51 protein-coding genes (1 of these 51 cut by a window edge) are annotated in these 56,881 nt (G+C 62.5%); 27 read left to right on the top strand and 24 right to left on the bottom strand.

The genetic code is table 11. The features are described 5' to 3' along the window. Positions 1-390, top strand: the 3' portion of a protein-coding gene (locus ACO1XS_RS07705) for a helix-turn-helix transcriptional regulator (protein ID WP_331567183.1). 522 nt of this gene lie to the left of the window's left edge; only the last 390 of its 912 coding nucleotides appear in the window; its start codon lies off the left edge, out of view; the stop codon is at positions 388-390. A 91-nt stretch (positions 391-481) separates the two neighbouring features. Here the strand turns inward: ACO1XS_RS07705 and ACO1XS_RS07700 are convergent, their stop codons facing one another. The 3 genes from ACO1XS_RS07700 to ACO1XS_RS07690 all read right to left on the bottom strand — a co-directional run bounded on the left by ACO1XS_RS07700 (position 482) and on the right by ACO1XS_RS07690 (position 5,843). After that, positions 482-1,519 (bottom strand): hypothetical protein, encoded by a 1,038-nt coding sequence (locus ACO1XS_RS07700; protein WP_486390367.1) that lies wholly within the window; start codon positions 1,517-1,519, stop codon positions 482-484. 126 nt (positions 1,520-1,645) lie between these two features. Continuing rightward, positions 1,646-4,624 carry an autotransporter gene (locus tag ACO1XS_RS07695; RefSeq protein ID WP_486390366.1) on the bottom strand — a complete coding sequence of 993 codons (2,979 nt, stop codon included), beginning with the start codon at positions 4,622-4,624 and terminating at the stop codon, positions 1,646-1,648. A gap of 607 nt (positions 4,625-5,231) precedes the next feature. Then, on the bottom strand, positions 5,232-5,843 hold the full coding sequence (locus ACO1XS_RS07690; RefSeq protein ID WP_486390365.1) for a GNAT family N-acetyltransferase: 612 nt from the start codon (positions 5,841-5,843) through the stop codon (positions 5,232-5,234). Between the two features lie 237 nt (positions 5,844-6,080). On the opposite strand from ACO1XS_RS07690, the gene ACO1XS_RS07685 reads away from it, so the two are divergent. After that, positions 6,081-6,674, top strand: coding sequence for a hypothetical protein (locus ACO1XS_RS07685; RefSeq protein WP_440559906.1), 594 nt, complete (start codon positions 6,081-6,083; stop codon positions 6,672-6,674). Positions 6,675-6,773: 99 nt separating this feature from the next. Here the strand turns inward: ACO1XS_RS07685 and ACO1XS_RS07680 are convergent, their stop codons facing one another. The 11 genes from ACO1XS_RS07680 to sctU all read right to left on the bottom strand — a co-directional run bounded on the left by ACO1XS_RS07680 (position 6,774) and on the right by sctU (position 16,642). Next, entirely contained in the window at positions 6,774-7,232 is a 459-nt protein-coding gene (locus tag ACO1XS_RS07680) for a CesT family type III secretion system chaperone (RefSeq protein ID WP_331567173.1), read from the bottom strand. A gap of 139 nt (positions 7,233-7,371) precedes the next feature. Next, complete coding sequence (locus tag ACO1XS_RS07675; protein WP_331567171.1) at positions 7,372-7,542, bottom strand: hypothetical protein; 171 nt, start codon at positions 7,540-7,542, stop codon at positions 7,372-7,374. A gap of 147 nt (positions 7,543-7,689) precedes the next feature. Continuing rightward, the gene (locus ACO1XS_RS07670; protein ID WP_331567169.1) at positions 7,690-7,938 is read right to left on the bottom strand and encodes a type III secretion protein; all 249 of its coding nucleotides are present in this window, start codon (positions 7,936-7,938) and stop codon (positions 7,690-7,692) included. A 20-nt stretch (positions 7,939-7,958) separates the two neighbouring features. Beyond that, positions 7,959-9,365: a secretion protein gene (locus tag ACO1XS_RS07665; RefSeq protein ID WP_486390364.1), complete on the bottom strand. Its 1,407-nt coding sequence runs from the start codon at positions 9,363-9,365 to the stop codon at positions 7,959-7,961. A gap of 147 nt (positions 9,366-9,512) precedes the next feature. Continuing rightward, positions 9,513-10,463: a hypothetical protein gene (locus tag ACO1XS_RS07660; RefSeq protein ID WP_486390363.1), complete on the bottom strand. Its 951-nt coding sequence runs from the start codon at positions 10,461-10,463 to the stop codon at positions 9,513-9,515. Beyond that, complete coding sequence (sctS, locus tag ACO1XS_RS07655; protein WP_331567163.1) at positions 10,460-10,723, bottom strand: type III secretion system export apparatus subunit SctS; 264 nt, start codon at positions 10,721-10,723, stop codon at positions 10,460-10,462. Before sctS ends, ACO1XS_RS07660 begins: the two co-directional genes overlap by 4 nt. Before the next feature lie 33 nt (positions 10,724-10,756). Continuing rightward, on the bottom strand, positions 10,757-11,407 hold the full coding sequence (gene sctR, locus ACO1XS_RS07650; RefSeq protein ID WP_331567161.1) for a type III secretion system export apparatus subunit SctR: 651 nt from the start codon (positions 11,405-11,407) through the stop codon (positions 10,757-10,759). Then, positions 11,391-12,662, bottom strand: coding sequence for a type III secretion system cytoplasmic ring protein SctQ (gene sctQ / locus ACO1XS_RS07645; RefSeq protein WP_486390362.1), 1,272 nt, complete (start codon positions 12,660-12,662; stop codon positions 11,391-11,393). The genes sctR and sctQ overlap by 17 nt, the downstream gene beginning before the upstream one ends. A gap of 48 nt (positions 12,663-12,710) precedes the next feature. Further along, the gene (sctP, locus tag ACO1XS_RS07640) at positions 12,711-13,364 is read right to left on the bottom strand and encodes a type III secretion system protein SctP (RefSeq protein WP_440559902.1); all 654 of its coding nucleotides are present in this window, start codon (positions 13,362-13,364) and stop codon (positions 12,711-12,713) included. 20 nt (positions 13,365-13,384) lie between these two features. Then, positions 13,385-15,469 carry a type III secretion system export apparatus subunit SctV gene (gene sctV / locus ACO1XS_RS07635; protein WP_331567155.1) on the bottom strand — a complete coding sequence of 695 codons (2,085 nt, stop codon included), beginning with the start codon at positions 15,467-15,469 and terminating at the stop codon, positions 13,385-13,387. An 84-nt stretch (positions 15,470-15,553) separates the two neighbouring features. After that, on the bottom strand, positions 15,554-16,642 hold the full coding sequence (gene sctU, locus ACO1XS_RS07630) for a type III secretion system export apparatus subunit SctU (RefSeq protein WP_331567153.1): 1,089 nt from the start codon (positions 16,640-16,642) through the stop codon (positions 15,554-15,556). Between the two features lie 320 nt (positions 16,643-16,962). Between sctU and ACO1XS_RS07625 the strand changes: the two genes are divergently transcribed. From ACO1XS_RS07625 to sctC, 9 genes are all read left to right on the top strand, one after another. Next, positions 16,963-17,568, top strand: coding sequence for an HrpB1 family type III secretion system apparatus protein (locus tag ACO1XS_RS07625; RefSeq protein WP_331567151.1), 606 nt, complete (start codon positions 16,963-16,965; stop codon positions 17,566-17,568). A gap of 26 nt (positions 17,569-17,594) precedes the next feature. Continuing rightward, a complete protein-coding gene (locus tag ACO1XS_RS07620) occupies positions 17,595-17,984 on the top strand; it encodes a type III secretion protein HrpB2 (RefSeq protein ID WP_331567149.1) in 390 nt (129 codons plus the stop codon). 15 nt (positions 17,985-17,999) lie between these two features. Beyond that, complete coding sequence (gene sctJ / locus ACO1XS_RS07615; protein WP_486390361.1) at positions 18,000-18,815, top strand: type III secretion system inner membrane ring lipoprotein SctJ; 816 nt, start codon at positions 18,000-18,002, stop codon at positions 18,813-18,815. Then, positions 18,815-19,531, top strand: coding sequence for a type III secretion protein HrpB4 (locus tag ACO1XS_RS07610; protein ID WP_486390360.1), 717 nt, complete (start codon positions 18,815-18,817; stop codon positions 19,529-19,531). The genes sctJ and ACO1XS_RS07610 overlap by 1 nt, the downstream gene beginning before the upstream one ends. Further along, entirely contained in the window at positions 19,516-20,403 is an 888-nt protein-coding gene (gene sctL, locus ACO1XS_RS07605; RefSeq protein ID WP_331567145.1) for a type III secretion system stator protein SctL, read from the top strand. Before ACO1XS_RS07610 ends, sctL begins: the two co-directional genes overlap by 16 nt. 4 nt (positions 20,404-20,407) lie before the next feature. Then, complete coding sequence (sctN, locus tag ACO1XS_RS07600; protein ID WP_486390371.1) at positions 20,408-21,748, top strand: type III secretion system ATPase SctN; 1,341 nt, start codon at positions 20,408-20,410, stop codon at positions 21,746-21,748. Between the two features lie 4 nt (positions 21,749-21,752). Beyond that, the gene (locus tag ACO1XS_RS07595; protein WP_440559896.1) at positions 21,753-22,268 is read left to right on the top strand and encodes a type III secretion protein; all 516 of its coding nucleotides are present in this window, start codon (positions 21,753-21,755) and stop codon (positions 22,266-22,268) included. A 74-nt stretch (positions 22,269-22,342) separates the two neighbouring features. Beyond that, positions 22,343-23,164, top strand: a complete 822-nt coding sequence (sctT, locus tag ACO1XS_RS07590) for a type III secretion system export apparatus subunit SctT (protein ID WP_331567141.1) — start codon at positions 22,343-22,345, stop codon at positions 23,162-23,164. A gap of 218 nt (positions 23,165-23,382) precedes the next feature. Next, complete coding sequence (gene sctC, locus ACO1XS_RS07585) at positions 23,383-25,221, top strand: type III secretion system outer membrane ring subunit SctC (protein WP_331567139.1); 1,839 nt, start codon at positions 23,383-23,385, stop codon at positions 25,219-25,221. 73 nt (positions 25,222-25,294) lie between these two features. Here sctC and ACO1XS_RS07580 read toward each other — a convergent pair whose 3' ends face one another. Next, a complete protein-coding gene (locus ACO1XS_RS07580) occupies positions 25,295-26,284 on the bottom strand; it encodes a response regulator transcription factor (RefSeq protein WP_331567137.1) in 990 nt (329 codons plus the stop codon). A 581-nt stretch (positions 26,285-26,865) separates the two neighbouring features. Here ACO1XS_RS07580 and ACO1XS_RS07575 point away from each other — a divergent pair. Next, positions 26,866-27,978, top strand: coding sequence for an aromatic ring-hydroxylating dioxygenase subunit alpha (locus tag ACO1XS_RS07575; RefSeq protein WP_331567135.1), 1,113 nt, complete (start codon positions 26,866-26,868; stop codon positions 27,976-27,978). Positions 27,979-28,017: 39 nt separating this feature from the next. On the opposite strand, the gene ACO1XS_RS07570 is transcribed toward ACO1XS_RS07575, so the two are convergent. Next, positions 28,018-28,872: a DUF3455 domain-containing protein gene (locus ACO1XS_RS07570; protein WP_331567133.1), complete on the bottom strand. Its 855-nt coding sequence runs from the start codon at positions 28,870-28,872 to the stop codon at positions 28,018-28,020. Positions 28,873-28,888: 16 nt separating this feature from the next. Between ACO1XS_RS07570 and ACO1XS_RS07565 the strand changes: the two genes are divergently transcribed. Further along, positions 28,889-29,020 (top strand): hypothetical protein, encoded by a 132-nt coding sequence (locus ACO1XS_RS07565; RefSeq protein ID WP_331567131.1) that lies wholly within the window; start codon positions 28,889-28,891, stop codon positions 29,018-29,020. Between the two features lie 207 nt (positions 29,021-29,227). Next, positions 29,228-30,043 (top strand): CHAP domain-containing protein, encoded by an 816-nt coding sequence (locus tag ACO1XS_RS07560; protein WP_486390359.1) that lies wholly within the window; start codon positions 29,228-29,230, stop codon positions 30,041-30,043. 315 nt (positions 30,044-30,358) lie between these two features. Here ACO1XS_RS07560 and ACO1XS_RS07555 read toward each other — a convergent pair whose 3' ends face one another. Next, the gene (locus ACO1XS_RS07555; protein ID WP_486390358.1) at positions 30,359-31,564 is read right to left on the bottom strand and encodes a hypothetical protein; all 1,206 of its coding nucleotides are present in this window, start codon (positions 31,562-31,564) and stop codon (positions 30,359-30,361) included. Positions 31,565-31,936: 372 nt separating this feature from the next. Between ACO1XS_RS07555 and ACO1XS_RS07550 the strand changes: the two genes are divergently transcribed. From ACO1XS_RS07550 to ACO1XS_RS07540, 3 genes are all read left to right on the top strand, one after another. Beyond that, on the top strand, positions 31,937-32,359 hold the full coding sequence (locus tag ACO1XS_RS07550) for an HrpB1 family type III secretion system apparatus protein (RefSeq protein ID WP_331567125.1): 423 nt from the start codon (positions 31,937-31,939) through the stop codon (positions 32,357-32,359). A 181-nt stretch (positions 32,360-32,540) separates the two neighbouring features. Next, positions 32,541-32,765, top strand: a complete 225-nt coding sequence (locus tag ACO1XS_RS07545; RefSeq protein ID WP_486390357.1) for a hypothetical protein — start codon at positions 32,541-32,543, stop codon at positions 32,763-32,765. Positions 32,766-32,824: 59 nt separating this feature from the next. Beyond that, positions 32,825-33,166 (top strand): HrpB1 family type III secretion system apparatus protein, encoded by a 342-nt coding sequence (locus ACO1XS_RS07540; protein WP_486390356.1) that lies wholly within the window; start codon positions 32,825-32,827, stop codon positions 33,164-33,166. A gap of 38 nt (positions 33,167-33,204) precedes the next feature. Here ACO1XS_RS07540 and ACO1XS_RS07535 read toward each other — a convergent pair whose 3' ends face one another. After that, a complete protein-coding gene (locus tag ACO1XS_RS07535; protein WP_486390355.1) occupies positions 33,205-34,080 on the bottom strand; it encodes a helix-turn-helix transcriptional regulator in 876 nt (291 codons plus the stop codon). Next, the gene (locus ACO1XS_RS07530) at positions 34,080-35,123 is read right to left on the bottom strand and encodes a helix-turn-helix transcriptional regulator (RefSeq protein WP_486390354.1); all 1,044 of its coding nucleotides are present in this window, start codon (positions 35,121-35,123) and stop codon (positions 34,080-34,082) included. Before ACO1XS_RS07530 ends, ACO1XS_RS07535 begins: the two co-directional genes overlap by 1 nt. Before the next feature lie 286 nt (positions 35,124-35,409). Between ACO1XS_RS07530 and ACO1XS_RS07525 the strand changes: the two genes are divergently transcribed. The 10 genes from ACO1XS_RS07525 (at position 35,410) to ACO1XS_RS07480 (ending at position 47,717) form a co-directional block, all read left to right on the top strand. Beyond that, on the top strand, positions 35,410-35,835 hold the full coding sequence (locus ACO1XS_RS07525) for a hypothetical protein (protein WP_486390353.1): 426 nt from the start codon (positions 35,410-35,412) through the stop codon (positions 35,833-35,835). 957 nt (positions 35,836-36,792) lie between these two features. Then, the gene (locus ACO1XS_RS07520) at positions 36,793-38,709 is read left to right on the top strand and encodes a flavin monoamine oxidase family protein (protein ID WP_486390352.1); all 1,917 of its coding nucleotides are present in this window, start codon (positions 36,793-36,795) and stop codon (positions 38,707-38,709) included. Positions 38,710-38,979: 270 nt separating this feature from the next. After that, the gene (locus ACO1XS_RS07515) at positions 38,980-39,870 is read left to right on the top strand and encodes a nitrilase family protein (RefSeq protein WP_486390351.1); all 891 of its coding nucleotides are present in this window, start codon (positions 38,980-38,982) and stop codon (positions 39,868-39,870) included. A 58-nt stretch (positions 39,871-39,928) separates the two neighbouring features. Beyond that, positions 39,929-41,104 carry a substrate-binding protein gene (locus ACO1XS_RS07510; protein WP_414720336.1) on the top strand — a complete coding sequence of 392 codons (1,176 nt, stop codon included), beginning with the start codon at positions 39,929-39,931 and terminating at the stop codon, positions 41,102-41,104. 85 nt (positions 41,105-41,189) lie between these two features. After that, complete coding sequence (locus ACO1XS_RS07505) at positions 41,190-42,023, top strand: branched-chain amino acid ABC transporter permease (protein WP_331573836.1); 834 nt, start codon at positions 41,190-41,192, stop codon at positions 42,021-42,023. After that, positions 42,016-43,854, top strand: a complete 1,839-nt coding sequence (locus ACO1XS_RS07500) for an ABC transporter permease subunit (protein WP_486390350.1) — start codon at positions 42,016-42,018, stop codon at positions 43,852-43,854. The genes ACO1XS_RS07505 and ACO1XS_RS07500 overlap by 8 nt, the downstream gene beginning before the upstream one ends. After that, the gene (locus ACO1XS_RS07495; RefSeq protein WP_331573840.1) at positions 43,851-44,564 is read left to right on the top strand and encodes a branched-chain amino acid ABC transporter ATP-binding protein; all 714 of its coding nucleotides are present in this window, start codon (positions 43,851-43,853) and stop codon (positions 44,562-44,564) included. Before ACO1XS_RS07500 ends, ACO1XS_RS07495 begins: the two co-directional genes overlap by 4 nt. 19 nt (positions 44,565-44,583) lie before the next feature. Then, on the top strand, positions 44,584-45,897 hold the full coding sequence (locus ACO1XS_RS07490; protein WP_486390349.1) for an amidase: 1,314 nt from the start codon (positions 44,584-44,586) through the stop codon (positions 45,895-45,897). A gap of 21 nt (positions 45,898-45,918) precedes the next feature. Beyond that, the gene (locus ACO1XS_RS07485; protein ID WP_486390370.1) at positions 45,919-47,094 is read left to right on the top strand and encodes a transporter substrate-binding domain-containing protein; all 1,176 of its coding nucleotides are present in this window, start codon (positions 45,919-45,921) and stop codon (positions 47,092-47,094) included. Further along, positions 47,091-47,717 (top strand): ANTAR domain-containing response regulator, encoded by a 627-nt coding sequence (locus tag ACO1XS_RS07480; RefSeq protein ID WP_486390348.1) that lies wholly within the window; start codon positions 47,091-47,093, stop codon positions 47,715-47,717. Before ACO1XS_RS07485 ends, ACO1XS_RS07480 begins: the two co-directional genes overlap by 4 nt. A 154-nt stretch (positions 47,718-47,871) precedes the next feature. On the opposite strand, the gene ACO1XS_RS07475 is transcribed toward ACO1XS_RS07480, so the two are convergent. The 5 genes from ACO1XS_RS07475 to ACO1XS_RS07455 form a co-directional block, all read right to left on the bottom strand. After that, complete coding sequence (locus tag ACO1XS_RS07475; protein ID WP_486390347.1) at positions 47,872-51,129, bottom strand: hypothetical protein; 3,258 nt, start codon at positions 51,127-51,129, stop codon at positions 47,872-47,874. Between the two features lie 176 nt (positions 51,130-51,305). Further along, positions 51,306-52,226, bottom strand: coding sequence for a helix-turn-helix transcriptional regulator (locus ACO1XS_RS07470; RefSeq protein WP_331568669.1), 921 nt, complete (start codon positions 52,224-52,226; stop codon positions 51,306-51,308). Between the two features lie 454 nt (positions 52,227-52,680). Then, complete coding sequence (locus ACO1XS_RS07465; protein ID WP_486390346.1) at positions 52,681-54,090, bottom strand: hypothetical protein; 1,410 nt, start codon at positions 54,088-54,090, stop codon at positions 52,681-52,683. 36 nt (positions 54,091-54,126) lie between these two features. Beyond that, positions 54,127-54,558, bottom strand: coding sequence for a GNAT family N-acetyltransferase (locus tag ACO1XS_RS07460; protein ID WP_486390345.1), 432 nt, complete (start codon positions 54,556-54,558; stop codon positions 54,127-54,129). Between the two features lie 340 nt (positions 54,559-54,898). Beyond that, positions 54,899-56,545, bottom strand: coding sequence for a DMT family protein (locus tag ACO1XS_RS07455; protein ID WP_486390344.1), 1,647 nt, complete (start codon positions 56,543-56,545; stop codon positions 54,899-54,901). Positions 56,546-56,881 lie beyond the last annotated feature (336 nt).

The raw sequence follows: 56,881 nt of genomic DNA, 5'->3' as shown, positions 1-56,881 counted from the left end.
AAGGGCGTTTGCAGCGGACTGACTTTCGGCGTGTCGATTTCCAACACGACGATCCGCTCGATCATCAGCTTCGCGTCGCCGCGCCACAACATGGCATGGATGACGGACAACGTGCTCGCGCAGTCGCTCGCACTCGGCTTGTCAGTGCATCAGCGTTGCTCCGCGTACATCAAAGCGATGGGAAGACGGGAAGCGGCAGGTCTATTGTCGCAGCTTCAGCAACGGATTCTGAGCCTGCTCGTGCTGGGCCTCTCCGATAAGGAGATCGCCAGTCGTCTCGATACGACGGCACATAACGTCGACTACCATTTGCGCCAGCTGCGCGATAAATACAAAGCACTCAATCGCAGCCATCTTGCGTTCGTGGCGGCACAGACCCAAGGAGCGTGACGAAAATGATGCGTAAGCGGTCCGCGCTTCGATGGAGCGGCCGCTTTGCGCATTCACGCGGCCGCCGCTGTTGCCGACAACGCACTGCGCGCTATACCCGCAATGAGTTGTGATCGGTGTGCGCCGCGTTGGGGCGGTCGAGATGCTGCAGTGCTTGCTGGTAGAACGTGTCCAACTGCCGGAGGTCCTCGGCAACCGACCTCGGGTCAGCGCCAGGCGACTGGCGGATCTTCCCTTGCAAGATGAAGTATTGAAAATCGACACCCACCTTGGACGACCTATTGGGGAACACCTTATCCCAGGAATCGCCCACATCGCGCAGCCGCACGCGTTCTTTGCCTTGGCTGTCGGTAGCCCTGCCATCGGGGGAGACAGCGAACCGTGCGTTGCCGAATTGCGAGTTGGAGGGCTGCCTTGCGGTGCTCGGGCCCGACGGGACAGGATAGGGATAGGGATACGGCATGGGATAGGGAAAGCCCATACCCGCCATGCCGTATCCGTACGGCCCCCCCATCCCCGAGCACCACGGGTCCATGCTCGACGCCATCGCGGCGGGACCCCAGATGCCCGGCATGTTCATCATGGGGTAGGGCATATACGGCATATAGGGAAGCGCCGCGCTGCCGTGCGGCGAACCGCTTGACGCCCGCTTGGTTTCGTTCCCGAGCGTCGACAGGTAGTCCATCGATTTGCGAAGATCGCGGCGCATACCGAAGTACGTAAAGATCCCGGCAAGCGGGCCGAAAGAGCCAACTGCCAACGCAGCGGGAATAGCGAATGCCCTTTCCAGCGTTTTGTATTGTTGTGCCGTGAGCGTATCGCCTTGATATGGGCCGGTCCAAACCGCGCGGCCTCCGCCTGCGTACTGCCAGCCTCCGCGAGCGTTTGTGCCGCCGTCGGCCATATGCGTCGCGTTCGCGAAGGGATCGTGCGCGTGTGAGCGTCCTGGCGGATGCAGCAAATCACGCAAGCCGCCGAGTAACGAACCGGATACAGGTTGGGCGCTGGGCTGCGGGCCGAAACGCTGGCCGGCGCCCGGCCCGGGAGCATGAGGCGAACCCCATCCCGGCTGTTGTGAGCCGACGCCGCCTGGCCATCCGTTGCCACCCTGAAAGTTGCCGGTGCGCATGAGGAACCTCCCGTCTATCGCCTGACATTTCACGTAGGCGATTGTCGGGCTCGATGGGGGTGCGGGGTGCACCTCAGGCGAACCTCACGTCGATCAAACGAACCTTCGACGATTGCGGCCGCCGGATCAGGCCGGATCGAGGGCTTCCAGCACCTGGAACGGCACATTCTCGACGATGATTTCGCGGTCGCCGGTCGCGCTGGTGCGCGTATTCAACCGCGCAATCGCGTTCGGGCCGATACTGCGGGAACGCGTGGTGCGCTCTCTGACCTTCAGCTCCACGAGCATCCACGAGCTGCGATCGCTCAGAATGCGTTCGTTGTCTGCCTCGATCCGCTTCCTGAGCGCAAGGTCCTCGCCCGCTTGAGAGAGCCGTGCGTCGTTCGCGTCCAGCGCCTCGGCGGCGTGCTTGCGTAGCCGGTGCCGCAGCACATAGGTCAGGTGCGGGCTGCGATTGACGAGGACATCGGCAAGATGGGCGTTGATCCGCTGATTGGCGCGAGCGATTGCCTGCGCGGGCGGTTCGGTGGAATTTGCGCCGCCTACCCGGACATTCATGTTTTCGGAGGCGAGCAAGAGTTGCAGTAATTCCTTGCGCGAGTCCTGAAGCGCGCCGACATACGCCTGGACGTTCGAGTACTCGATGTCGACAAGGCATGCGCGGTGAACGAGTCGTTCTTCTTCGCGAACGAGTTGCAGCTTCGCCGACGTATTGCGCTGGTCGAGCTTCCTTGTCCTCACCAGCGTATCGATCGAGAAAAGGCCGATGCTTTCGTGCCCCGTTGCCGACAACGGATGGGCGAAGCCGGGCGCGACGCCCTGGCGTTCCTGCCAGAACGAGCCGGTGCCGACACGATGGTGCTCGACTCGCAGCGAGCCGCTTCGCTCTACCGAATCGCTCGTTTGCCGCGAGGTTTGCCGGCCGATACCGGCCGACGGCCCACCTCGCAGCGTGAGGTCGCCGGGGTCGTTCGGGCCGTCGACGCCCAATTCGTAGAACTCGACGGTCGCTGTGACGTCGACGGTCACGCCGCGCCGTTTCGTGTCGCTCACGCCATCGGTCCAACTGATCGATATATCGGGATCGTTCCAATAGCGTTCGGCGAGACGGTTCCAGAGACCGTTCGGCCCGCCGCCAGGCGCAGCTCCGGCCTCGCTGAAAAGAAAGTCGTTGATCTCGGCGAGCTTGGCGCGCATGGCTTGGTCGTCGTAGCCCGAGCCGTCCGGCTTGATTCGTCTCGCAACGCGGATCGACACGCCGCGTGGCCGGCTGATTTCATGGGCATGCAGCGTCGCGTTCGTCACGAGCCCGGCGCGCAGGGATGTCAGGCCGACGTCGATGTCGTATCCGACCAGCAGACCCGCGCCGACATGACGGTCGGTGCCGTCGGCCCTGCCGATGAACAACTCGACGCCGTGCGTCGAGCGGCTCACCTCGACGATCGCTTCACGCGTGCGCGACGCCCGCAGGTCGAGGCGTGGCGACACGGGTATCCCGACTCCGCCGAAAAACAACTTCGTGGTCCCGTTCAGGCCGCGCGTACTGACACCCTGATGGCCGCCATCACTCAGACGCAACCGCTGTCCGGACTGCAAACCCATGATGACCTCGGTCAACGTCGAGCGGACGGAGGCGATATCGCGTGCTCCGGCGGCCGGAGATGGATTCTCGAGCGCGAGCAGATCCTGCACTTCGAGCCAGAACGGGTCGTCGTCGGGCACGTGCGCTACCTTTCCCCACGCCGCGAGCCGTATGACGTCGAAAGGCGGTTTCGCCAGGCGGCTGAACGGTTTCGTTTTTGCCAACTGATCGCCGGACATTTTTTGCCACGATGCCGTCGCTTCGAAAAGGCGTTCGAGCTTGCGATGCGCGGTTCCTTCTTTGGTGAGCATGCCGCGTGAGGTAGCGAGGGATTGGCCAATATCGTGCGCGCGCTTCGCGATGTCGACCAGCGCGGCCGGATCGGGGTGTCCGCCCGGAAACCCACCGCGATCGAGCCATACCTGCAGCGCGGCGAGCTCGACCACCGAGCTTCGAGTGCGGGCGTGCGCGAGCACGCTGCTCGGCGATGGTTGAATCCTCGTGATCAACCGCGAGAGTGCCGCACGCGTTTTCTCCCGGATCGACGCGTCGCGGTGTTCGACATAGAGTTGCCGCGCAGCCCGCGCGCCGGCGTTGCGCGGCGCGCGTGAATGCGTCAGGACCGCGGAGGGTTCGACGGCCGCGCTATCCTTCATCTGTGCGAGCGTTTCGCTCGTTTTCCGCTTGAGCGCTGCCTGTTCGCGTTCGATCGTCTGGCGCGGCACGCCCCGCGTGCCGAATTCGAGTGCCGACAGCGGTGAGGTATGCGTGCCGAACAGCATGCGCGGAAGCAGTGTCTTCCAGCGGTTTTCTTCCACGCGCGGAATCGTCTTGGTCACGAACTTGTGCAGTCGCTCGCGCGCTTGCGAAAACTCGCTGTGCCGTCCGTCTTCGCAAAAACCTTGCCGCCAGGCCAGCAACGCGCCACATTGTTCCGGGGTAAGGGAATCGGGGCCGTGCTCGAGCACCGCGCGCGCGGCATCGAAGGCTCGCTTGGCGAGCGCGGTGGGGCCCGGTTCTTCGGTGTCGAGCGGCGCCGCCGTATTGCGGGCGCTGACCGCGCCCGGGGAGTAGTCCCGCCACGATACGCCGCGTATATCGCCAGGGGCATAGTCGAGGGCCTGCGCGCTTTCGAGGAGGGTTCTGACCGCGAAGCGATGCGTTCGATCTCTGAATGGCGTGCCGGCGGCCGTGCGAATGTGCTCGATCATCGAGAATCCGAGGCTCGAGCGTGAGAGCTGTCGCACGACATGCCACGCGCGACGCTCTTCGTCATTAGCGGCTGTGCGCCGATGCGGGGCATCGAAATCGAGCGCGGCTATGTGCTGCAGCATCCGTTCGGCAAACCATACGTCCCGCGCGCCGGCCGCTCGTACGGCGCAGGCAAACAGGTGCGTCCGAGCCTGCGCGACCGGCGAAGCGCCATCGAGCGATGCGATGCCGGAGAGCCGCGCGGCAAAGCGATCAAGCTCGTCCTCATGCGAGGGCGAAACCGTGAGTTCGGCGGCGAGGGAGTCGCGCACACCGCGGGCAAAGCGGAGCGCATCGGATCGTTCCGGTGTTTGCGCCTCCGGTGGGGTCGCGACGCCGACGCTGTCAGAAGACTCGGCCGAGATAGTTCGGGCGATCGCGGATTTCGCAAGCGTCTTCGCCCCGTCCGGCTCTTTTCTATGCGAACGCGAGGGCAGCGGCGGCAGGCGATCCGCATGATCCTGCTCCCGGTCGTGGCGGGTAAAGTGCCACGGGCTCCACGTGCGGCCGGAGCGGCTGCGATGAAAGAGCGCGCTGCTCACATCGGTTGTGCGCGCGCGCTCGACCTGTCGGAAGCTGTCGAACGCGTGCTTCAGTCGCGCGAGCGGCCCGTTCGGTTGCGCAGCGGCGGACGGCGACGCGCTGCCGGCAACCCCGCGCGGTTCCGTTTGTTCATTCGCATTCGATTGGGACGGCGAGAAGCAGTGAACTCGGCGGTGATTCGCCATGGCAATGCGCGAGAGTTGATCCGCATTGCACTATGTCGTTCCGATGTGACAGCACCTGTCATGCGGATGCGCGCCACGCGAAGTATTGCGCTGGAACACGAAGCGCGCATAACGCGGGGTGGTCGAGCGTGCCGTTGCGCAACACCCCGCGTTATGCCGTAGTTTCCTCTTCGGAGGCGAGCCACCGGGTGGCTGGCGTCGCAGGCGGTACAGCGGCGGAGCGCGTCATCACGTACAGATAGCTGTCGCCCACGACCACACCCATGTTCGGCCGGGATTCATAGTTCGTGAGCTTGGCCTCCAGCACGAAACCCAGGCGTTCCATGGCGCTTTGCGCGGGACCGTCTGTCGCGCAGCATGCGTAGAGTCGATAGATCGCGGGCTGGGCAAGCAGCCACTTGATCAATTTGCGCAGAACCTGGAGGCCGGCGCGGCGCTTTCGGCTGCCGCCCTGGCGGCTGATGATGACACCGATTTCGGCGCGCGGCGGGCGCGGTTCGAGTTGAATCAGTGCGGTTAGATTGCCGGTGGCCTTGTCGACGAGCAACCAGCGGAGCAATGAGCCGCTTTCCCAGCCACGGCGCGATTCTTCGAGGTACGCGAGCGTATCGTCGAGCGTCGTATGCCGGGGAAACGGGAGATAGCGCATCGTTTCCGCGTCGCTGAGCATTTCATCGAACAACGCCTGGGCGTCCTCGGGAGCAGGCGGCCGCAACAAAATTTCATCCGATTCGATCAACTGTGGGGGGCGGAACGGCATCATATGGCGACTCCTACGGCATTCCGGTCAATTCTGCGGTGTCGAGCCTTCTCGGACGGGGCGCGTGCGAAGCAAAGCGCGGTGGGGCGAAACGAATGCGCGCGTCCGTCAATCGGGCCGTACGCGTCGAGAGTTCGGGTCGCGGGTCAATGCTTCGCGGTGGGCCTTCTGCCGGCCGGCTCGCGGTTATAAAGTGCATCACTAAGCGGTGGCGCGTGGCCACGCCTCACTTCATGGGAGATGCAGATCATGGCAAACCAGAGCACATTCAGCGTCACCAGTGGCGGGCAGGTATCGCACGTCACCCCTGATTCCGGAGCGAGCCGTAGTTCCGACGCAAATCAGTCGACCAACCCGGCGCCGTCCCGGATGAGCGGTGGCGGGGCGCTCGAGCTGCTTCCCGCACGAAGGACGGGCAAGCTTGGCAGCGAGGCCACGCATACCGTGTTGACAGGCGAAGTCGTACCGCCCGCCCGTTTCAGCGCATCGCGCACTGCTTTCGCCGAGCCGCCCATGCTTCCGGTTCTCCGGATTCCCACTCACACGCTCGGGCTGGACAGGCTGGATCGCGCGGTTGAGCCAAGGGTGCTTGCGCCCTATCGGATCATCGAAGGTAGCGGCGGCGATTACGAGCATCACGCAGATCGCCCTTCGACCGAGCGGCCGCGCCCAGACCTCGCCAAGGACATGGACGAATTCGTCCGAGCGGGCGAGCAAAACATGGACGACCAATTGAAAGTAGCCGGCATGCGGCGTGACATGGAACTCACTGGCGCGAAAGCCGCCTTCATCACCCGGATGGGTGAAATGATCCGGGAAGCGGCGAAGGGCTAACCTTCGACAAGCAGGGTGCGGCCTGGAAGGCGGCGAAATCGCCTTCCAGGCCGATCTGCCGGGCCGACGAATTGCATGAGCAACGGCCCATGGAAAACACTAAGCCCGCAACCAGACGTACTCCCCCGCCACGATTCCTTCGAACATCTCATCCGTCGATTCGATGATGTTCTGCCGCCAATAGCGGCCGTGCTCCGCATAGTGCGCGAGCAGGTCGGCCAACACACCGCCGTTTACATCGGGTGTCATCGGCAGCCGCAAAATCAGCACGATGCCCCCCGTGTCCGTATCGAGCCCCAGCTGTGCCTGATCCTGCGCGTAAATGAGCAGATTGGCCTCGAGCATCAGCCGGAACACGACGAGCGTCCGGCCGGCCGTCACCGTGCCGTAATGGAAATTCGCGTAGATCGCCTCCAGATCGTTCTCGAAATATTCGAGCCGTACATCGAAACCTTCGACTTCGATCGAGCGCGTGCGAAGCACATGCTCCGCGTCGGGCAAGCCGACGGTGTAGCAAAGGTCTCGAACCAGTTGCGCGTATCGTTCGGAGCTGGACATAGAGTGCGTTGAGCGCGTCCGCAGCGCGCCGGCGGGCGCTCGCGACTGGAAGGGACGGCGGCGAGAAGGAACGGCAAGACAGAAACCCGGTACGCGGACAAGCCGCGCACCGGTGAATTACATGCCCTGAGCAAAGCGATCAGGTAGGGCGGGCGGCGTCCTTCACGTTGCTGCCCATACCCTTGGCCATGCTCGCCACCGCAGACGTCAGCGACTGGCTCAGGTTCATGAGCGCCGTGGCCTTGGTGGCCATGTTCGACGCCGCGGTGATGCCTGCCATCGACGCAACGGCGTCGGCAGACTGACCCATAGCTGCTCCGGCTACCATAGTCTTACCTCCTTTAACAAGTGATATGAATTGCCGCCCCGGCTGCGCGCGATCGGGATCGCCGCCACCGCGAGCAAGCCTCTATCCGTATGCGCTGGCAAGGCGCACCCGGGAGTGGCCGCGACAGCCTCAAGCCGCGCCACGTTTTTCCTGCAAGTGCGCCACGATCCTGCTCGCCGCCAGCATGCCGCGATACAACTGCGCCAGTTGGTTGCGCTCCATTTCGTTCGCTCCCGTCGCCTTGCCGATATTCGCAGCGGTCGCTTCCAGCGCGACACGGAAGCCTTCGATGCGCGCCGAGCTTTCCGGCGACGGATCCGCGAGGATTCGCTGAAATTCGTTGAAGTCGGTCGCACAGGCTTCGATTGGCTCGTACATTTCGTCACTCCCCAAAAAAGTCATCTCGGCAACGGCAGATAGGTGGGCTTCGGTGCGGGCATCTGCGCGGGCCGTCCTGCGGGCATGCCGCCGCCCGGCGGATGCAGCGCCGCGGTGTTCGCAGCCGGCGCGGCAGGCGGCACCGATGTGCCGACGCCCGAAGCGCCTGGCCTGGCCGCGGCAACGGAACCGGATGCTGCCGCCGGCGGCGCTGCTACGGCACTCGGCGCACTGCTGGCACTCGATGCCGCAACCGTTGCACCGGACGCGCCGCCCGCGGCCGCAACCGGTGCGGATGCCCCTGTCGCATCCGATGCGCCGGCTATCGCCGCCGAGGCGCCCTCGGCGCCTTCGGCCTGGACGGCCGATGCATCGTCTTCGCCCGGCACGACGAATATATGTTTCACGCCGTCGGGCGTTTGCGCGTAACGCACGCTGTCCGAGTTCATGAGCTCCGAAAAAACTTCGGGCGCCGGCATGTTGTCTTCGGACTGCGTGACCTGCACGCGCAATTGCTTGATGTTCGGACTCAAGTCATGACGCATCCTCGTGAGGCGCGCATCGACATCGCGTGGATTGGGCACCGCGCCTTCGATATCGAAAACACCGTGTCCCGAGTACTTCACTTGCAAGCCCGGCGTATTGAGCGACTCCTCGAGATTGCGCACATCGATCTGCGCCACGTCGTACTGCCGCACGATGGCATTGGGCGACAGGCGCGCGAGCAGGTTGCGTGTAGCAATGTCGTCATCGGACGTCGGCACGATGCCGGTCACGATGACGCGTGAACCTTGTACACGCGCATGCAGCTCTCGCATATGCGCCGCCACCAGCTCTTCATTCACTCGCTGCGCGAGGTCGGCCGGATCGTGCGAAGCCGCGCGGCTGACGGCCATCGTAATCAGCACGGACCCGATTACGATGATCGCGCCGAGCATGGAGCAGCCGAGCACGATACCCACCAGCTTGCGCCGCCCCGACGACTCGCCGGTGCGGCGCGCGTCTTCTTCGGGCTTGCTCAACAGTGTCGACAGAAGCTCGAGATCGCTTGGCCAAACGACATCGTCCGGACCGATGCAAAGTACCGTATCGTCGAACTGCATCGGAACGAACTCGACGAGCAAAACCGTCCCCGGGTCGATTGGCGGATCGCCCGCGTGCACGGCCTCGCCAACAGGTGCTGCCGCCTGGCCGTCCATGGACGATTCGACGTCGTCCGTCGCGCCTTCGTGCAGCACCGGCTCCAAAACCATGCGCCGCGCGGTGACCAGACCCGTGCTGTCGATCGTGAGCTGCACATCCATGCCGCGCCAATCCGAAATTCGGATATCGGCATCGTCGTCCGCTCCCACGCGGTACGAGCCCTCGCTCAGGCGCAGTTCGGCGCCCGCGTGCATGCCAGTCAGAATACGCAGCAGTTTCGTCATTTGGCGGACCGTGATGTCGCTGGTCGACGCGCACCAATGTTGCGCAGACCGTCTGCCGTACTCTATCCGGATTGGGTGGGTACGCGAGGGGGCATGCGAAGCGGACTGCGACTATGCGAATTTGTGCGCATGCGGATCCGACGCTTCTCAGCGCTTCGATTGCCGAGCGAGCGCTGCGTTACGCAGCGTCGTGACCCTATTCTTCGATTGACTCCTTCTCGAGGGAATGTCTACGACATCGTGCTGCATCGCAATGAGCGGCAGCAGCGCATGAAAGTTTTCGAGCTTGGTCAACTCGCGGCGGCTGGCCGGCACGGTGGCCGCATCCGAAGCAGCGCGTGTGGAATCAGCGGGGGCGCGTTTTGCCGCAAGTTCGCCAACCAGGGCCTTCAGCTTTTCGCGCCAGGTCGACATGCCCTGCGGTTGGAGCGGGCCGATTTGCTCCTTCGTATAAAGGAGGTCGAGCAACATGTCGAAATATTCGACGTCGAACCGGTAGCTGGGATCGGCGGCCAGCTTGTCGCGCTGCGAGAGGAGAGCGGCGATCCACGCGTCGGGGACCTGCTCCGGTTTGACGTTGCCGAGGCCCGATTGCGCCGTGAGACGGGCCATCAATGCGCCGGGTGTCGGATCGCGCACGGGCCGGATGTTCTGCGGCTTGATCTCGACCTTCGGTGTCGGATCGCCCGAGCGCGAGCTACCGCCATGCTCTTCGTGATGCGATTGTCCGCCCGAGCCGCCGCCGCCTTCGCCGGCACCGCCGCCGGCCTCCGCGCGTCGGTGCTCGCCGTGCCCGCCGTCGAGGAATTCGCCGTCGAAGTCGTCGTCGCCGCCGCCCGGCATGCCGCGGCGTTGACGGCGTGCCGCGATACGCCGCTTGAGCGCCGCGAGCCTCGCCGCGATCTTCGCGAGCTGGCGGGCCATGAGCGAGCCGCGATCGGTCTGGAGCGGAGTCGGGTGGCCGTAATAAAAGCGGGTGCCGTGATACTCCACGACGCTGCCCAAGCCGCCCGGCGAATGGCCGGTGGGCGTACTGTCTTCGGCCGCGGTGGGTCTGAACGATGTCGAATCGACAGGAGAACCGGGGACACGCGTCATTGCGGGACAGCCGTTCGCATCACTTCATTGGCGAAATGCAGCAGCGCCGCGGAGGAAAAAGGCGCCATGATGACGAGCGCGATCGTCACGGCGATCAGTTTGACCGCGTGCGAAAGCGTCTGGTCCTGCATCGACGTGATGGCCTGGATGAAGGACACGCCGAGGCCGACGACCGCGGCGACGATCACGATCGGCAACGAGACGTAGAGGCATAACAGCATGCCCTGCGTTGTCATTCGAACCAGCGTATCGATTTCCATACTTGGGATTCCGGAGGAATGGCCGAGCGCAAGCTATCGGTAGGTCATCACGAGGCCGTGCACGAGCGTGGACCATCCGTCCATGACGACAAAAAGCAGCAGCTTGAACGGAATGGCGATATTGGTCGGCGTCACTTGATTGAGCCCCATCGCAAGCAACACGTTCGCGATGATGAGATCGATGACGATAAATGCAATATAGAGCAGGAAACCGATCTTGAAAGCATCCGTGAGTTCGGTCAGCGTGAAAGCCGGCGCGAGCACGATGAGGTCCGTTTCCTTCAGCTCGCTTGCCATTTGCTTCGGCCATACCACGCTCGCGGAGCGCATGAAAAAGCGCTTTTCGCGCTCGTTCGCGTGCTTGTTGAGAAAGGTCCGAAACGGCTCGCGCGCGGCGCCGAACAGCTGGATGACCGCTTGCGTCGGTTGCGGCGAAATCGACTGGCTTTGCAGCGTCTGCAGCGCGTTCATTCCCACCGGAGCCATGACGTAGAGCGACACCAGGATCGCTATGCCGTTCAGCACCATGTTCGGCGGCACCTGCTGCACGCCGAATGCATTGCGCAACAAGCCGAAGACGACAACGATCTTGGCATAGGAAGTCACGACCATCGCAACGAACGGCACCAGGCTGATCGCGACGATGACGAGCAGCAGCCCCGTCAGGTCACTGAATTGAACCATCGCCGTGTGCCATTCTCAGAATCCGTACGCCAAGATGATCGCCGACCGTGACGAGCTCGCCGAAGCCGATTGTCTGACCGTGCGCGACGAGTTTGAGCTGCGCGTCCGCCACCGGCGTTTGCAACTCGAGCACGTAGCCTGGACGAAGTGCGCATAGCTGCGAGAGCGGCAGCGCAATCGTATCGACTTCGAATTGCACTGGCAGATCCAGGTCGCCGATGTCGATCGGATCGTCCGGTGGATCGCTCGAGAGCGTCTCGCCCAAACGGGTCGGATCCAGCTCATCGGTCATGGTCGGCTCCTTCATGACGAAAAGTTTTAGCCCGTCGATCATCACCGGGACGTGCAGCCGGACAAGTCCGGGCGTGCCCCAGGCGGCAATGGCCGTTGCCTTGGCCTCGTGAGCCGCACCGCTGACGAGCGAAGAAAGGGAACTGGCCAGCGAGCGCAACAACACGTCGCCGGGCGCAAGAGCATGCAGTGTTTGAACGGGCAGGCGCCGGGCACCCAGTACGAGCCGTCCGGGTACGCGATGGTCCGCGTACGGCGCGGGCCTGTCGCTCGGTGAGCCGGCCGGTGAAATGCCGGGCCACGTCGATGCCATTCGCTGCGCCGAACGCAGCGTTTCCAGCACGTCGAGCAGCGGCGTATCGACGCATATTTCAGCGGTATGCGTTCGCCCCTCGATCGTGAACGACAGAACGACCGGCGCGGCATCGTTCGGGCGGGTGGGGGTGGACGCGGCATGCAGCACGCGAACGACGCGTACTTCACCGAGCCCGACCGCCGCCAGGCGCTTGAGCAACGGCTCGAGCAGCACGCCAGCGACGGCGACACGCAACGCGCGCTCGGCGTCGAGCGGCGATGCCGCATCGTCTCGCGACCAGGCGGCGATCTGAAGGGACGGGTAGGCGGCGAGATCGACCGTGACACGCGCGGTACCGCGCGAATGAGCGAGCTCGATCACCCCCGGGTCCTCGAATGTAGGGCGCCCGGCTCCCATGTCGTCGGCGAGCGCCGCTTCCCATGCTTCGACTTCCGGAAGGCGTCGCAGGACAGACATGGTGCGCAAATCGCAAACGACCCTGGCGGTACGGGCCACGAGCGGCGCGACGGCGGGCAATGCGAGCGCCCCAACCGGTACGTCCGATACAACGTCGACCGGCGAACGAGCACGCTCATCGTCGGCGGGGGCGTCGATCCCACGGCTTTGCGCAGGACCGACGCCCGGCATTTCAGCGATCGGAAAGCCCATACGTTGGTTTCACCGGTCGGATGGATGTTCGGTTGTGCAACACGCGGCCTACCAGACCGTCAACTCAATGTCGCGCGCGGCGCCCCATGCCCGCAGCAGTGCGTCCAGCTCACGCTGGAGGAGCGAACTGTGGTCCAAGAGTAACTGCCGGGATCGTGCACTTTGGGTATCGAAACGAAGCGAAAGATGGAAAGGCGAAAGTGAGAGGTACAAAACCGTATCCGGAACGATTTTTGAATCGAGCGGCAACTGTACGTTCCAATTCCCGTTCGAGGTGATCGAAGGATCCGCACAAAATGCGGCGACCTCGTTAGCCAATGTCGCCGCCAACTGAATAAACTGGCCCTGTGTCCGATACATCGCATCGACGACGGGTAGCGTGGTCCGCGCAATCCGTTCGGACAGATCCGGTGTGCTGCCTGACCTGCTTTGGCCGGACACGGGCGCATGTGTCTCGGACTCGTTCGCGTCGTCCCCCGAAGCCTCGCGAAATCCCGACAGACGATCCTCGGCCGCGGCGTCCGAGTGCGAGCCGGACGCATCTTCGTCGGCGCGCGCCTCGACGTGGTCCGGTTTCGCGCGCACGCGGCGTGCGAGCGCCGCGTAATCGAAGCGATGCGAGCCGCCGCTGCGCGCCGTACGCTCGCGTGCGTCGAGTTCGGCAGCGATGATGCGCAGGGGGCGGGGTTCGATGATAGGCATCGCGCAGGACATGCTCGGGTTCAGACGGTCACGCGGCCAAGCGGTTTCAACTCCACGTGATCGCCCAGTTCCTGAAACGAATAAACCGCAAGCCAGCCGAGCCGCGCCTCGATCATCCTGCGCACGTAACGGCGAATATCCATCGAAGTGACGAGGGCAACGCCTTCGCGCGGTATTTCGCCGACGAACGACTGGATCTTGTCGATCAGATAGTTGACCTCGTCCGGGGGCAGCGCAAGGAAGTTACCGGTCGGCGTTTGCTTGATGGCTTGGCGGATATGCTGCTCGACTGGCAAATCGAGCAACACGGCAGGAAGCTGCTTGCCGCCCCCCGCGGCGCGATGCGCGAGCATGCGGGCCAGGTCGCCGCGCACGTATTCGGTGAGCATCAACATATCCTTTTCCTTGGCGCCCCATACGATGAGGCTTTCCAGAATGCTTCGCATGCTCCGAATCGAAATCTGCTCTTCAAGCAGACGCCGCAACACGTCGGCGATACGCTGCGGGGGCAGGACCTTCTGAACTTCGGCAACGAGCCCCGGATATTCGGCGTTTTGCTGCTCGAGAATCCATTGCACTTCCTGAATGCCGAGAAAGAGCGAGGCGTGCCGGCGCAGCATGATGATCGACGCATGCGCAATGACATGCTCCGCGCGCCATGACGCGATTTTTTGCGGCACCGATTTCTCGTCGGCCCAGTAGCTGGGACCGGGGCCGCCGTCCAGTCCGCCGCGTTTTTCGCAGCGATCGAGCAACTGAGCGATATCCGGTGTGGCAAGAAGCGCCGCGTCACGCGTGACCGATTCGGCGATCATGACTTTGCCGGCCGGCAGTTCGATCTTGCAGTAGGGCACGTCATGCATCAGCAGCTCGCAGGTCGAGCCTGGTAGCGCACTGCTCGTCCACATCGTGATACCGGGAAACGGCAAGCCGAGAAACTCCTGTAGCTCCTCCCGTTCCGTGTCGAACGACTTTTCGAGCGCTGAAGTCGAGAGTCTCGGCACGAGATCGGGTGAAATTCTGACGCCGAGCGGGCAGGCGAACTGCGGCGGACGCGTCAGAATCGCCGGCACGTCGACTTTTGCGCCGGCACGCTGCATCGCGGTGACCGGTTCGCTGCTGTGCGATGCCGCCGACGGCTCATTCTTGCTGAGGCGATAGCCGCAAAAGGCGAGCGTTGCGGAAAGCAAGAGAAAAAGCGCGGTCGGAAAGCCCGGAACGGCGGCGAAACCGACGAGAAGAAGCGCCGCGAAGTAAAGCGCACGCGAGCTTGCCGACAATTGTTTGCCGATTTCGTTGCCGAGCGACTGCGGTTTGGCATCGCGGTCGTCGGACACGCGCGTGATCATGACGCCCGCGGCGACGGAGAGCAGCAGCGACGGAATCTGCGAAACCATCGCATCGCCAATGGACAGAATCGAGAAGCGGTTAGCGGCTTCTCCGGCCGTCATGCCGTGATAGGCGACGCCGATCGCAATGCCAGCCACGATATTGACCATCGTGATGATGAGGCCGGCGATCGCGTCGCCCTTCACGAATTTCATGGCGCCGTCCATGCCGCCATGCAACTGACTTTCCACGGCGAGCGTCGCGCGTTTGCGGCGCGCTTCCTCAGGCGTGAGCAGATTGGCGCGCAGGTCGGCATCGATACTCATCTGCTTGCCGGGCAGTGCATCGAGCGTGAACCGGGCACCCACTTCCGCGACACGTTCGGAGCCTTTCGCAATCACGATGAACTGCACGGTCGTGATGATCAGAAAGACGACGAGCCCAACCACGAGATTGCCGCCGACGACGAGCTCCCCGAAACTATCGATGATGTGGCCGGCGTTGGCATGCAGCAGGATCGACTTCGTCGACGCGATATTGAGCGACAGCCGGTAAAGCGTGGTGAAAAGCAGCAGGGAAGGGAAAACCGACAGCGACACGACGTTCGGCACGTACATCGTGACCATCAGTAGCGTAACGCTGATGGTGATGTTGAGCGCGAGCAGGACGTCGATCACCGCCGGAGGCAGCGGCAAGATCATCAGCGAGATGATCGCGACCACCAACAGCGCGATGCCGATTTCGCCGCTCGCCGGAGTCTTGAACGCTTTCAGCATTTCGACCATCCCCTGGTAACGCGAATCAGTGACATGAAGCGTTGAATTCCGTTGCGATGCTCGTCGAGCCCGGCGCCATGCCGGTCAATGAAGAGCCGATGCGGGATTGGCGCCGGAAGGCCGGCCGCCCTTCGCGCCGATCGAATCGACCCAACGCAGGATGGTGGCGACGGTCTCGAAGAGTTCTTCGGGAATCGGCTCGTCGAGCCCGACTTTATAGAGGGCTCGCGCAACCGGCGGGTTGCCGATGATCGGCACATTTGCTTCCTGGGCAAAAAGGCGCAGTTGTGCCGCGGATTCGTCCATGCCCTTGGCGGTCACCAGCGGCAGCGGGTGTTCGTCGGGCGCGTAACGGATAGCGACGGCGTAATGGGTCGGATTGACGATCAACGCATTGGCGAGGCCGACGCGCTGTTGCGGGGCGGCATTCATGACGAGCTCGCGCGCGAGCCGCTTTCGCTCGCTCTTTATCCGCGGATCGCCCTCCTGGTCCTTGTGCTCGCGTTTGACCTCGTCCTTCGACATGCGCATCTTGCGCATGAACATGATGTTTTGCAGCTTGACGTCGGCGGCGCCGATGATGATGAACACCAGTGCGGCGACGCCGAAAAGCTTGACCAGCAGGCCCCAGAACATGACCGAGAGCTGCGGCAGCGGCTGATAGAGCGATCCTACGATAAGCGGTAGCATCCGCGTGATCGTGAACCACATCACGCATCCGATCACGACTGCCTTGAGAATCATCTTGGCGAGCTCGATCAGCGAGCGCCAGGTGAAGATGCGCTTGAGCCCCTCGACCACATTGAGGCGGTTCGGGTCCGGCACGACCGGCTTCGTCGCAATCTCGAAGCCGACTTGCGGCGCGAGTCCTGCGACGGCCCCGATACCGGCAAAGACGACGCATGGACCGACGATCGTCACGAACCGTGTTCCGATCGACAGGAGGCTGGCATACAGCTCGGTCAGCGCGCGATCGCCTCGCATGAAGTTCAGGGCCGCATCGACGATGGCACGACAGGCGCCCGCGAACGCGCCCGCGCCGAACACCAGTACGCCGAGCACGGCGACCATCGTGACGGCCTCGACCAGATCGGTACTCTTCGACGTGTCGCCGTCCTTTCGGGCGTCGCGCAGCTTTTTGTCAGTTGGCTGCTCGGTTTTTTCTTCGCTCATCGCTGCAATCCGGCAAGAGGCCTCGTCCCGCCCATTCCGGCGGGAGCGCCGGAATCCGGGAATCCCTGAACTTCCGACGATATCGGAGCGCCCGCCAGACCGTACGCGCGATGCGAAGCAAGCGACGCACGCGCGAAGCGACCCGCTCATTTCCTACGAAAGTCTGAGAGACTTCGCGCACGATGTTCTTGCTTCGTGTCGGGCATGCAACCCGCTGTCGCGCTTGGATATCTTTCTCGGAGCGAACGTGCCTGAGCGACGCAATGATGGCGGCCGGGCGTCGTTTCTCTGTCGAATTCACATTGCAGGAGTTTCGCGCCATGAGCACTCCCTTGCCGACGTATCTGAACTGCAGTCAGGAAGTAGTCGGCGGTTTGATAGAAACCGTGACGGCGGCCCTGCTGAACAGCTTTCCGGTGATCGACGCGGATCCGGAAGATATCGAAATGACGCTGGACGCGCTCAAGGTGCTGCGGCCGAAGGTGGTCGAGCTGGAGACGTTTGCCGCGTTGTTGCAGATGCAGCGAGGCCACTGGGACGAGGCGATCCACATTTTCTCGCGCCTGGTGGCGAACGTACCGCAATTCGCTTACGCCAAGGCGCTGCTGGCATTTTGCCTGTCGTTCAAGGGCGACCCGAACTGGCGTCAGAGCGCGGCCGAAGCGATACGGGAGAACCCGGATCGCGAAACGCGCCAGCTCGTTCGCGCGTTGGCGGCACGCGACGACCTGCAGGATGCATTGCGTGCCCACAAGAACGGTGCGCCCTTCGAGGTGCCCCCATCGATCGCAACGCTGGCCGACGACATCGATGCCGATTCGACTCTGAGCGCGCCCGCTTCGCGGGAGGCGGCGGACCCGGCGCCCGTACCGGCCGGACACGCACAGGAGGAGGCTGTGCCTCAGCCAGGCTACCTGCGGATCTGAAAGCCTATTGGCGAAGGAGACATGTCATGAGCGTACCTGTTACCGCGAAGCAGATCCAAGAGGCGCTGCAAGCAGCCGTGCAGCCCGGTGCGTCCGATGCCGCGACGCAACAGCTCGGCGATAAATTCAAGTCGATGATGGATAAGCCGCACATGGCGCCGCCATCGGACGGGAATAACGGTGGCACGAGCATGATTGCGGCCATGGCCGCGCAGCAGGATGCGCAGCTGCAGCAGTCGGTCAACGACACAGTGACGATGATGAATCAGGCACCGAATATGTCGATGCAGGAAATGACCGCCGCGACGATGCGTGTGACGATGGAAATCGCGAGCACGCAGCTCGACATGGAGGCAAAGATGGGGATCGTGAATTCGTCCAAGTCGGCTGTCGAAACGCTGATGAAGAATCAATGAGCCATGCATGAGGCAATGATGGGCGCTCTCGTGTCACGGTCGCGCGCGTTCGCGGTGTTCGCCGTCCTCGTGGCGTGCCTTGCGCTCGCAGGTTGCAAGAAGGAGCTCTATGGCAATCTGAGCGAGCAAGACGTCAACGAAATGGTGGAGGCGTTGCTCGAGCAGAACGTCGACGCGGCGAAGACGACTGCCGACGATGGCAAGACCTGGGCGCTCGACGTGGACGAAGATCAGATCGTGCGTGCCATGCAGGTGTTGCGGGCCCGAGGCCTGCCGCACGCGAAGTACGACGATCTCGGTGCGTTGTTCAAGAAGGATGGTCTGGTATCCACGCCGACCGAAGAGCGGGTGCGCTTCATTTACGGGCTGTCGCAGGAATTGTCGTCGACGCTGACGAAGATCGACGGGGTGATCGTCGCTCGCGTGCAGATTGTGCTGCCGAACAACGATCCGCTCGCGCAGCAGATGAAGCCGTCCTCCGCCGCGGTGTTCATCAAGTACCGCCCCGATTCCGACGTGAGCTCCCTCGTGCCGCAGATCAAGACGCTCGTGATGCACAGCGTGGAAGGCTTGACGTACGACGCCGTCAGCGTGACGGCCGTGGCGGCCGACCCCGTCGAGCTGGCGAAGCGCCCGAAGACGGGTAGCGCGCCGACGGTGGTCCTGACCGCCGCGATCGTTTTCCTGGTTTGCGCGGCCGGACTTTACGTCTGGCTCAAGCGCGGCATGCCGGCGTCGTTCGACGTGCAAGCGTTTGCGGCGCGCATGCAGGCGAAGACCAAAGCGCTGATGGCGCGCTTGCGCCGGTCCAAACCGTCTTCGGCAGCTTGATGGAAACCGCAACGGCGTTCCCCTTCGCTCGCGCTGCGGCGGCGCTTGCCGCATACGAGCGCAATGCGCGGGACGCCGCGCGCTGGGCCCACGCGAGCTGGTTCGGCTCGGCGCTGCGCATCGAGGCGCGTGCGCTCGATCTGCTGCGCCAGGCGATCGAATCCGCGGGGCGTAAAGAGGTCGACTTGTGCTCGCGGGCGCTGTTGCGCGCCGCGGGCGTGACGCAACCGGGATTCGGGGTCTTGCGCGCAAGCGGACCGGCGTTGCTCGACTGCTTGCCGGCACGGCTGGGTCTGCAAGTGCTTCGTATGCGTGCGGTACGGCTGCGACGTGCGGAGGCTCGGCGGCTCATCGAGAAGCGCAGCCGGATGCAATTGTCCGAGTGGCTGGGAATACCGCTCGACCAGGTCATGAATCAAGGGGGCTCGACGAGCGGCAATGCGCCCGACATCGCCCGGCTCATCGAGCGCGGCCAGATGCCGGCGCTCGACAGGCTCGATGCGCAAGCGTTGACTTTCGAGGGCTACGCGCTCGTGATTCGCGACTTGCGCAGCGTTGCGCCGCCATTTCCGCTGCTGCGACTCGCGTTACCCAAGACCCTGCCAGATACGGGCTGGATGCGAGAGGGGGCGGCGCAGGTCGATCCGAACGGTACTGCCGAGCTCTTCGCGATGCTTCCCAAATTGCTTCCGGAGTGGGCATGGTTATTTGGCTGAGATCGGATCGGAGGGGGTTGGAGCCGGACGCTTCGCGCGTGGGGGTGCACGGCGACGTCGTCCCGCGCGATGCGTTCGGCGCCCTCATGCAAATCGACGAGGCATACGCGCAGCTTGCCGCGGATCGCGAGGCAATACTGGCCGAAGCGGGGCTCGAAGCCGAGGGTATTCTTGCGGCGGCCCGCGAGGAAGCGCAGGCGCTCGTGGCTGAAGCGCGGCGCGAATTCGAAACTGCCGCCGAACATGGTTATCGCGACGGCGAACGGCGCGCCGTCAGCGAGTGGATGGAGCGGCTCGCGCTATCGCATGCGGATGAGCGCCGCCTGCAGGCCAAGATGCGCGAGCGCCTCGCGCAGATCGTGACTGTTGCCGTCGAGCAGATCGTCAGCGTTCAGGAATCCCGCAGCCTTTTCGAAAAGGCGTTGAGCGCCGTCGATCGTATCGTCGAAGGGGCCACGTATTTGCGCGTCAGCGTGAGCCCGACGGATTACGAGGTTGCCAATAGCGCATTCGAGCGCCTGGCTGCGCGCTGGCGCGAGCTGGGGCGACCCTTTCCGTTGTCTGTCGTTGCCGACAAGCGGTTGCCGCCCGGCTCCTGTCTGTGCGAGTCCGATTTCGGCGCCGTCGATGCGAGTCTCGCGACCCAGCTCCGTGCGATGCGCTCGGCGGTCTCGCGTGCGCTGAAGCAATCGGTCAACGAGATGCAACGCGAGGGTTCATGGAGCGCGCCCGGTGCCCCGCGCGAGCGCGAAGAGGCGCTCGACGAATTGGGCGAGTTCGAGCGATGCGAAACCGGCGATGAACTCGATGACGACGACGAAACAGTGGCGAGACACGATGCAGGCCATGCCGACCACGAGCGCGGCCGCTGAGCGTATGAGCCCGGACGTCTCAGGCCTCGACGTCGAGCGGCTGACCGAGGCGATCGAGCACGAGATCCTTTCGAGTTCGCCGGTCGAACGCACCGGCAAAGTACTCGAGGTGATCGGCACGCTCGTGAAAGTGGCCGGGCTCGATGTGACGCTAGGCGAGCTTTGCGAGCTGCGCGCAGCCAACGGAACGTTGCTCCAGCATGCCGAGGTCATCGGCTTCACGCGCGACGTTGCGTTGCTTTCGCCGTTCTCCCGCCTGGCGAACGTGTCCCGTTCGACGCGGGTCGTCGGCCTGGGGCGACCGCTCTCGGTCAAGGTGGGAGACGCGCTGCTGGGCCGAGTCATCGACAGTCTCGGGGAGCCCATCGATGGGCTCGGCGCCATCGAGGTCGACGACGAGCGGCCGATTTTCGGCGATCCCCCCCAGCCGATGAGCCGCCAGTTGATCGAGGCGCCGCTTGCCACGGGAGTACGCGTGGTCGACGCGATGATGACGATAGCGGAAGGGCAGCGCATGGGTATCTTCGCTCCTGCCGGTGTCGGCAAGAGCACGCTGCTCGGCATGTTCGCGCGCGGCGCGCAATGCGACGTGACCGTGATCGCACTGATCGGCGAGCGCGGCCGTGAAGTGCGTGAGTTCGTGGAGCAGATCCTCGGGCCCGAGGGCATGGCGCGTTCGATCGTGGTGTGTGCGACCTCCGATCGTTCGTCGATCGAGCGCGCGAAGGCGGCCTATGTTGCGACCGCGATTGCGGAGTATTTTCGCGATCAGGGACGGCGCGTGCTGTTGATGATGGATTCGTTGACGCGCTTTGCGCGCGCCCAGCGCGAGATCGGACTCGCAGCCGGCGAGCCGCCTGCTCGCCGCGGTTTTCCGCCGTCGATCTTCGCGGAACTGCCGCGCTTGCTCGAGCGCGCGGGGATGGGTGCCACGGGCTCGATCACGGGGCTTTATACGGTGCTCGCCGAAGACGAATCGGGCAACGACCCGATCGCCGAAGAAGTACGCGGCATATTGGACGGGCACATGATCCTGTCGCGCGATATTGCGGCGAAGAACCAGTATCCCGCCATCGACGTTCTGGCAAGTCTGTCGCGCGTGATGCCTCAAGTCGTGTCCAGTGAACACGTGCGCGCCGCGGCGCGCGTGCGCGAGATGCTCGCGAAATTCCGCGAGGTCGAAATGCTGCTTCAGATCGGCGAATATCAACCCGGCGGCAATCCGCTGGCGGACGAGGCGATCGAAAAGAACGACGCCATTCGTGCGTTCTTCGCTCAATCGACCCAGGAGTATGCGTCGCCGGACGATACCGAGGCGCACCTGTTCATGCTGGCCGATCGCTGACGCAATGGAGCTGGCCGCCATCGCCCGGCGTATTGCGGCGCTCGAACGAACGGTATCGCGCCGGCGCCGGCTCGACGAGACTCTGACGGCCGAACTGTCGGCTCGCCGTGCCGAGCAAAGCCAGGCACAGCAGGCGCGCGACGAGAAGGCGTCCGAGGTCAGCGAGAAAGCCGGGCAGTTGCAGCAATACTACGACCGGATCGCCCGGATGATGAGCGGCGGCTCGGTTGTTTCGGTGACCGAAATGACGTCGACGATGCGCTACGCGGATGTAGTCGCGGAGGGGCTGCGCGCGCTCGAAGGCGAGCTGCAGCAATACGAGGCGGATCTCGCCGACAAGGTGCAGCAAGTCGCGCATGCCGTACGTGCCGTAGCCAATAACCGAGGACGGATCGATTTGTGCAACGACAGGATCGACGAATTGCGACGCGGCGAAACCATGCAGACCACCGACGCCGCCGACGAGGAAGCGGAAGAGGCTGCGCTCGCCAGGGCACGCCTTGCCGCGCAGTCACGATGATGCGGCACGGCAAGTCGAACAACGGATAACGAACACATGAACGAGGCGATTGCCGCAAACGCGCGCCCCACGAGATGAACGATCTACTTTATCTACTCTCGTCGCCCGAGACGAACCCGGTTCGCATCCTGACCTTGCTGGGCTTGTCGTCGGTGCGGCTCTATGTGGTGTTCTCCATCTTTCCGCCGACCGCGGACGGCGTCCTTCAGGGCGTGGTGCGCAACGGTATCGTGCTTCTCTTCAGTTCGTTCGTTGCCTATGGGCAGCCCGTCATGGTCATGGAGTCCCTGAGCAGCACGTTCATGATCGTGATGGCACTGAAAGAGGCCATTATCGGCCTCGTGCTCGGCTTCGCCGCTTCGACGGTGTTCTGGGTAGCCGAATCGGCCGGAACGTATATCGACGATCTCACGGGCTACAACAACGCACAGATGACGAACCCGTTGAGAGAGGAGTCGGCCACGCCGACTTCGATTCTTCTTTCGCAAGTGGCCGGCGTCGCGTTCTGGGTGCTCGGCGGCATGACGTTCCTGCTTGCGGTCGTCTACGAGTCGTTCAACTGGTGGCCGATCATCTCCCGAGCGCCGGTGGCGACGAACGTCATCGAAAGCTTCGTGCTGCACCAGACCGATACGCTGATGCAGACCGTCGCAAAGCTCGCCACGCCGATCATGTTCGTACTCGTGCTCATCGACGTCGCGATCGGCTTTGCCGCCAAAAGTGCGCAAAAGCTCGACCTCGCCAATTTGAGTCAGCCAGTCAAGGGAGCGGTGACGGTCTTCATCCTCGCGCTTTTCGTCGGCATTTTCGTGAACGAAGTGAAGGATCAACTCGTTCTCAAAGGGCTGGCGGAACAGTTGCGCGCTATCGCTACGTCAATGGCCGCGGGCAAATGATGCCGTGCGCTGCCGCACTTGAACGCATGAATCTCAATCCTTCTCAAATCGGGGCGCGAACTCAGATTTGTTGAAGATGTGCGCAGTTCACCTCCGCTACATTGATCTCACGCGAGCAGCGGCCATCCTCTCATGAGGGGGGGGCGCCCGTCTTTCACGAGACGGTCATCTGCCCGCGCGCACGGTACGGGGATGTCAACCTTCGATGATCGGATGCCATGAAAATAAAACGGCTCGTTCGCGCTGCCTGCGTGGCGGCATATCTCTCATGTTCTCTCGCTGCTTCGCATGCGTACGCGGCGCCCATCCGCTGGCACGGCTCGATGGTGCATTTATCTGTCGAAGGCAAGGAACTGAAGGACGTATTGCGCGACTTCACCGCCGGACAAGGTGTGCCCGCAACGATTTCGAACGATGTGCACGGCACGGTGACGGGTCGCTTCGATATGTCGCCGCAGCGGTTTCTCGACACACTCGCCTCGACGTTTGGTTTCGTCTGGTTCTACGACGGCAACGTACTGTCGATCAGCGACGCGAACAGTGTTACCCGGCAGGTCGTCAAACTCGACCATGCGAGTACCGAAGACTTGAAAGGTGCGCTGGAGCAGTTGCGGATCAGCAATCCGCGCTTTCCGATCACCTATGACGCGACCCAGGGCACCGCGCTCGTAAGCGGTCCCCAGCCGTATGTTCAGCTCGTTGCCGAAATTGCACACCGCCTCGACGATCGCGCGGGCGAACGTCTCGGTTCCTCGGTTCGCGTTTATTCGCTTCATCACGCATGGGCCGACGATCACCAGGTGCAGATCGACGGCAAGGCCATCACGGTGCCCGGTGTGGCAACCGTGCTTTCGCGCATGTATCACCCACAAGGCAGCAGCGACACGCTCAACGGCTCGACCGGTCTCGACGGCGGCCGTCCGGCAAAAGCCCCGACGATGCAACGCATGCAACCGATGCAGGACGTGACGGGTTCAACCACGGGCGGTGGATTCGAAGGCGGCATCAATCCGCCTCTGCCGCAGTCGATGAACGGTGTGAATGCACCGCAGCCAGGCTTGGCCGGCCTGCTCAACGGTATGGCGGCGGGCGGCGCGCCATCGACGATGCCTTCGCTGCAGAACTACACGCTCGCGTCGAATAACGGACCGATGGGCGATGCCGATAGTTCGAACGGGATCGTCGGCAGCAAGTCGCTTCCCGTCATCGAACCCGATCCGCGCACGAACTCGGTGCTGATTCGCGATGTCCCGCAGCGGCTTTCACAATATCAGGATCTCATCGATCGGCTCGACGTCAAGCCGAAGCTCATCGAAATCGAAGCGCACATCATCGAGATCGACGATACGGCGCTCAAGCAGATCGGAGTCGACTGGCGTGCCCATAACAGCCACATCGATTTTCAGACCGGCAATGGCACGACGCAGCAAAACGGATACAACGGCAACATCAATCCAGTCTTCGGCACGCAGACACTGCAAGACGGCACTACAGTCATCAACACGTCGCCGGTCGGCGCATCGCTCACAGCGGTGCTGGGTAACGCGGGTCGCTATCTGCTCGCACGCGTCAACGCATTGCAGGAAAGCAACCTCGCGAAGATCGATGCGAGTCCGAAGGTCGCGACGCTCGATAACGTCGAGGCTGTCATGGATCACAAGACGCGCTTTTTCGTGCGCGTGTCGGGCTACACGGCAGCGGATCTCTATAGCATTTCGACCGGGGTGTCGTTGCGGGTTCTGCCGATGGTTGTCGAGGAAAACGGCCAGCAGCAAATCAAGCTCAAGGTCAACATTGAAGATGGGACGGTTACCTCACAGCAGGTCGACAACATCCCGATCATCACCACGAGCACGATCAACACCGAATCGTTCGTCAACCAGGGCGAGAGCCTGTTGATCGCCGGATATCGCGTCGACAGCTCGACCAACGGCGAGACGGGCATTCCATTGCTGTCGAAGATTCCGTTCCTGGGGGCCTTGTTCCGGTATCGTTCGCATGAAAATAGCCATATGGAGCGGCTCTTCCTGCTCTCGCCTCGCATCCTGGATTTCTGACGCGAGACACGCCGATGCGGCGCGCACCGAAGCGCGCCGTCTCGTTGGCGGCGCGCGGAAGAAGGGTCTGCCGTCAGTGGCCGTCGCGGCCACGCACCGGTTCACTCGTGCCGAAGGTAATGGCGCGCGACGGGTTACTCGAGGCGCATGCACTCAGCACATCGCTGCAGTCTTCTGCGGACCACGCGCGGGCGCTGCGTGCCATTTCGCTGTCGGCCGGATGCAACTCGGCGCGGGACGAGCCGAGCAAGGCAAAGCTGTCCGCCGGAGTCGGGGCCAGCGCCTCGACCTGCAGCATCGATGCAATTGCCGAGAGAACGTCGGGCGTTTGAGCGATCCCCGGTGCCGATTCCTCCGAGGCAACGCGCGTATCGCCCACTTCCTTGGGAAGCTCGATCTCGACGCGGTAGCCGTGTGCGTACATCGTGCGCAGGCGCACGCCGTGCGACCCGTTCAAGCTGAGCTTCTTGCGCAGCTTGTAGATATGCTGTTCCAGCGTGCGTCCGACGATATCCTCGGAGCTGCTCCATACCGCGCCGGCGATCTGGCGGCGGCTCACGTATTCGCCGGGACACGCGAATACGAGCCATGCGATGGCGAACTCGCGGGACGTCAGCCGGACCGGCTCGTCGTCGACCCAGACCGTACAGGTGCGGCGGTCCAGCAGATAGGAGCCGCATTCCAGGCGATCGGCCGTTTCGGCCGTTTGAAGCGGTTGAAAACGGCGTACCGCGAGATGCACGCGCAATACGAGCTCGGCCGAGTTGATCGGGCACAGCACGATATCGTCGGCGCCGGCGTCGAACAGCTCGACGATGTTCTCGCGATTTTGATGGGCGCCCACGACGATGAGCGGCGCGCGCCGATCCGCGTAACACGAGCGTCTCGCCAGCACCGGGCGCATAGGATTCATGCCGGTCTCGGCGTCGATCAGGATGGCAGTGTAGTCATCGCGGTAGATGGCGCGCGCGAACACCACCTCGTCCGAGAACCGGGTGCATTGCGCGCCGTCCGGCTCGAAGCACTGACAGATCAACTGGAAGAGCGCTGTGCTTCTGGTCATGACTGCAAGTTTCATCTTCCCTCCAGTGGTTCCGGTCGCACGATGTGCTCGCACGAAGGGAAACTGCATTCCGGCTAGAAAAGACTCCGAATAGCCGGACAGTAAACGTTTAGACGTCCTTAGGATGTAACGTTTTGTTTCATTCGAATTGACGCATAAGCTGGCTCAATGATAATTCACGAACCTTGAAAGAAATGAGTTCGAAAATCCGTAGATTCGGTGCGTACCCGGTCGCCAGACTCCGAGATCGCATGTGCCATGGGAGATGAACTGAAAAGCATGCGCGGGGAAGCGACCCGAGCGGCCGAGCCCCTGTTCTTCAAGGGCAAGTCTTTCAAGGTCGAAAGGAAGGCAAGGGGGGGAGGAGGCGGCGATAAAAGGGAAGGAGCCGAGGAAGTCAATCCGCGAGTTCGTAGTATTGAGCTAATTGCCGATTTGTCGCTTACGGGTCCGTAAAAAGCGTTTGCCTGTTTTTCGCGTACCGTTAATGCGTGGAATAAGGGGGGCATGTCGATGAAACCGGTTGTCCGCCGCATTTTCACAAAAAGGGATGTCGTCGGGAGGCGAGTGTGGCTTTTTTGATGAACGCATGGTACGTCGCGGCGTTCAGCGATGAAATCAAGGTCGGCAAGGTGCTTGCGCGTACGCTCGTCGGCTTGCCCGTTGTGTTGTACCGCGATGACGCCCGCAAGATCGTTGCGTTGGACGATCGGTGCCCTCATCGGTTCGCTCCGTTATCGCGCGGACGGGTTGTCGACGGCGCGATCGAGTGCCCCTACCACGGCTTGCGCTTCGGCTCCTCGGGTGCTTGCGTCATGAATCCGCACGGGAATGGCCGACTGCCGGAAGGTGCGACCGTGCGTTGCTATCCCACGCGGGAGCGATATGGCGCGATCTGGTTCTGGCCGGGTGAAGCATCACGGGCCGAAAGCACCCCGTTGCCCGATTTCGAGTTCGTCGATCCCCGCCGGAATTTCACGAGCACCGGTTATCTGCTCACGCGCGCGAACTATCAATTGAGTTCCGACAATGTGCTCGATCTCAGTCATCTTCAATTTCTGCATCCGAATACGCTCGGCAGCGAGCACATCGCCGCGGCGCAAGTCGAGTGTCTCGTCGATGGGGACTCCGTCTCGGTGACGCGCAGGATTGCTGAAGAGGCGCTCGCGCCTTTCGTCGCACGAGCGTTTAAAGTGGCCGATGGGGCCCTGGTCAATCGGCAGCTCGACGTTCGGTGGCAGCCGCCCGCGTTGCACACGGTCAGCATGCGTATTTGCGAAACGACGCTTTCCGACGAGTTCGCACGTGTGAGCCATTCGGCGCACTGGCTGTCACCCGAGACGGAGCGGAGCACACATTACTTCTATGTTTTCGGGGTGCCTCATCAGGCCGGCCTGGAGGGCGCGGCGGAGCTGCGCGATGGCGTCGAGGCATTGATGACGCCGTTTCGCGACGAAGATCTGCCGATGCTTGAAGCGCAACAGCAAGTGATCGGCGATCGAGATTTCTGGTCGCTGCGGCCCGTTATGCTGCCCATCGACGCCGGCGCGGTCCGCGCGCGGCGCATCCTCGAAAGGCTGATCGCCGCTGAAGCGCAAACGCAAATCGCCGATGCGGCGCGCATCGAGCCGGCCAGTCGTAAAGAGCGCGTTGCCGGCGCGCTCGGCGAGGACGCCGGCAGGCTCGTGACTTGACGAAGCATCGCGTTCGGGACGCACACGGCGTCCTATCGGTTACGGCCTGATGTAGAGGGAGTCGAAGAACGTTGGCATGCCGGCTACCGATGGTTCCGACACTGAAGCAATGGTCAAAATCGGGGCGGGCGAAGATGCCGAAACGGCTGCGGGCGCTGCTATCGGCGCTGCGGCGATGGGGCTGGAAGCGGCCGCGTTGGGAGACGATGCCGCAGGCGCCGAAGGCGTCGACGCAGGTGCTGCCGTTCGTGCGCCGGCGGCCGACGAAAGTGGCGTTGCCACCGGTGTCGTTGTCGGCACCGGCGCCGTCGCGCTCTCGGGAGCCGGCGTCGTAGGAGGTTGACCCGTGGCGGGCCGATAGACCAGATACGTTGCGGAGAATGGCACCAGAAGGGAGATGCCTTGCTGGGTGCAATGCGTCTGCGGCGGCAGTCCGCCGCGGGTGCGCACCTGCTGAAGCGATGTGACTTTGGCGAAGCGGCCGGTGTCTTTCTCGGTGCCGCTCGTGCGCCGTGCAACGATCAGTTCCCACGGAAGCGCGTCGGTCGCGACGATTTCCTGCGCCGCGACGCGACCGGACACATAACTGCCGTCATAAGCAAGGAACCGCGGGCCGGGGACGATGGTGCCGACGTTGCGCCGCGCCTGGTCGACCAGCGTAGCCTCGGAGCCCTTGCGAACCCACGACAGCTGAGCGCCGTCACGGCGGCAGTTATAGAACGTCTCGCCGACGGCCGTTAGGACATCCTCGAGCACTTCCTGTGGCGGGGTGCGTAGCGATTCGGGGAGTGCGGTGTTCGCAGGTGGGATGTCGCGCGTGGCGCATCCGGCGAGCGCGCCGGCCAGCATGGCTGCCAACGCGGCCAGCCGCAACGGCGGCGTCATGTGGCTCATGCGCGTCGAGCGGTCAATGAACAAGGCGCCATTGCTACGGGGTTTGCGAATCATCGACGAACCGTATGCGGAAGGTATGGCCGAGCATACCTGCAACAACCTCGGCACGGTGTACCTCCGACGCGAAAACATGTACGGCAACGCGTAGCGATATCGATGCGAAACATGAGCGAAGCGCGCACGGTGCGTAAATTCGTACCCGCTTGCGTGCCGCTTCGTTTTGCCGCACATCGCTGCGCGTAGCGATGTGCGGCTGCTTCCGCCTTCCGTAGAGTCATGTGAGGAGACGCCGCGCGCGGATGGCGCATCGGTGTGCATTTTTTGGATGTAATGGCTTCACGGACGGAGTATCCGTATGAGCGCAGCTACGTTGACGAGCCCCGTGCCCGCTGTATGGCCGACCTACCACCCGGTTGTACCTCGCCCCAGAAATGCGAACGCCAATTCGCCGGCTGCCTATGGCAACCCTCAATTGAGTGGCGGCGATGCCGGTGCGGCTACCGAGCCCAACTCGGAGCTCGCGATGTTCATTGCTTTGATGATGGACATGATCATGGAACCGGCGATGTCGAAGCTTACCTCGGTCGGTGGCGACGATGACGAGGGTGGCGACGATGTACCTGTGCCGATGAGCGCAACCGGCATATTGATGCCGCTTTTCATCCAGGCGGCGCTGGCTAACGCTCAAGCCGGAGGCACGGGTGGGACCGGCGATGCCAATGTGGGTCCTATCAGCGGGAGCAATCCCGCGGGCATCGCGGAAAGCGTGAGGGGGCAATCCGCGGCCCAACTGATGTCGAGCCAGCGCTTGCCGATGCATCAAGGCGTCCCGACAGACGTATGCTGCGCGAATTTCGTTTCGGCATGCCTTCAAAAGGCTGGACTCCTTTCGTCGTCGGAGCACACCGACAGCGCGCCGCGCTTGAAGAGTACGCTCCAGGGCAAGGGCTGGCACACCGTCAGTCGCTCACAGGCCAAGCCGGGCGATGTATGTTTCGTTCTCGATAGCAGCGGTACGCCTGAGCACGTCGAACTCGTCGCGAAGAACAACAACGGCTCCATTACGCTGATTGGCTCGAACAACACGCAAGGCGGTAGCGGACCGCAGGTGGTTTCCAACGACACCTATACCGGTAACAGGGGCAATGTCGTGTTCCTGAGTCCGCCTTGAGCACTTATTAAGACCGTGCCGCCGCAGGTCTGCGACGAAGGCCTGGACTTCGCTGAGGTCCGGGCCTTTGCTCGTCTTTTCGGGCGCGCTCGGGAATAGATACGAGAGAGAGTAACAGCCGCTGAAACTGAAATAGACTCGGCTTGACCTAAGGACGGGCAACGCACGCGGACACGTAGGGCGTCCCTTGGCGCGAACGAGCCAATTCAGCCGGGCGAGGGAGTAGGGGAAGGGGAAGCAGAACCGACGATCGCTCGACGGAATGGCCCGGCTGCAGCCGGAATCATCCCGTCGTAGCTATTACTGGTCAGGTAGTCAGGCGGACTCGACGTCCGACTGTGAGGCGTCGGCCAGCGGAATCGGCTGGATGTTCGGCTGCATCTGCAGTGGGAAGAAGCTCGGGCTACGGGGTGCAGGGATAGCGCTGGCGGATTGCTCGTAGGCTTGCTGGGCCGGCGTGAGATCGCCTGCGTTGACGGTAACCTCGGAACCGAACGTGACATTGCCATTGCCGTCGGGCAGATGGTGCATATAGTCCAACAATCCGTGGCTGGTGCCCGCTATCAAGACACCGGCGTCCTTTCGCCCTTGCTGCGACGAATTCATCGTGATCTTGCCGCTTTGCTGATCGAGCGTGCCGACCTCTGTGCCGTGATCGTAGAGGTTGCCTTGGCCGTCCTCCTGCAAATCCAGCTCCTTACCGTTTGCCGTCGTGAGCTTTACGTTGCGCAAGCCCAAGGCATCGGGCTGGCCGACTTGAGGAACGGGATATCCAGCCGGTGTGCCCCCCGGCAACGGTTGGCCGGCATTCGATGCGTTCTCGTAGGCTTGCTGGGCCGGCGTGAGATCGCCCGCGTTGACGGTGACCTCGGAACCGAACGTGGTGTTGCCATTGCTGTCGGGCAGATGGTGGAAAAAATCCAAAAATCCGTGGCTGGTGCCCTTTCTCAACAAGTCGGCGTCCTTTCGCCCCTGCTCCGACGAATTCATCGTGATCTTGCCGCTTTGCTGATCGAGTGTGCCGACTTCTTTGCCATGATCGTAGAGGTTGCCTTGGCCGTCCTCCTGTAAATTCAGTTCCTTGCCCTTTGCGGTCGTGAGCTTCACGTTGCGCAAGCCCGCGGCGTCGGGCTGGCCGGCCTGAGGCACACCCGACTGGCCGCCCTCCAGCGAGGCAAGATAGCGTTCGGCTCCGTCGGCAACGCTCGGATAGCCTCCTGACTGGCCGCCCTCCAACGAGGCAAGGTAGCGTTCGGCTCCGTCGGCAACGCTCGGATAGCCCCCTGACTGGCCGCCCTCCAACGAGGCAAGATAGCGTTCGGCTCCATCGGAAACGCTCGGATAACCTCCTTGTGGCATACCTCCGCCAAACACATCGAGCGAAGCAAGATAGCTTTCGATGTCGCCACCGTTGGTCGCCCCGGTATCCATCCTGGCGCTCGTACCATAAGGGCTCGTGTTGTTCAGGAAGTGGGCCGTTGTGGAGTTCGGGGCCGTAATGGATGGGGCTGAAGTTGTCATGGCTGTCTCACAATTGATCGAATTGATCCATCTGTTCGAGGAACGTCCAGAACCGCAAATTGGATGACTTCAGGCGATAGGGTAGGGGAGACGGGTTCGCGTACGCGAACCGATGCGAAGCGAAGTGCCGGCATCCGAAGTTTTTCGCATCGTGCATGAGTGAACCGATACGAGTTGGGGCAGTGAGTTCGTCCTATCTACTCGAACAGGTAGGCTTGCAAAGCCTTCGAACTTCGCGTGGGCGGCGACGGCTTCGCGTCACCCAACGGCGCGCGTTGATGTCAGCGAGAGAATGCAGCGCAACAGGGGCCGGATAGGAGAGGCCGCTGCCGGCTGTGAACCTGTCGGCCGGGTACCCATCGGGGCTGAGCCATGTCGAACACTCAATGCACTCCTGCGGTGTTGAATTTCCTGCTGACGATTTTCGCAGGCGCGTTGCGCACGCAGGCTCATGCGGAGGCGGAGGAACTGCTGCTCGCGTTGCGCGTCGTCCATCCGAAGCAGCTCGTTGTCGACCTGTGCGAGGTCCGGCTGCTCGTCAATGCGCAACGCTGGGTCGATGCCTTGCGCCTGCTGAGGCAGATCGAAGCGCAGGGGCACGGCTCGCCCGTGGTTTCGGCACTGGAAGGATGGTGTTTGCACGTGCTGGGCGACGAGGCTTGGCGCCGCTGCGTGGCGGATGTCGTGAAGAGCAGCGATATCACCGGTCTCACGATCGCGAGCAAGTTTCTTGAAGTTACCGAGGAGCCGCTCGCGGAGCATATCGCTCGGAAAGTCGGGGCAGAGTACCTCTAGAAGTAGATGTTGTGTTGCATCGCTGGGCAGGGCGCGATTCGCATCTTCGTACATGGCTTCGCACTCGGCGGCGTGAGTACCGATCCGCGAATTACATTGGGCGGTACGCGTGCCGAAGGCTATAGAACCTGCCGGCTTTTTGAATCGAGCGCCTTCTTTCATTTCGCAAGAGGAGAGTCACATGGGCTTACTAGACGGTTTGGGGAACATCGTGGGCGGTGTTTTGACACTGAACCCAGGCAAGGTGGGAGAGGGTGTTGCGGACGTCGTCAAGACCCCTTTCGATATGGCGCAGTCGGCGCTGGTGAGCCGTGATTCCAATTCGCTCACTGGTGGTGGCGGCATGGGGCTGAACCCGAGCTCCCTGAACGCACTGTCCGGCTCCGATTCCAGCGGGCAATTCTGACGGACGCGACCGGTCCCATGTCGACGGATACGACCCGCCAGTCCGAAACCGCACCACTCGTGAAGGCGCTCGTCGAAGCGATTGAGTCCAATCGTCTCGACGATGCCGATGCGCTGCTGACGCAGTTGTACGACGTCAATCCGGATGCCCGCGAGGCGTTGGCTTTTCCAACGGTGATTGCGATCCGGCGCGGGCGCGCGCTGGAAGCGCTGCAACACATCAATAGTCTGCCCGACGGGCGCTGCGATGAACTCAAGGCGCTTTGCCTTTACGCACTCGGCGATCCAATGTGGCATCGCTATGCCGAGGAAAGGGTGGATGATCCGGATCCCTTCGTGCGCGAGGCAATGCGGCAGTTGCTAGGCCGCGTCGACGCTCAGCCTTCCCTCACATCCCAGTGAATATTAGCGGTGCAGCGCAGTCGTAACTGCTGCACCGCTTATTCCATACCCGCGAGCTCGCTGACCGTTCCGGCGATATACGCGAGCTGTACGCGGTTGTGCGCTCGGAAAAACGTCAGCAGTTGACGCACATGCTGCGCGACGCGATGGGGCTGCAGCCCGATGCTCGCAGCGATCTCGCGATCGCTCATTCCTTCGGTCACGCATTGCAAAATCGAGCGCTGAACTGCGCTCAGGCCATCCGCGCTGATGCGCGAGAGCAGCCTGCTCGCGTAGGGCGAAACCCATGTATGCAGGCCGATCGCAATGGCGTAGGCCGTGCCGGCCGTCGTATCGGCGATCCACGATCTCCCTGCCTGGGAACTCGATAGGACTGCGAAGCATCGCTCGAGCGGATTGGCGGTGCCGATACCAAGGCACACGCCGCTGCGCATACCGGCGGCATTGGCCGCATCGGCGAGATGCTGGATGCGCGAACCGCGTAGCGGCGCCGGCGCCATCGCCGCCAGGCTGTCGACATCCCAGAGAAACGGCCATTCGATGCGGCACGCGATGTCCAGACGCGGATCGACCGCGAAAAAACTCTCGTTGCAATAACGCGCGGCCCATCCGGGCGGCGAATAGCTGTCGAACCATGCGAGTTCGACGACGCGTTGCCCGATGCGCAGCATCCGGCAATAGCAGAGCCAATCGAAGCCGGCGCGCCGCAAGACATTGCGTACGAGATTGCGCCGCTCGCCGCTATCGGCGGTCTCCGTGAGCTGCTGCGAGATCTGGCCGAGCGATGCATTTCGAGGGACGAAAAGCGGCGACGGACGTGCGGCCGCGTCGGCGGCGACATCCTCGTCATCAAAAAACACGACATTCGCCGAGGCAGCTTGTGCGGTCTTCTGGCGGCTCGTTATGGTGTTCATCACATCACTCCCAGGCGACCCGCCATATAGGCGAGCCGCGCTCGATTGGTGACGCCGAAAATTTCGCGCAGGCGACGCAATTGATAATCGACGTTATAGAGCGTCATGTCCAGCCGCCCGGCGATTTCCTTGTCGGACAGGCCATCGGCGACGAGCGCGAGGACGCGTCGCTGCAGCTCGGACAGCGCGCCGCCCGAGACATCCTGGTCGATCGCCCGAACGTAGGCCGAGCAGCGCTGCTGCACCGAAAGCCCAAGTGTGATCGCTTGCACGAGTACGCTGTCGCTGATCCAGCTCGCATCGGCGTTATAGGCCGAAAGACTCACGACCGCGCACAGCGAGCTGCCTGGCACGCGCATCGACAACGCCATCCCGCTGATCTTGCCGTCGGTATGCAGCAACGTGAGCCAGTCGCGATACGAACTCGGTCCCGGTCCGGAGCGCCAGAGCCTGACCAGTTGCTGAATGTCCCATACGCAAGGCAGGGGACTCGCCATCAGCGCCTTGAAGCGTTCGTCGTTGAGGTAGTGCCCATCGTCGAAAAACAGCGAATGCGGCGGCGAAAGGTAGCTCTCCATCAGATAGATGCGCTCGGCCTCGCCGGAGGGCGAGAGCCGCACCGCGAAGTAGCGCATCGAATCGAACCCGATCGCACGGATCATGCTGCGTAACAGGCGCGACTTTTCGTCGGCCGTGACCGCGGCGCCCAATTCGGACGCGATATGCGTGTCCGCCCCGAGTTCCTCTTTCGAAACGTATCGCTGCATGTCCGCTTCGCGAAAGCGGACGATCTGGGCGCCATGTGCGACGGAGTGACTTGACCTGCTGACTGACTCCACACGGAATCCTTTGGTATCGAGTGTTTCTCGAGGGCGCGCTTCGCCCTTCGTCGTCATGACTTTTTGGCCGCTCGTCTCCGGCGGTTCGAACGGACTCGCGGACAAGCCGGTGCGAGTTGTGCCGGTTACGCGGTCCTTGGAGAGAACATCGGCATGAATCGGCAAACATTGCTGAACCGAAGGCTGAACATGTTGAGATGCCATGCAAATAGTTCCTTCAATTGCACCATTCCCGTCGTTCCGGTGGATCGAATGCGATGAGCCGCGCTCCCGCGCCTGCGAGCGAGCTTGCCAGTGGAAGTTGTTCGGCCATGTTGCAGCGAGTGCCGACGGGATTGCCGTACCGGAATGGGTGCCGGAACGGCAGGAAGTCTAACAAATTCCATTCACCACGCATACGATAGACGAGGACAAGCATAGACAAAACGGGCCGTCCAGAGCGAATGCTCTAAAGACCCAACGGGATGACACTGGGCATTGACCGCCTCGCATGCAGGCGATCGAGATCAGACCGACCGCGCGCCGCTTGGGCGTATGCGCCGAAACGCGGCGCGGGCGGGATGGGCACCGCACCGGTTCAGTTGATCGTTCGGGGAAATGCAACGGACCTGAAGTCGCTCCGCACGTCGAGCGCTTGCTAGGGATGCTGCAGCTACGTGCAACTTTACTGCCGCTTGCCCCCACGCGAGGCCCGCATGCGAACTCGTGCTCATTGCAGCGCAAAAATGAAATGCCAATTGGCTGGGAATGTGCTTGGAATCGATTCCGCATCGCCGGTAAGCGATCGGCTCGTGCCTTCAACGCGCATTTCGTATTTCAGATGATTTCTTCGCATCTGAAATTAAGCTGGATTGCGCCTATTTCGCATTTTTATACGTTGGTTCGTGTTCAATGTCTTCCGGGTGATCGCGAGTAAGTGCTGTCAATGTAAATAAGAAAAAGACGAATGACAAAGCGAGGTATGCATGCGAAGACATAATGCTTGAAACGAAGAAGGTGTTACGGAAAAACCTCTAGACCCTTTGCGGACGGGTCTTAGCCGGCCGTGTCCACATCGATGGCCGGCCCCCGTCACGTTCGAAGCGCCGTTTCGGCTGATAATTCATAATCAGCCGAGCGTGACAAAAGTTGGTGGATGTATAAAGACGCGCGGAAACACTTCGTGTTTCTGGTTGAATATTCGGACTGTAATCGATTGTAGGCTACCGCTTCTGGTTTGATATGCGTACCGCATAAAGATTCGTTGTCGATGTCCGCGAGATTGCGGCGTCATGGCGCGCCAATTAACCCAAACCAGGAGTAGACCAAAATGAGCACTTTCCGTCCGACGTCAGGTATCAATTCAACGACCCCTGCGGCGGTGCCGCAGGCCGATGCTCCGTCCGGTGAGAGGATTACGCCGACCGCAACTTCGCGCGCGTCGGGCGGTCCACAGGCGCGCCGCACGGCCGTTAGCCCGGCCGCGCCCGGCGCCACCTCACGCTTGCATCAAACGCTTCCGAGCCAGACGCTCAGCGCGGCTGCGAAAGCAAAGGAAGCGGCGTCCGCCTGGCCGTCGGCCAGAATCGATACGAAATCATTTCTCCGGGGGATCGAGCGCACGGACCGCGCTGCGGCGAAGCAGGCTTCGGCGGGCTCGGCACCGCCGCCGTGGAATGGGTACGAGGCACTGCCGGCCGAGGGCGGCCGCCCGCTCCCGCCGCTCAATCCGCAAACCGTTGGCTGCTATTTTCGTACTCCGGCGGGCAAATGGCCGCGCGAGCGCGCGGAACTCGCACCCGCGGTCATACAGAATCTGCGCAAGCTGGACGACACGGAACCGGGCAAGAAAGTACAACAATTGCATCGTGAGATTACGCTTCACTGGCATTGCTTGTCGGAGGCCGAGCAGGGCTACGTGCTGGAGTCGGTTGGAACGCGACAAGCTCATTTGCTCGGTGACACGACCCAGCCCGCTACGTCCGAGGAGGCTCGCACGCCGGTTCGCGACTGGCTCGAGCACACGGTCGTCAACATGGATCAGCAAAGCGCCGGGCGTCTTTTCAACGTGTGTAGCGAGGCGGCGCAGCGCAAGCTCATGATGCCGTTCAAGGCGGCGGGGGACGACAATGCGCTCAAAACGCTGCTCAAGGAGCGCTTCACCGATCTGCGTATGACCCAGCCCGAGCATCATGGATATGACTACGCGGGCTTTCTGGAGGCCACCGACTTTCGCGTCGCGACGCTCGATGCCGACGTGGCGAAGACACTGAGGGTGGGCATTGTCGGTGGTGGACCGGCCGGCATCACGGCGGGGTACCTGTTGCACCGCATGGGCGTGAAGCCCAAGATTTTCGAGCAGGCTGACACGATCGGTGGGCGGATGGCCACGGACACATGGACGCACCCGGACGGCACCACCGCGGTCTTTCACCCTGGGGCGATGCGCTTCTCTCCGACAAATCTCCACCGGACCTTGGCTGAGCGCTTCGATCACACATTTACGCCGTTCCCCAATCCGAACACGGTATCGACGACATACATCATCGGTAATGAGGTCTACAAGACCGAGCCCGGTCAGGAAGTCGCGAATCCGGAATTGAGAAAGGTCTTCGATCAGGCGAATGCTGCCATGAAATCGCTTACCGAGCCGATCATGGCGGCGCGCGATGCGGGCGATACAGCGCTGTTCTACGAACTTTGCGATCAAGCCACCAAAAAATTCGATGGCTATACTTTTCGTGCCGGTCTCGAGCATCTCCTCGCGGAGCAGGGGATCGAGTGGAGCGAGAGGGATTGGTTGATATTCGGCACTGTCGGTATCGGTGTCGGCGGATATAAAGGGTATTTCACCACGTCGTTTCTCGAGGAATTCCGGTTCATCATCGACGGGCGTCTTGTGGATCACGAGGGCCTGGTCGGCGGAGCGGATGCCCCGTTTCACAGCATGATTGCGGACGAGACGGACGGGCAATCGCTCGCCGCAGAGGGTGCCATTCATCTCAACACCGAGGTCACCGAGATCAAGAAGAAGGACGGCGTGTACTACGTGACCTCGGTCAACAAGAAGACCGGGGAAACGACGATCGAAGAGTTCGACCAAGTATTCTTCACGGGCAGCCCGGCCGAAGCTGCCCACATGGGTCTCACAGGCCCACAGGTGGATTCGGAGCGGGTGATGCCGGACGAGATCGGCGTTGCCATGGAGCAGGCGAACATCGTCGGCGCGACCAAGGGTGCCATTGCAATTCCCAGGGAAGCGTTGGAGGCGGCAGGTCCGCTCCCGGGTAACATCCAGGCAAGCAGACGGTTCCAGCAAATGTATCTGGTGCCGGATGGTAACGGTGGTGCAGTCCTTTATTTCACCTATAGCCTTGGCGACAACACGCCGAAGGTATCGGCGACGAGCGGCGAGGAACAGCTTCAATTGGCTATCAGAGATCTGAACAACCTGGCAGCGGAGGATTCGGACGACCCTGCGCGTCAAGAATTGGCGAACCTGGCGAAGCTGGCTACACAGTACCAGCACACCATCAAGTTCATCAATTGGAGCGCGGAGCATCCTTTTCATGGCGCATTCAAGATGGATGCGCCCGGGGATCTCAGCAACACGAGGCGGCTCTTCAATGCTTCGCTTCGTCAGCCGTCGGACGGACTCATTTGCATCAATGAAGAAGCGAGCGCTGAGGGCGGCTTTGTCCCGGGCGCGATTGCAAATGCCGTCAACGGCGTGCAGGAGATGGCCATGCGACTCGGCGGAGACCTGCCATCGAACCCGCCATACAAGATGATGGACCTTCACAGCAATTGATGGATCGATGCGAGTGGCTGCCTCCCGAACGTTGTGGATGGTGAATGAACGGTGAGTCCCTGCATCGGGCCAACGCAGGGCTTACCCCTAGAAATACTCAAAACGCTTGACAGCGACAATTTGAATTCATAAATTGGCCCACATCGAATCGCCATGTGTCCATGACGATTCCACGGCAACGCTGCCGTGCTACAGATGGAAGGCTACGTAGCCCCCGAACTTGCGTCCAACGCTGGTTCGGGGGCTTTTTGCTTTTGGAGACGAAAAACGATGTCGCAGGAAAAGTCCGCAGCACCCGGCATGGAAGGCCTCGTCATTGCATGCGTGCAGATGGAGCCACACGTCGGAGCGAAGCACGATAACGTGACGCGCGCGGTTCGATACATCGAGACGGCCGCCGAGCACGGCGCGGCGCTGATCGTGTTGCCCGAGCTCAGCAATAGCGGTTATGTTTTCGCAGACCGCGACGAAGCCGTCTCGCTCGCCGAAACATTGCCCGACGGCGAAACCGCGCAGGTCTTCGGCGAGACGGCCCGGCGGCTAGGCGTGTATATCGTCGCCGGTATCGCGGAACGCGCGGGCGGGCACCTCTATAACTCCGCACTCTTCACCGGTCCCGCAGGGCACATTGGCGTCTATCGCAAGCTGCACCTCTGGAACAACGAGAAGCGCTTCTTCGAGCCTGGCGACCGCGGGGTGCCCGTCTTCGATACGCCGCTCGGACGCGTGGCCATCGCGATCTGCTACGACGGCTGGTTTCCCGAGACTTATCGCCTCGCGGCCATGCAAGGTGCCGATATCGTCTGCGTGCCGACGAACTGGGTGCCGATGCCCTCGCAGCCCACCGATCGTCCCGCGATGGCGACTACGCTCACGATGGCCGCCGCGCACAGCAACGGCCTGGCGATCGCTTGTGCGAACAGAGTCGGAACGGAGCGCGGTCAGCCGTTCATCGGCCAGAGTGTCATCGTAGGCGGCGACGGATGGCCGCTCGCGGGGCCCGCGGGCCGCGAGAGCGAGGAGGTGCTCTATGCCACGATCGATCTGGCGCGCACGCGCGCGCAACGCACGCTCAACGAATTCAACCACGTCATGCGCGATCGCCGCGCGGACGTGTACGACCCGATGCTGGGCACGGGCTGGCCCGCGTCCGACGTCTGACGGTATGTATGCCCACACCTGCATGTTTCCGCAACCCACTACTACGAAAGGAAAGTCCATGGAGCCCTACAAGATCAGATTTCTCGCCGCCGCGAGCGCGGTGATTGCCGGCATGTGCGCTTGCTCGAGCGCGTTCGGTGCCGACGCCGGCCCGATCAAGATCGGCGTCGCGGTCGGGTTATCGGGAGCCAACAGTGTCGTGGCGCCGGCCGTCGTCCAGTCTTCGCAACTGGCCGTCGATGAGATCAACGCGGCCGGCGGTATCATCGGTCGCAAGGTCGAGCTCGATATCGCCGACGATGCGTCCGACGCGGTCGGCGCGCAAAAGGCCTACGACAAGCTCGTGTTCAAGGACAACGTCGACGCGATCATTTCGATGGAAACGAGCGCTGCGCGCAACGCCGCACTGCCGATCGTGGCGCGGGGCAAAAAGCCGTTCATCTATACGTCGTTTTATGAAGGCCGCTCGTGCAATCGGTGGATGTACGTCAACGGCTGGGTGCCGGACCAGCAGGTCGCCCCGGTGGTCGATTACTTCATGAAGAGCAAGGGCGCGAAGACGTTCTATCTGGTCGGCAACGATTATGCATTCGGCCGGGGCATGCTCGACTTCACGGCGAAGTACATCGCCGCGCATGGCGGCAAGGTCGTCGGTCAGGAGTATCTGCCGATCGATGGCACGGACTGGACGCCGATTCTCTCGAAGATCCGCGCGGCGCATCCCGACGCGCTGATCAGCGCGACGGCCGGCGGCGCGCCGAACGTTGCGCTGGCCAAGCAGTTCAAGGCGACCGGGCTCACCATGCCGTATGGCAATCTGGCCATCGACGAAGGTACGGCCAAGGCCATGGGCGACGTAGCCTCCGGGATGTACATGTCGGGCTCGTATCTGACGAGCATTCCGACGAAGCAGAATCGAAGCTTCCTCGACGGCATGAAAAAGAAGTTCGGCGGCGAGATGAAGACACCGAACGAACTGTCCGAGCCCCAGTACGAGGCGTTCTTCCTCTATAAGGCGGCTGTCGAAAAGGCCGGCTCGACCGATCCCGACAAGGTCGTCAAGGCACTCGGCGAAGTGTCGTTCGAAGGGCCGCGCCAGCGCGTATCGATGGACAAGAGCCGGCATACGCCGCTTGCAATGCAGCTCGGGCAGATTCAGACCGACGGCTCGGTGAAGATTCTGCAAACTTTCAGCGACGTGGATCCGGGCGATCAATGCCCGAAGCTCAAGTAGGCTGGTCGAAAACGAAGCAAGGAACGCAAACGCCCGCCGGCCTGCGACCGGGGAGAGCCGGCGGCGGATGCATTCGGAGACGCAAATGGTTTTGACATTGGACATTCTCACGACCGCGGCGGTGCTGTTCATCGTGACCACCGGGTTGATGGTGATTTTCGGCGTGATGCAGATCGTCAATTTCGCTCACGGTGCGCTTCTCACCATGGGCGCCTACGCGAGTTTCGTCGTCACGCAACTGAAGCTCGATCCCTGGATGGGCGTGCCGCTCGCCATTGTGGTGGGCATCGCTGTCGGCATGCTCGTCGAGCAGGTCATCGTGCGGCCGCTCTACAAGCGGCCTCTCGATGCCATTCTGGCCACGTGGGGGCTCGGTATCGTCATCGGGCAGCTCATCGTGATGGCCTTCGGCCGCGGCGTGCAGTTCGTCGAGACGCCGATGAAGGGCACCTTCTCGATCGCGGGCACCGAATACTCGGCCTATCGGCTGCTGCTGATCCCGATCGCGCTTGCCATCTGCGCGCTGCTGATCGCGCTGTTGTCCGGCACACGCTTTGGCGTGAAGACACGCGCCGTCATCATGAACGAAGATCTCGCGCGGGGTCTCGGCATTCATTCGGGCCGCATTCGCTTCATTACGTTCAGCCTTGGCTCGGCGCTCGGAACGCTCGCCGGCATGTTGATCACGCCGCTGTCGAGCGTCGATCCGAACATGGGGCTGCCGTGGCTCGTCAGCGCATTCATGCTGGTCATGGTGGCCGGCTACTCGATGATCAGTCTGCTTGTCACCTGCCTCGTGTTCGGGGCGTGCCAGGTACTGGTCAGCACGTTCGTGAGCCCGGTGCTGGGCGGCCTGACCATTGCCGTGCTGGCCGCGCTGACGCTGCGTATCCGTCCGAAGGGGTTTTCTCATGGCTAAAGTCGATCTATCGGCGGGCAACGTCGGCCGGCAAGCGACGCAGCACGACGACGAGCGCCGCAAGCGGCGCGCGAAGCAGGCCCGCGCGTTGCCGGTTCTCGTCGTACTCACCCTGGTGTTGCTGGTGGCCGGGCCGTTCGTGTTCGGCACCTACCTGATGAACGTGCTCGTCCAGGCGTTTTTCTTTTCCATCGTCGCCATTACGGTCGACGTGCTGTGGGGTTACACCGGTTATCTGACGTTTGGACAATCGGCGTATTTCGGCATCGGGGCCTACGCGGCCGGCCTGGTCTTTACGCATGGCGGCTTCTCGTTGGGCTATGTGGCGCTCGCCATCGGCGCGGCGATCGCCGTGTCGGCTGCGGTTGCGGCACTGGTCGGATGGTTGTCGTTCTATCGCGGCGCTTCGCCGTTCTTTGCAACGGTCATGTCGCTCGTGCTGCCGATCGTGATGAGCCAGCTGCTGTTGTCAGGCGGGGAATGGACGGGGTCGAGCTCGGGTCTCACCGGATTCGATACGTTCGAGCTGCCGCTCGAAGCATGGTTCTGGATCGCCGGCGCGGGAATGCTCGGCATTGCGCTGTTGGCATGGATGCTCGTGCGCAGCGACGGGGGTCGCGTCCTGGTGGCGATTCGCGACAACGAATCGCGTTGCTCGTACCTCGGCATCAACACCTCGCTCGTCAAGATCGTCCTGCTGATCGCGGCCGCCATCGTCGCCGGCATCGCGGGCTTCGGCTACGGCTCGTTCAGCGGTGTCGTCGCACCGGAACTGACCGGCTTCGTCCTCGGCACGCAACTGATCATCTGGGTTGCGCTGGGCGGCCGGGGAACGCTCTGGGGCCCCGTGGTCGGCACGATCCTGATCAACGTTGGGACCGCCTATCTGAGCGGGAGCATGCCTTTCGCGTGGCAATTGATTCTCGGGGCCGCGTTCGTGGCGGTAATCGTCCTGCTGCCGCGCGGTCTCGTGCCGCTGCTTTTCACGCCGTTGCGCCTGCATACCGCAGCCGGTGCCGAACCGGAGCTGATCGAACGGAAGGTCAGCGTGCAAGCCGGGCAGACGGCGCAGGGCCCGGCATTCCAAATGACAGGCGTGGCCAAGCATTTCGGCACGCTCAAGGTCCTGCAAGGCATCGATCTCGTTGCCGACGGCGGCGAACTGGTGGGTTTGATCGGTCCGAACGGCGCGGGCAAGACAACCCTCATGCGCTGCATGAGCGATGGCGCCGAAGCCTCCGCCGGCACGGTCGTACTGTGCGGCAACGACACGCGAGGGGCGCCGCCGGAACGGTGCGTGCGTTTCGGGCTGGGACGCAAGTTCCAGAACGCGAACATCTTCGAGACGCTGACGGTCGCGGAGTGCCTGCGGATCGCGGGCACCATCATCGAACGGCCTTCGCTCGTCAAGCGTTCCGACACGCTCGGTTTGCCGCCCTACGCGATGGAAGTCGTCCGTACGACGGGTCTCGACCGCAAACTCGGCGCCGTGGCGAAGGACCTGTCGCACGGCGAGCAGCAGGCGCTCGAGTTGGCGATGGTGCTCACGCTCGAACCGAAGATCGTGTTGCTCGACGAGCCGACGGCGGGACTGACGAAGACTGAGCGCACGCAAATCGGCAGCGTGCTGGCAGCGCTCGCTCACCAATATGGGCTGTGTTGCCTGCTCGTCGAGCACGATCTCGATTTCGTGGCGGAGGTTGCCACACGCATCGTGGTGTTGCACCAGGGCCGCATCGTCATGCAGGGCAGTTTTGAAGAGGTGGTCAACTCCGAACTCGTCAAAACGATTTACGCCGGAACGGCTGCCACGCAAAAGGAAGCATCATGAACAGCCCCCAAACCGCATTGCATGTCGACGACGTAACGAGCGGCTACAAGGCATCGGTCGTGCTGCGCAAGCTGTCGATGTCGATCGCGAGCGGCGAAGCGGTTGCCCTCGTCGGAAAGAACGGCATGGGCAAGACCACGCTGCTCAAGACCATCATGGGCTACCTGCCCAAAAAGACGGGCGCGGTCCGCGTCAACGGCCGCGACGTCACGCAACTGCCGCCGCATCAGATCGCACGGGCCGGGATCGCCTACGCGCCGCAGGAGCATGCGTTGTTTCCCGACCTCACGATTCGGGACAACCTGCGCCTGGGCCTCGTGAAAGCTTCGTGGTTCGACGAGCGGTTCGCCGAGATCGAGCCGATTTTTCCCGTGTTCAAGAGCCGCCTGAAGCAGTACGCCGGCACGCTTTCGGGCGGCGAACAGAAGATGCTGCTCGTGGCGCGCGCCCTGATGATGCGGCCGTCGATCATCCTGCTCGACGAGATCACGGAGGGCTTGCAGCCGTCCGTGATCGACCGGCTGGCCGACGCATTGCTCTGGGAGCGCGACCGCCACGGTACGACGCTGCTGCTGATCGAGCAGAACGTGCCTTTTGCATTGAAAGTCGCGGATCGCTATGTGGTGCTCAAGCAAGGGCACATCATCGATCAGGGCAGCGCGAACGACGATGCGGCGGCTGCATCCATTTTCGAACACCTTCGCGTTTGACCTTCACGATAGGCGAGGCATGATGAGCGCACATTCACTATATCGACCGCAGTCGGGCCTGGATCTCATCCGGCGTATCGCGAACGATCCGCGCGAGCGTACTCGCGCCGTCCGTCAATCGCTGTCGCGAATCGATGAGATCGAGCCCGAGGTCAGGGCGATGACGGCGGTGGTTCAGCACGACGCTGCGATGGCGCAGGCCATGGTAGCCAAAGGTCCGTTGGCCGGCGTTCCGATCGCCGTGAAGGACATTTTCGACACGAGCGAATTCGTGACGAGCTATGGCTCGTCGATCTATCGGGGGCACGAGCCGCGATCCGATGCGGCCGTTGTCACGTGGCTGCGGCGTTACGGCGGTATCGTCGTCGGCAAGACCGTCACGAGCGAGTTCGCCTATATGGCGCCGACGGTGACACGCAATCCCTCCGACCTGGGGCGTACGTCCGGTGGCTCGTCGTCCGGATCGGCGGCCGCGGTGGCGGCCGGTATCGTGCCGTTCGCTATCGGCTCGCAGACTGGCGGCTCGACGATCCGGCCTGCCTCGTTTTGCGGCGTAGCCGGCTACAAGCCGACGTTCGGCATGCTCTCGACTGTCGGCATGAAGTGCTTTTCCTGGTCGCTCGACACGGTCGGCCTTTTTGCAGCCGGCGTGAGCGACGTGGCTTATTTCGCGCAAGTGCTTTCGGGCCGCCGCCTCGCCGTCAGCGAAGACAGCACCGGTCCGGTGTTCGGCTTGCCGGACCGCTACTCGTGGGGCGAGCCATCCGCGAATGCCGCCGCCGCGCTCGAGACCGCGGTCCGCGCGATCGAGGATGCCGGCGGCCGCATCAAGCGCGTGCGCTTTGCGCCCTGGATGGCCGACATTGCCGCCGCGCACGAAACGATCCAGCGTTACGAGGCCTATCGATCGCTCGGCTACGAGTACGACTACCATCGCGCCGAACTCTCACCGATGCTCTGCGCGTTTCTCGATCGGGCCGCAACCGTCGACATGGCCGCTTACGTCAACGCATGCGCCTTCGTGGAGCAGGCGAGGAAAAAGCTCTCCGAGCTATTCGACGGCATTACGGCGCTCATCACGCCGAGCGCGCCCGATGAAGCGCTCGAAGGACTTGGCTCGACGGGGGACCCCTCGTTCAATCGCAATTGGACGTTGCTCGGATGTCCCTGCGTGAGCGTTCCCGGGTTGTGGGGGCTGCGTGGCGGCCCCATAGGCGTGCAGGTGATCTGCCGGCCGTGGGACGATGCCGTGTGCCTCGATGCCGCATCGTTCGTCGAGCGCGCCGTCGGCGCTCACGTCGGACATTTCGCCGCGACGTTGGAGAACGATTGAGCCATGCGAGACGAAGACACCATGGAGTCGAAGCCGCGGCGCTCGAACAATGAGACATCGGCGGAGCCCGGATGGCGTATCGGTGTGCTGTATTCCCGAACCGGCGTGACCGCGGCGACCGAGTCCGAGCATTTCTTCGGAACGGTGCTGGCAATCGAGGAAATCAACGCGGCAGGCGGCATCGATGGCCGTCTGCTCGATCCCGTTGCATACGATCCGAAGAGCGACCCCGACGAGTATCGCCGACTCGCCACGCGGATGGTGCAGGAAGACGATGTGACGGTGTTGTTCGGCTGTTCCACGTCGTCGAGCCGCAAGGCCGTGCTGCCGGTGATCGAGCGCCACAATGCGTTGCTCTGGTATTGCTCCATATACGAGGGCTTCGAATATTCGCCGAATGTCATTTATACCGGGGCCGTGCCGAACCAGAACAGCATGCAATTGGCTGCGTATTTGCTTCGCAACCACGGCCGGCGCTTGTTTCTCGTGGGGGCCGACTACATCTATCCACGCGAGTCGAATCGGATCATGCGGGACATGGTGGAGCAGCACGGCGGGGAAATCGTCGAGGAAGTCTATCTGCCGAGCGATGCCGATGTCGACGATCTGGTCGGCGTGGTGCGACAAATCAAGGCGCTCGAACCCGATGTGGTGTTTTCCACCTTGATCGGGCGGGGCGCACGTGCGTTTTACCGCCTGTATCGCGAGCACGATATCGATCCGGAGCGCATCCCGATCGCAAGCCTGACGATGACCGAGGGTGAAACGCGGATGATCGGCGCGCAGTTGTGCGGCAGCCATATCGTCTCGGCGAGCTACCTCAATACGCTCGATCTGGCCGGCAACCGGCGCTTTCTCGAGTCGTGGCGCGGGCGCTTCGGCGATCAGCCCGCGAGCATGTGGTCGGAAATGGCGTATAACCAGGTCCATTTGTTCGCGCTCGCGTTGGCCCGTACGAAGAGTCTCGATGCCGCGAAACTCGTCGATGCGGTTCATGGTGTCGAGTTCGATTCGCCCGAGGGCTTGCTCAGGATCGACCCGGAAAACAATCACGCGATCCTGACGCCCCGTATCGCCGTTTGCCAGCCGGACGGTTCGTTCGACATCGTTTGGGAAAGCCCGAAGCCGGTGAAGCCCGATCCCTACCTGATCTCGTATGGATTTTCCGAGTTCTGGCTCGATGGAGGGCGCGCATGACGGCATGGGCTCGCGGACTCTTCGAGGATCTGCGCACGCTGCGTGTACTCGTGATTCACCCGCCCGGCGAAGACCGCAATGTTCTCGAGGAGCAATTGCGCCGGCTCGGCTGTCCGTTGCGGGCGATCTGGCCGTTTCCGGCGCAGGTGCCGGGCGATGCCGATGCCGTGTTTTTCCACGTCGGACCGGAGGCGAGAAGCACGGGGCATTGGAGCGCGGCGGATACGTCGGCGACGTTGATCGCCTTATCGGACTACGAGAATCCGACCGCGCTGAAAATGCTGCTCGATACGCAAGCGCATGGCGTGATCACGAAGCCATATCGCTCCACGGGCATTCTCAGCACTTTGGTTCTCGCGCGAGCGGCTGCACGTTACCAGCAGCGGCTGCAAAACAAGGTCGTGAAGCTGGAAGAAGCCATCAAGGCGCGCCGGCAGATCGAGAGGGCGGTACGCGTGCTCGTCGAAGCGCACCGGCTGACAGAGAACGAAGCGTACGAGCAGATACGCACGCGCGCCACCGAGCTGCGCGCGACTGTCGGCGAGATCTCGGCGATGGTCATCGATGCCCACGAAGCCATGGAAAAGCTCGGCCTCGGCAAGCCCGCGAAGGTCGCCCGGTAGCTGGCGCGTTCAGTCCCGGCCGTCATTCGCACGTCCGCACATCGGTTCGCGGCAGTGCACCACGTTCGGCCCGATCTGTTATTGAATGGTGCAAACGATTCAACCGGAGTGAAGGTGTGCACCAGCTGCGTGACGATGAACCGAAGTGCTTCCCTTATTGCGGAGGATGGGTCGCTACGTCCTCTCGATCGGCCGAGGTAGTCGCGGGGTGAGGATGACGCGCGCGCACGAAGGCGATCTCCCGCTCGCCGCTCACCGACGTGGTCTTGGCCGCCACCAAGAGGAAATTGAGTCCACGGGTCTTTTCGACCGAGTTGTTTTCGTAGGCGTAAAGCAGGAGGGGCCGAAAGTTCGCCGGGTTTTCGAGCTCGGCGGTGAGCTGTCGCCTGGTGGAGGCGACGACTCTCTCGTCTTTGGGGCTCAACGCCGGCGTGCTGCGCTCGTAGGCACGCAGCACGCTCAACAGTGCATTGATCCGCTCGGCGGCCTCATGCGTCAATTGCCGCCGCTCTCCCCACTGTCTGTTGCCTCGCAAGGTGGAGAGCTTGACCTTTGTCGTGAATTTGTCGAGTTCGCGCTGGCTGCCGAGCGCCTCGCGCCATTCCGCATTGTTGTTATCGACATAAGCGAGAAAGTCCTTCGGACGACTGAATTCGGTGTCGAGGAAGGTCTTTTCGGGGACGATCCTGCCATCTTCGTAAAAGCCGCGCAGAACCGAATGCGTCGACTTCTTGAAGAGCGGGGTACTGACGGCGGCCATCGGCAGGCTCGGTACCGATGTCGATGCGACGGGCCCGAGGTCCGCTTCGATCGCTTCGAAACTGAGAACGGCGGCAGCCGAAGCGTTGGCCGCTCGTCCTTGCCCGCGCGCGTCGGTGCTGACGGTCTGGTCGCCGGTCGTATCGCGGCGCGCTTCCGACGAGCGAAACGCGGTGGCGCTGCCTGTCATGAACACGCCGGTCTTGTAGCCTTGCGGATCGGCGATCCGCAGGCCCGCCGCGGCGCCGACCGTTGCATACTTCGTCGATACGTCGCGCTCGATCCAGTTCACGGACAAGTTCGGATCCTTGTAGAACGCGTCGACGATCGCCATCGACATCTGTTCGCTCGTTTCGGGCATCGCGCCGTTCGGCCCGCTCGTCGAGATGGTTTTGACCAGATGCTGAAGGGTCCGGCGCCATGCGGTGTTGTTGGTCGGATCGTCGAGATGCTCGAGGCGAGCGCGAAACACCACGCCGTTCTCGAGTATGTTTTCGCTTCCGAACGACACGCCGCCGTTGATGCTGGCCACGGCCATCCCGTCGGATACACCCACGTAGGCACCCATGCCGGCGCTTATATTCTGCCTTTTCGCGTTGCCTATGATCAGTTGGCCCGTATGCGCCGAAGAGCCGATTTCGATGAAGCTCGTCCTTCCATTGACATAGGCGAGATCGGGCAGGAGCGCGCCGGACACCGGGAGGGCGTCGGTGCCATAGTTCTGGCCGGAGTTCGCCGTTGGGAGCGTGCTGATGCCGCGGGAGCGCTCGAGACTCGCGCGCAGCCCCCAGGTCGGCGGGATGTGTTCGATGAACTCGTGCAAGAGGTCGAAGTTTCCCTGCGCGTTTCGGGGTGGGCGCCGCCCATCGTCGCGCATCCGCTTCATGCGCTCGAGGCATTCGCCCAATGTGTTCGGCGCATTGCCGACAGTCGCGTGCGAGCGATGGCTGCGGGAAATGACCTGATCCCGGTCGGCCCCGGCCCAGGTTGCCCAGCTATCGAGGTGAACGGCGTTCACCTTGGGTGGTACCTTGAAATCACGGCGATGGGCCAGCACGAACCTGGGATTCAGGTTGAGCGCGGATGCCACGTCGTGCATGATTTTTTTGCGATCGAGACGGCCGAACGACATATCGTCGCGCCAGCCTTTCGCGGCGATCTTTTCTTTCCAGCGCCGAAGGACCGCCGCGCGAATCGCCGCGCGTACGATCTTCGGGGCGGGCATTTCACCAGGCATGCGCGGCGGCTCGCTGACGATGACCTCGTTCAGCGCATCGATGACGACGTCTATCGCGTGCGCTTGCCCGAAATCCTTGTCAGGGTGGTCGAGAAAGACGCCGGCGGTACCCAGTTCGAACGCGGCGAACGGCGTGTCCTTCGTCTCGCGGCCGCGAGAGAATTCGCCGGTGAGAGTGTTTCCGACTTCTTTCAACCACGATTCGGCTTTGGCATTGCGGGTATGCAGCTGCGCCTGCTCGACGATCCGGAAGGTCCGCGACTGAATTTTCGGCAGATCCTCTTCGCCGATATTGTTTCGGAATGCGAAGTATGCCGTGCGCAAAGCCGCAGGCGGGGTTGCCCGAGGGTTTCGTCTCAGCATGACGCCCGCCGCAAATGCTCGTAATGCGAACGGTTGGGACAGCAGCGCTTGTCTCACCGGTTCCATCATGGTCGAGTCGTACGACAGAAAATCGGTACGCTCGTCGTCGGGCAAGACGCCATCGACGATGATGTGGAGCTCGTCGAGGCTGCGGGGCCGCGGGCGGCCCTCAGGCCAGACGGCCATCAGGCGGTGCGCGGCGCGCAACGTTTCGACATGGGCATCGCGATGGATGCGTTGCTCGGTCTTCGTCAATCCGTCGATCGTCGGCATGGTGCCCGGGGCCGCTTCGAGCAACGCCTCGAAGCCATTGGGGTCGAGGGCCAGCTCGCACTGCAATGCAAAGGCTCGGCGCAGCGTGTCGTCGTCCGGGTTGACGGGCCTGCCGCAAGTCGCACGAAACGCGTCGCGTGCCGACGTCAGATCGCCGCCGGACACTGCGACGAGCCCGCGTGCCATGAGAATCGCCTTGAGATGGGGCGCCTCGGGCTGATCGCCGTGCCCGAATGTAGTCAGGATTTCCTGCGCGAAATCGTAGGCCTGTCTGCGCTCCTGCAGCGATCCATGAGTGAACGAATTCGTGATGTACGTCGCCGCTGCAAGCCAGTTGGCGAAGATTGCCGGGCCGTCCGGCGCATTCGCGTCCACATCTCCGACTAGCATGCGGGCGTTTTGTCCGCGCTGGCGGTCGACGATCTTTTGGCCGCGGGGCGCTTTCGCGGTGCGCAGATCGCAGTCGTCGAGCGTGAGGTCAGGGCTGGCCGGCGTGGGGGAGACCGTTCGTTTCGCGCCGAACGCGTTCGAAACGGTCTTGCCGTTCGGGCGTGCCAGGCGGAGGATCCGTTCGCGCAGCGCTGTGGCCCGCGATGGCTGGGCTGTGTCGGCATCATCGTGCCGATCGCGCCGCGGAATGTCGCATACGGTGCCGGGTGTCCGTGCAAGCGGTAGCGGCTCGTTCGGCACCGGGTTGTTGCTCAGTGGCGCATCGGGGGCAAACTGTTCTGCGCCGTTCGGCGGCAGCAAACCATGCATCGGATTGATTATCCAACCCATCTCGCCTCTCCCATAACCGGATCAGTTATGCCCGCGGAGAGCCTTTGCGGTCAGCTATGTATGCTGACCGGCCGGCCTCTACGGAAAACCCGACTATAGTTTGGCGAAATGTAGTGACTTACTTCGATGCGATGTAGTGACTTAAAAAACGAAAAACGGGACGGGTCCTGTCACACTCATGCCACGGTCGAAGTCTGCGCGGCGTTCGAAGCGGCGGCTGCCGCGGCGCGAACGACGGTCCGCTGTGGGCTGCCGTCGCGCCGCCAGTCGTCGCGGCATCCGGCAAGATAGGCCAGGTGCACGCGGTTTTGCGCGCCATAGCGCCGCTTGAGCTGGCGCAGGTGGTAATCGACGTTATAGGCCGAGGTCCCGAGTAAATCGGCTATTTCCTTGTCGCTCAGGCCCTGCGTCAACGCCCCGAGGATCCTGCGCTGCGTCTGGGTGATCGGTTTGGCCGGCACGTTCTCTTCGAGAGAAGGGGCGTGTGTCAGGACGAACTCGTGCAAGGCAAGCCCGACCGCATAAGCCTGCCCGACCACGCGATCGGTAATCCAATGCCGCGACGCATTCGCGGCGCTGAAGCTGATGACGCTTTGAAACGAACTGCGCGGATTCGACAGCGCGAGCGTGACTCCACTTCGCAGGGCGGCGCGGTCGCAATCGTCGACGAGGCTGTGCAGACGCACGAGGTCGATATTCGTCTGCGTTCCGGTCGGGTTTTGTGCGAGTGTGCCCAGGTCCCATATGAACGGCCATTCGCATTGGCATGCGAACGCAATGCGCGGATCGATCTCGATATAGCGTTCGCGAATGTAGAGGTCCGGCCACTCGGGGGCGGAAAATTCGCGTACATAAAGGGCGCGGGTCATCAGATCGCCCGTGCGCGCAAATCGCCAATAGCAGACCGAGTCGAAGCCGATGGTGCCGATGGTCGCGGCAATGACGAGCCGGCGCTGGTCAGGGCCAGTCGCAGCCGATAGCGCGTCGACAATGGCGGATCGGCCGGCGTTCGAGGAACGCTCGACGAATTCGGGCAGGCAACGCTGACTGCGATCCAACATCAGCAGGCTGTGCTGGATGTTCTTGCTGGTTCTCAAACTCTCCTCCTTACCGCGCCCAATACGCTAATTTAGCGGGCAATGAAAGGGCCCGGACTATGATATTTCGTAGTCGTGGGTTGCCTGACCGACAAATTTCCCGTTTGCCTGGAATGCTCTGGCACTCTAGGCACCGATTGCGAAGAGACGGGGAAACGTACCCGCTAGCCCATTGAGTGCTCGATGAAAACAGTCGACGAAAGCGACCGACGAATGATGCGTGGAAACGATCCGTTTTCTTGGATTCAACTTTATGACACGGATGTGTTCTTGATTGGATTTTTGCGAAGCTTGCTTCGATTTAACGAAAAACCCGAGATACCTTAAAAATGGCTTTCGTGAAATGGTGGGGATTTAATTGGGTTGTCGTGTTTATTATGTCCCGCACTCGATTCTTTTCGAGAGGTGGATACCGCCCGCCTGGGATGGCGGGCAGCTTAGATCTTCGAATGCTTCAGGCGGCGAGGCCGTAGCGGGATCGGGCGCCGGCGTCTTGACGCAGCGCGTCGAGCGCCGATTGTTCCGCGGGCCCGGCATCGTCACCCTGACGCGTTTGAACGGCCCGGTGCAGCGCATCGCGCACCAACGCATATTGCTGAGAAGTGATTTGCTGCTTCTCGCGCAGCGTTCGCGCGTTGTTCAACACACGGTTGTAGGCCTGCCCACGCGCGGGGTCGTCGCCGAGCCGGCTCGCGGCCCCGGCGAGGGCCATGAGCGACGCGATACGATGACCTGGCGGTTCGATGCTGTCGACCTTCGCAAAGATCTCGTCAAAGGCCTGGTGATTCGCCTCCTTCGACGTGAAGCTGCCAACCAGCGTGGCCGCCACCGCCAACGGCTCGGGCCGCCGTCGTGCCTGAAGGCCCAAATTGCCGTCGTGCTCTGAGCGAACGAGCCCGAGCAGACCGTCCGGCATCTCGAATCCGAGGATACCCGGCTCGGCAAGCAGTGCGTGCAGGTCCGCAATATCGTGAACCGATCCGGCGGCCTGCTCGAGTCGCTCACCCGCTTCGAACTCCGCTCTGACATCCGGGGGCAGCAGGTCGTGGGCTTCCAGCTGCATGAGCTTCTCGTCCGCGCTGTAGGCCACCCACGGCGGCGACGAGACGATTGCCTCCGAAAGAACCTGATGCCATTCGCCGACTTGATCGGGCGGGAGGGTCTTGAGGCGGTCCGCAACCGCCTCGAGAAACGCGGCATGGGCGAGCTCGCGCAGCGAATCGGGCCAACTGCTGTCCTGGCCGAGCAGCGGCGTGCCCAACACCTGCCGGAGGTCCTCCGCAGATTCGATCTGATTGGCGAGGTAGGTTGCACGCGAATTGATCGCTTTCTCATGGGCGGCGTTGATTGCCGAACCCAGCCGCGTTTGTCCCACCTCGGGCGGCAGTTCGCGGAATGCCAGCCTCAGCTCGCGCAGCCCGGCCACCTGCTGGTTCCACGATGTCCAATGGACTACCCGGTCGGCCGCTTTCTCGAACACTTCGCAATGCGCCTCGAGCGACGGCTCGGACTGCGCGGCCGCACTCGCCTTGGCCGAGGCGACGAGGTTGGAGATCAGATCTCGTAGATTATCGACATTGCGTACTGTCGATGCAGCCAGCAGTAGATTCGTGGCGGTTGCGGTGCCAGCGGTCTTGTCCGATGCGGCATCGGCGTACCTGAATGCGCCCGCACGCGTGGTATCCGCGCGTCCCGCTTCAGGCGTACGCCCCGATTTGTGGGTCCCGGCGATTTCCGTCAGCGGCGAGCCGCGGAGCGATTGAGCGGTCGGCGAGTGTTGCGTCGGGGCCTTGTTGGCACCCGTCGCGTCCTCGCCGATTGGCCTTCCGTCGAGATTGCCAACGTTGCGGATGATGGGCTTCATGATTGCGTCGCCTGCTGCCTAGTGGGTAGTAGAACTTTACACCGTGCCCGGGGGACCAAATACCGCGGAGCGAACCGATGGCGATTCGGGCGCAAATCCCGATGGGATGCGATCCGTCCCTACCGGGCGGAGAGATTTGGCCATAAAAACGATTTCCAGCCCGTCGATCCGACTTACATGTGCCGGTATAAAGCCGTGCCGTTCGTAAAGACGCTGATTTGCCGTCATTTCGCGGTTCAAACAAAGATGCAGCTTGAAAATCTGCAAGCGCCACGCCTGGCTTTCGGCGAACCGCAACAGGGCGCTGCCGAGCCCCCGGCGTTGTCGCTCGGGCGATACCGCGAGATTGGCGATATGCAGATGATCGGGGGCCTCGACGAGTTCCAGCATGGCATCGATCCGGCCCTTTGGCGCGCAGTGCACCCATACCTCGTGCTGACGCAGCACGGCGGCGTAATCGCGCAGCATTGGCTCGGGTCGCGCGCCGATAACGGGTATCCAGCGTGCGTAGGCGGCATCGACGAGTGCGCGAACCGGGGTTTCATCGGACAAGTTGGCGCGGCGAAGCTCCATCGTTCTCCTCATCTGCTACGTGGACGGGCCTGTCTTGCGGTGCGGCAAAGCACCGAGCATGAGCAACGCAAGATAGTCCGAAGGTTGCGAAAGCTCACCGCGCGAGCGAATTTATGTGCTGAGGCGCGAACCGAAGCGTGGACGAACGTTCGGTGTTTGTCACGCGTATCGCGCAGAACATGGGCACCCGGTCCCTCGGGCGCGCGGTGGCGCGACGCCAGGCGCCGCGGCGGCGTCATCGGGTGGCGATCCAGATGCCGAACGCGGCCAACAGTAGGCCCGAAAGCTGTTTCAACTTCACTTCGGCACCTTTCACCATCGACAGGAACGCCATTGTCCAGACCGCGTCGGTACCTTCGATCGCCCCGCGCACGGGAACGACATCCGCCTCGCCATTGGCGATCGTCAATTCGATGTATTCGAAGAACGCGTAGCGCCAGCTATATAGCACGCGGGCGATCTTGTACGCGAGTTCGAGCCGCTTTGGATCCGTCGGCGTCAGCTTCTCTGGCAGGAGTTCTTCGTCTTTCTTGGTCGTATGCTTGAACCAGGCCAGCGTCTTGATGCCCGTCGCCCCTGCCGACAGGCTCAGCGCCGCGGCCATCGGGTCGTCCTTCAACATGAAGACGACCGCCCCGGTGGCGGCCGCGCCCTGGGCGATCCACCATGCGCGAGTGAAGATCGTCTTCATCCGCTTGGCTTTCTGTTCCGATTGCTCCCCGGCCTCCCGGGCCAAGTCTTCCAACTGCTCCGATAGCCGGGGAGCGGCCGCCAACATCTTCTCGACTTTTCTCAATTGTTTGCCGAGTTCGGCTTCGAGTTCTGTCGGCTCGCTATCCGCGCCGTCAGCGACCGCGAGTTCGCGCGATGCGAGCGCGCGTTGCAAACTGCTTTCCAGCGATTTGAGCTGCGCAGTGACATCCTCATTCAAATACTGGGCAAGCGCGAGTGCTTCGGACTGACGAGTGCGCAATTGGCTGCGCGATTCGCGCGGGTCCTTGTTCTTCAAGATCGGCGTATGTTCGCGAATCGATGCGAGCGCGTTCGACATCGCCGAATCGGGCTTTGCCGCGTCGCGCAACATGCGCTCGAGCGGCGGCAACTCGTTGTCGGGCCAGTTGGCAAGGGTGGAACCGGCGATGACGATGGCAAAGCCGATGTAATGGTGCGGCCCGATCTTTTCGTGATCGAGCACCGCGGCGGCACCGAGAAAGGCGCCGAGATCGATCGGTTGGAGAATCCCGCGGAATTTGGCCAGATTGATGTCGTTCTTGTCCGCAATGGAGGTTGCCGTGGTGAACGGAATGTATTCGGTCAGCGCGATCAGCCAACTGCCGACGATCTTTGCCGCGGTCGCCACGACCTTTCTGAGAACGGGGTGAGCCAACGCTCCCAGGCCGATGGACGCGAGCACCGTATCATCCGATATGGATGGCAGCCCATACCATGCGGCGGTCTTGAGCAGGGTGGCAACGATAGCCAGGGAGATCACCGGAACGTACGGCGAAGCAATTGCCCGCCGCAGCCTGCTGCGTTGTTCGGACTCCTCACCGTTTGCTTGCGGGGATTGGGCGTGCTCCGGGCCCATGGCTTCCATCAGCGCATCGAGCACCCCGGCCTGCTCCAGGGCCTCCAGCAGCTTGTCGCTGCCAGCGAGGAAATCATCCATCGTTTCGATCGCGCCGACATCGAATGTTTCCGCGAATTCAGGCGGCAGCGAGTGCAACAACTGAGACAGTGCGACGTCGATTTGCGGGAGGCTGCCGTTGAGCGCCTCCAGTGGGTTCGGCTGCGCCTGCTCGGATATCGCACCGTCCACCGCGCGAACGATTTTTTTCTTCGATGCGTCCGTGTCCTGACTCGCGGATTCGGGCGATGGCATCTCGCGTGCCGGCGTTCTGAAGAGCGACCGCCATCGGCGTCGTGCCTCGCCCCTGGAATTCTCTTCGGGCAGACCCTGCAGTTCGGAAGAACCTTGGGCACGCCTGCGGGCAGCAGGCTGGGCTTTGTCGCCGTTATCAGGATGCTCTTTCGGGGGCGGTGGAACCCGGTTTTGCGGGCCGTCGGCGCCACCAGCAGCGGAAATCGGCATCGAAGCCTCCTGTTTTGGAATGGCCTCGATCGTATTTCGGGGAAAGAGACGCCCGATGCGTTGGAACGAACAACGATGCGGCAGTACGAACGAACCGCCGCTTTATGCTGAACGACTCCACGCGTT

Source organism: Trinickia sp. (assembly GCF_057351765.1).
Note: the sequence above shows the minus strand (reverse complement) of the source record. Positions and strands in the feature narration are given on the sequence as shown.

What these genes read in the sequence shown, in the direction of transcription:
- ACO1XS_RS07700 (WP_486390367.1), bottom strand. Translation starts at nt 1,519, where the DNA reads ATGCGCACCGGCAACTTTCAGGGTGGCAACGGATGGCCAGGCGGCGTC.
- ACO1XS_RS07690 (WP_486390365.1), bottom strand. Translation starts at nt 5,843, where the DNA reads ATGATGCCGTTCCGCCCCCCACAGTTGATCGAATCGGATGAAATTTTG.
- ACO1XS_RS07685 (WP_440559906.1), top strand. Translation starts at nt 6,081, where the DNA reads ATGCAGATCATGGCAAACCAGAGCACATTCAGCGTCACCAGTGGCGGG.
- ACO1XS_RS07680 (WP_331567173.1), bottom strand. Translation starts at nt 7,232, where the DNA reads ATGTCCAGCTCCGAACGATACGCGCAACTGGTTCGAGACCTTTGCTAC.
- ACO1XS_RS07675 (WP_331567171.1), bottom strand. Translation starts at nt 7,542, where the DNA reads ATGGGTCAGTCTGCCGACGCCGTTGCGTCGATGGCAGGCATCACCGCG.
- ACO1XS_RS07670 (WP_331567169.1), bottom strand. Translation starts at nt 7,938, where the DNA reads ATGTACGAGCCAATCGAAGCCTGTGCGACCGACTTCAACGAATTTCAG.
- ACO1XS_RS07665 (WP_486390364.1), bottom strand. Translation starts at nt 9,365, where the DNA reads ATGACGAAACTGCTGCGTATTCTGACTGGCATGCACGCGGGCGCCGAA.
- ACO1XS_RS07660 (WP_486390363.1), bottom strand. Translation starts at nt 10,463, where the DNA reads ATGACGCGTGTCCCCGGTTCTCCTGTCGATTCGACATCGTTCAGACCC.
- sctS (WP_331567163.1), bottom strand. Translation starts at nt 10,723, where the DNA reads ATGGAAATCGATACGCTGGTTCGAATGACAACGCAGGGCATGCTGTTA.
- sctR (WP_331567161.1), bottom strand. Translation starts at nt 11,407, where the DNA reads ATGGTTCAATTCAGTGACCTGACGGGGCTGCTGCTCGTCATCGTCGCG.
- sctQ (WP_486390362.1), bottom strand. Translation starts at nt 12,662, where the DNA reads ATGGGCTTTCCGATCGCTGAAATGCCGGGCGTCGGTCCTGCGCAAAGC.
- sctP (WP_440559902.1), bottom strand. Translation starts at nt 13,364, where the DNA reads ATGCCTATCATCGAACCCCGCCCCCTGCGCATCATCGCTGCCGAACTC.
- sctV (WP_331567155.1), bottom strand. Translation starts at nt 15,469, where the DNA reads ATGCTGAAAGCGTTCAAGACTCCGGCGAGCGGCGAAATCGGCATCGCG.
- sctU (WP_331567153.1), bottom strand. Translation starts at nt 16,642, where the DNA reads ATGAGCGAAGAAAAAACCGAGCAGCCAACTGACAAAAAGCTGCGCGAC.
- ACO1XS_RS07625 (WP_331567151.1), top strand. Translation starts at nt 16,963, where the DNA reads ATGAGCACTCCCTTGCCGACGTATCTGAACTGCAGTCAGGAAGTAGTC.
- ACO1XS_RS07620 (WP_331567149.1), top strand. Translation starts at nt 17,595, where the DNA reads ATGAGCGTACCTGTTACCGCGAAGCAGATCCAAGAGGCGCTGCAAGCA.
- sctJ (WP_486390361.1), top strand. Translation starts at nt 18,000, where the DNA reads ATGATGGGCGCTCTCGTGTCACGGTCGCGCGCGTTCGCGGTGTTCGCC.
- ACO1XS_RS07610 (WP_486390360.1), top strand. Translation starts at nt 18,815, where the DNA reads ATGGAAACCGCAACGGCGTTCCCCTTCGCTCGCGCTGCGGCGGCGCTT.
- sctL (WP_331567145.1), top strand. Translation starts at nt 19,516, where the DNA reads ATGGTTATTTGGCTGAGATCGGATCGGAGGGGGTTGGAGCCGGACGCT.
- sctN (WP_486390371.1), top strand. Translation starts at nt 20,408, where the DNA reads ATGAGCCCGGACGTCTCAGGCCTCGACGTCGAGCGGCTGACCGAGGCG.
- ACO1XS_RS07595 (WP_440559896.1), top strand. Translation starts at nt 21,753, where the DNA reads ATGGAGCTGGCCGCCATCGCCCGGCGTATTGCGGCGCTCGAACGAACG.
- sctT (WP_331567141.1), top strand. Translation starts at nt 22,343, where the DNA reads ATGAACGATCTACTTTATCTACTCTCGTCGCCCGAGACGAACCCGGTT.
- sctC (WP_331567139.1), top strand. Translation starts at nt 23,383, where the DNA reads ATGAAAATAAAACGGCTCGTTCGCGCTGCCTGCGTGGCGGCATATCTC.
- ACO1XS_RS07580 (WP_331567137.1), bottom strand. Translation starts at nt 26,284, where the DNA reads ATGACCAGAAGCACAGCGCTCTTCCAGTTGATCTGTCAGTGCTTCGAG.
- ACO1XS_RS07575 (WP_331567135.1), top strand. Translation starts at nt 26,866, where the DNA reads ATGAACGCATGGTACGTCGCGGCGTTCAGCGATGAAATCAAGGTCGGC.
- ACO1XS_RS07570 (WP_331567133.1), bottom strand. Translation starts at nt 28,872, where the DNA reads ATGAGCCACATGACGCCGCCGTTGCGGCTGGCCGCGTTGGCAGCCATG.
- ACO1XS_RS07565 (WP_331567131.1), top strand. Translation starts at nt 28,889, where the DNA reads ATGAACAAGGCGCCATTGCTACGGGGTTTGCGAATCATCGACGAACCG.
- ACO1XS_RS07560 (WP_486390359.1), top strand. Translation starts at nt 29,228, where the DNA reads ATGAGCGCAGCTACGTTGACGAGCCCCGTGCCCGCTGTATGGCCGACC.
- ACO1XS_RS07555 (WP_486390358.1), bottom strand. Translation starts at nt 31,564, where the DNA reads ATGACAACTTCAGCCCCATCCATTACGGCCCCGAACTCCACAACGGCC.
- ACO1XS_RS07550 (WP_331567125.1), top strand. Translation starts at nt 31,937, where the DNA reads ATGTCGAACACTCAATGCACTCCTGCGGTGTTGAATTTCCTGCTGACG.
- ACO1XS_RS07545 (WP_486390357.1), top strand. Translation starts at nt 32,541, where the DNA reads ATGGGCTTACTAGACGGTTTGGGGAACATCGTGGGCGGTGTTTTGACA.
- ACO1XS_RS07535 (WP_486390355.1), bottom strand. Translation starts at nt 34,080, where the DNA reads ATGAACACCATAACGAGCCGCCAGAAGACCGCACAAGCTGCCTCGGCG.
- ACO1XS_RS07530 (WP_486390354.1), bottom strand. Translation starts at nt 35,123, where the DNA reads ATGGCATCTCAACATGTTCAGCCTTCGGTTCAGCAATGTTTGCCGATT.
- ACO1XS_RS07525 (WP_486390353.1), top strand. Translation starts at nt 35,410, where the DNA reads ATGCAGGCGATCGAGATCAGACCGACCGCGCGCCGCTTGGGCGTATGC.
- ACO1XS_RS07515 (WP_486390351.1), top strand. Translation starts at nt 38,980, where the DNA reads ATGTCGCAGGAAAAGTCCGCAGCACCCGGCATGGAAGGCCTCGTCATT.
- ACO1XS_RS07510 (WP_414720336.1), top strand. Translation starts at nt 39,929, where the DNA reads ATGGAGCCCTACAAGATCAGATTTCTCGCCGCCGCGAGCGCGGTGATT.
- ACO1XS_RS07505 (WP_331573836.1), top strand. Translation starts at nt 41,190, where the DNA reads ATGGTTTTGACATTGGACATTCTCACGACCGCGGCGGTGCTGTTCATC.
- ACO1XS_RS07500 (WP_486390350.1), top strand. Translation starts at nt 42,016, where the DNA reads ATGGCTAAAGTCGATCTATCGGCGGGCAACGTCGGCCGGCAAGCGACG.
- ACO1XS_RS07495 (WP_331573840.1), top strand. Translation starts at nt 43,851, where the DNA reads ATGAACAGCCCCCAAACCGCATTGCATGTCGACGACGTAACGAGCGGC.
- ACO1XS_RS07490 (WP_486390349.1), top strand. Translation starts at nt 44,584, where the DNA reads ATGATGAGCGCACATTCACTATATCGACCGCAGTCGGGCCTGGATCTC.
- ACO1XS_RS07485 (WP_486390370.1), top strand. Translation starts at nt 45,919, where the DNA reads ATGGAGTCGAAGCCGCGGCGCTCGAACAATGAGACATCGGCGGAGCCC.
- ACO1XS_RS07480 (WP_486390348.1), top strand. Translation starts at nt 47,091, where the DNA reads ATGACGGCATGGGCTCGCGGACTCTTCGAGGATCTGCGCACGCTGCGT.
- ACO1XS_RS07475 (WP_486390347.1), bottom strand. Translation starts at nt 51,129, where the DNA reads ATGGGTTGGATAATCAATCCGATGCATGGTTTGCTGCCGCCGAACGGC.
- ACO1XS_RS07465 (WP_486390346.1), bottom strand. Translation starts at nt 54,090, where the DNA reads ATGAAGCCCATCATCCGCAACGTTGGCAATCTCGACGGAAGGCCAATC.
- ACO1XS_RS07460 (WP_486390345.1), bottom strand. Translation starts at nt 54,558, where the DNA reads ATGCTGCGCGATTACGCCGCCGTGCTGCGTCAGCACGAGGTATGGGTG.
- ACO1XS_RS07455 (WP_486390344.1), bottom strand. Translation starts at nt 56,545, where the DNA reads ATGCCATCGCCCGAATCCGCGAGTCAGGACACGGACGCATCGAAGAAA.